47 protein-coding genes and 1 pseudogene (2 of these 48 cut by a window edge) are annotated in these 57,671 nt (G+C 54.1%); 19 read left to right on the forward strand and 29 right to left on the reverse strand.

What is annotated here, in order from left to right; all coding sequences use genetic code 11:
* Nucleotides 1-1,038, forward strand: partial view of a phosphoenolpyruvate carboxykinase (ATP) gene (gene pckA / locus J4645_RS18580; RefSeq protein ID WP_001265685.1) — the 3' portion only. It extends 582 nt beyond the left edge of the window; the window shows 1,038 of its 1,620 coding nt (coding positions 583-1,620); its start codon lies beyond the left edge, outside the window; its stop codon occupies nucleotides 1,036-1,038.
* Nucleotides 1,039-1,112: 74 nt separating this feature from the next.
* On the opposite strand, the gene envZ is transcribed toward pckA, so the two are convergent.
* Both envZ and ompR read right to left on the reverse strand, forming a co-directional pair.
* On the reverse strand, nucleotides 1,113-2,465 hold the full coding sequence (gene envZ, locus J4645_RS18585; RefSeq protein WP_001253818.1) for a two-component system sensor histidine kinase EnvZ: 1,353 nt from the start codon (nucleotides 2,463-2,465) through the stop codon (nucleotides 1,113-1,115).
* Nucleotides 2,462-3,181 (reverse strand): two-component system response regulator OmpR, encoded by a 720-nt coding sequence (gene ompR, locus J4645_RS18590; RefSeq protein ID WP_001157751.1) that lies wholly within the window; start codon nucleotides 3,179-3,181, stop codon nucleotides 2,462-2,464. The genes envZ and ompR overlap by 4 nt, the downstream gene beginning before the upstream one ends.
* A 225-nt stretch (nucleotides 3,182-3,406) precedes the next feature.
* Here ompR and greB point away from each other — a divergent pair, with 225 nt between their 5' ends.
* The 6 genes from greB to J4645_RS18620 all read left to right on the forward strand — a co-directional run bounded on the left by greB (nucleotide 3,407) and on the right by J4645_RS18620 (nucleotide 10,720).
* Complete coding sequence (gene greB / locus J4645_RS18595; RefSeq protein WP_000856695.1) at nucleotides 3,407-3,880, forward strand: transcription elongation factor GreB; 474 nt, start codon at nucleotides 3,407-3,409, stop codon at nucleotides 3,878-3,880.
* A 98-nt stretch (nucleotides 3,881-3,978) separates the two neighbouring features.
* Nucleotides 3,979-6,309 carry a Tex family protein gene (locus J4645_RS18600; protein ID WP_023138606.1) on the forward strand — a complete coding sequence of 777 codons (2,331 nt, stop codon included), beginning with the start codon at nucleotides 3,979-3,981 and terminating at the stop codon, nucleotides 6,307-6,309.
* Between the two features lie 436 nt (nucleotides 6,310-6,745).
* A complete protein-coding gene (gene feoA, locus J4645_RS18605) occupies nucleotides 6,746-6,973 on the forward strand; it encodes a ferrous iron transporter A (RefSeq protein WP_001160955.1) in 228 nt (75 codons plus the stop codon).
* 18 nt (nucleotides 6,974-6,991) lie between these two features.
* A complete protein-coding gene (gene feoB, locus J4645_RS18610) occupies nucleotides 6,992-9,310 on the forward strand; it encodes a Fe(2+) transporter permease subunit FeoB (RefSeq protein WP_023208273.1) in 2,319 nt (772 codons plus the stop codon).
* A gap of 12 nt (nucleotides 9,311-9,322) precedes the next feature.
* The gene (feoC, locus tag J4645_RS18615) at nucleotides 9,323-9,559 is read left to right on the forward strand and encodes a [Fe-S]-dependent transcriptional repressor FeoC (RefSeq protein ID WP_000157589.1); all 237 of its coding nucleotides are present in this window, start codon (nucleotides 9,323-9,325) and stop codon (nucleotides 9,557-9,559) included.
* A gap of 234 nt (nucleotides 9,560-9,793) precedes the next feature.
* A complete protein-coding gene (locus tag J4645_RS18620) occupies nucleotides 9,794-10,720 on the forward strand; it encodes an Rpn family recombination-promoting nuclease/putative transposase (protein WP_000235956.1) in 927 nt (308 codons plus the stop codon).
* A 35-nt stretch (nucleotides 10,721-10,755) separates the two neighbouring features.
* Here J4645_RS18620 and bioH read toward each other — a convergent pair whose 3' ends face one another.
* Nucleotides 10,756-11,526 (reverse strand): pimeloyl-ACP methyl ester esterase BioH, encoded by a 771-nt coding sequence (bioH, locus tag J4645_RS18625; protein ID WP_023215166.1) that lies wholly within the window; start codon nucleotides 11,524-11,526, stop codon nucleotides 10,756-10,758.
* 37 nt (nucleotides 11,527-11,563) lie between these two features.
* On the opposite strand from bioH, the gene gntX reads away from it, so the two are divergent.
* From gntX to gntT, 3 genes are all read left to right on the forward strand, one after another.
* Entirely contained in the window at nucleotides 11,564-12,247 is a 684-nt protein-coding gene (gene gntX, locus J4645_RS18630) for a DNA utilization protein GntX (RefSeq protein ID WP_023215167.1), read from the forward strand.
* 58 nt (nucleotides 12,248-12,305) lie between these two features.
* Complete coding sequence (nfuA, locus tag J4645_RS18635) at nucleotides 12,306-12,881, forward strand: Fe-S biogenesis protein NfuA (RefSeq protein WP_000619387.1); 576 nt, start codon at nucleotides 12,306-12,308, stop codon at nucleotides 12,879-12,881.
* Nucleotides 12,882-13,257: 376 nt separating this feature from the next.
* Nucleotides 13,258-14,574: a gluconate transporter gene (gntT, locus tag J4645_RS18640; RefSeq protein ID WP_001131741.1), complete on the forward strand. Its 1,317-nt coding sequence runs from the start codon at nucleotides 13,258-13,260 to the stop codon at nucleotides 14,572-14,574.
* A 118-nt stretch (nucleotides 14,575-14,692) separates the two neighbouring features.
* On the opposite strand, the gene malQ is transcribed toward gntT, so the two are convergent.
* Complete coding sequence (gene malQ, locus J4645_RS18645; RefSeq protein WP_001528210.1) at nucleotides 14,693-16,771, reverse strand: 4-alpha-glucanotransferase; 2,079 nt, start codon at nucleotides 16,769-16,771, stop codon at nucleotides 14,693-14,695.
* A 9-nt stretch (nucleotides 16,772-16,780) separates the two neighbouring features.
* The gene (malP, locus tag J4645_RS18650) at nucleotides 16,781-19,174 is read right to left on the reverse strand and encodes a maltodextrin phosphorylase (RefSeq protein ID WP_060634085.1); all 2,394 of its coding nucleotides are present in this window, start codon (nucleotides 19,172-19,174) and stop codon (nucleotides 16,781-16,783) included.
* A gap of 593 nt (nucleotides 19,175-19,767) precedes the next feature.
* Between malP and malT the strand changes: the two genes are divergently transcribed.
* Complete coding sequence (gene malT, locus J4645_RS18655; protein WP_023215169.1) at nucleotides 19,768-22,473, forward strand: HTH-type transcriptional regulator MalT; 2,706 nt, start codon at nucleotides 19,768-19,770, stop codon at nucleotides 22,471-22,473.
* 67 nt (nucleotides 22,474-22,540) lie between these two features.
* Here malT and J4645_RS18660 read toward each other — a convergent pair whose 3' ends face one another.
* From J4645_RS18660 to glpE, 3 genes are all read right to left on the reverse strand, one after another.
* Nucleotides 22,541-23,299, reverse strand: a complete 759-nt coding sequence (locus tag J4645_RS18660) for a DeoR/GlpR family transcriptional regulator (protein WP_000815084.1) — start codon at nucleotides 23,297-23,299, stop codon at nucleotides 22,541-22,543.
* A gap of 93 nt (nucleotides 23,300-23,392) precedes the next feature.
* Complete coding sequence (gene glpG, locus J4645_RS18665) at nucleotides 23,393-24,223, reverse strand: rhomboid family intramembrane serine protease GlpG (protein WP_023213339.1); 831 nt, start codon at nucleotides 24,221-24,223, stop codon at nucleotides 23,393-23,395.
* A gap of 75 nt (nucleotides 24,224-24,298) precedes the next feature.
* Nucleotides 24,299-24,625 carry a thiosulfate sulfurtransferase GlpE gene (glpE, locus tag J4645_RS18670; RefSeq protein ID WP_000434523.1) on the reverse strand — a complete coding sequence of 109 codons (327 nt, stop codon included), beginning with the start codon at nucleotides 24,623-24,625 and terminating at the stop codon, nucleotides 24,299-24,301.
* Between the two features lie 198 nt (nucleotides 24,626-24,823).
* On the opposite strand from glpE, the gene glpD reads away from it, so the two are divergent.
* Nucleotides 24,824-26,332 carry a glycerol-3-phosphate dehydrogenase gene (gene glpD, locus J4645_RS18675; protein WP_000448178.1) on the forward strand — a complete coding sequence of 503 codons (1,509 nt, stop codon included), beginning with the start codon at nucleotides 24,824-24,826 and terminating at the stop codon, nucleotides 26,330-26,332.
* A 91-nt stretch (nucleotides 26,333-26,423) separates the two neighbouring features.
* On the opposite strand, the gene glgP is transcribed toward glpD, so the two are convergent.
* The 6 genes from glgP to asd all read right to left on the reverse strand — a co-directional run bounded on the left by glgP (nucleotide 26,424) and on the right by asd (nucleotide 37,277).
* A complete protein-coding gene (glgP, locus tag J4645_RS18680) occupies nucleotides 26,424-28,871 on the reverse strand; it encodes a glycogen phosphorylase (protein WP_000993424.1) in 2,448 nt (815 codons plus the stop codon).
* A 19-nt stretch (nucleotides 28,872-28,890) separates the two neighbouring features.
* Nucleotides 28,891-30,324: a glycogen synthase GlgA gene (gene glgA, locus J4645_RS18685; protein ID WP_001197669.1), complete on the reverse strand. Its 1,434-nt coding sequence runs from the start codon at nucleotides 30,322-30,324 to the stop codon at nucleotides 28,891-28,893.
* Entirely contained in the window at nucleotides 30,324-31,619 is a 1,296-nt protein-coding gene (glgC, locus tag J4645_RS18690) for a glucose-1-phosphate adenylyltransferase (RefSeq protein WP_000253995.1), read from the reverse strand. Before glgC ends, glgA begins: the two co-directional genes overlap by 1 nt.
* A gap of 14 nt (nucleotides 31,620-31,633) precedes the next feature.
* A complete protein-coding gene (gene glgX / locus J4645_RS18695; protein ID WP_017441607.1) occupies nucleotides 31,634-33,610 on the reverse strand; it encodes a glycogen debranching protein GlgX in 1,977 nt (658 codons plus the stop codon).
* A complete protein-coding gene (gene glgB, locus J4645_RS18700; protein ID WP_000098558.1) occupies nucleotides 33,607-35,793 on the reverse strand; it encodes a 1,4-alpha-glucan branching enzyme in 2,187 nt (728 codons plus the stop codon). Before glgB ends, glgX begins: the two co-directional genes overlap by 4 nt.
* Before the next feature lie 377 nt (nucleotides 35,794-36,170).
* Nucleotides 36,171-37,277 (reverse strand): aspartate-semialdehyde dehydrogenase, encoded by a 1,107-nt coding sequence (asd, locus tag J4645_RS18705; protein ID WP_000799940.1) that lies wholly within the window; start codon nucleotides 37,275-37,277, stop codon nucleotides 36,171-36,173.
* 126 nt (nucleotides 37,278-37,403) lie between these two features.
* Between asd and J4645_RS18710 the strand changes: the two are divergent.
* A pseudogene (locus J4645_RS18710) lies at nucleotides 37,404-37,778 on the forward strand (MarC family protein); the annotation flags it as partial.
* On the opposite strand, the gene gntU reads toward J4645_RS18710, so the two are convergent.
* The 5 genes from gntU to J4645_RS18735 form a co-directional block, all read right to left on the reverse strand.
* The gene (gntU, locus tag J4645_RS18715) at nucleotides 37,701-39,041 is read right to left on the reverse strand and encodes a gluconate transporter (RefSeq protein ID WP_000105950.1); all 1,341 of its coding nucleotides are present in this window, start codon (nucleotides 39,039-39,041) and stop codon (nucleotides 37,701-37,703) included. The pseudogene J4645_RS18710 and the gene gntU overlap by 78 nt on opposite strands.
* The gene (gene gntK, locus J4645_RS18720) at nucleotides 39,038-39,571 is read right to left on the reverse strand and encodes a gluconokinase (protein WP_000108342.1); all 534 of its coding nucleotides are present in this window, start codon (nucleotides 39,569-39,571) and stop codon (nucleotides 39,038-39,040) included. The genes gntU and gntK overlap by 4 nt, the downstream gene beginning before the upstream one ends.
* 138 nt (nucleotides 39,572-39,709) lie before the next feature.
* Entirely contained in the window at nucleotides 39,710-40,705 is a 996-nt protein-coding gene (gene gntR, locus J4645_RS18725; protein WP_023215170.1) for a gluconate operon transcriptional repressor GntR, read from the reverse strand.
* Nucleotides 40,706-40,834: 129 nt separating this feature from the next.
* Nucleotides 40,835-41,530 carry a pirin family protein gene (locus tag J4645_RS18730; protein ID WP_000639789.1) on the reverse strand — a complete coding sequence of 232 codons (696 nt, stop codon included), beginning with the start codon at nucleotides 41,528-41,530 and terminating at the stop codon, nucleotides 40,835-40,837.
* 123 nt (nucleotides 41,531-41,653) lie between these two features.
* Entirely contained in the window at nucleotides 41,654-42,691 is a 1,038-nt protein-coding gene (locus J4645_RS18735; protein WP_000172401.1) for an oxidoreductase, read from the reverse strand.
* 466 nt (nucleotides 42,692-43,157) lie between these two features.
* Between J4645_RS18735 and yhhY the strand changes: the two genes are divergently transcribed.
* The 5 genes from yhhY (at nucleotide 43,158) to J4645_RS18760 (ending at nucleotide 47,958) form a co-directional block, all read left to right on the forward strand.
* The gene (gene yhhY, locus J4645_RS18740; RefSeq protein ID WP_001290279.1) at nucleotides 43,158-43,646 is read left to right on the forward strand and encodes an N-acetyltransferase; all 489 of its coding nucleotides are present in this window, start codon (nucleotides 43,158-43,160) and stop codon (nucleotides 43,644-43,646) included.
* Nucleotides 43,647-43,910: 264 nt separating this feature from the next.
* On the forward strand, nucleotides 43,911-45,125 hold the full coding sequence (locus J4645_RS18745) for a PfkB family carbohydrate kinase (protein ID WP_000667447.1): 1,215 nt from the start codon (nucleotides 43,911-43,913) through the stop codon (nucleotides 45,123-45,125).
* A gap of 15 nt (nucleotides 45,126-45,140) precedes the next feature.
* Nucleotides 45,141-45,902: a glutamine amidotransferase gene (locus J4645_RS18750; RefSeq protein ID WP_208209002.1), complete on the forward strand. Its 762-nt coding sequence runs from the start codon at nucleotides 45,141-45,143 to the stop codon at nucleotides 45,900-45,902.
* Nucleotides 45,903-45,955: 53 nt separating this feature from the next.
* A complete protein-coding gene (locus J4645_RS18755; RefSeq protein ID WP_001038949.1) occupies nucleotides 45,956-46,927 on the forward strand; it encodes a DMT family transporter in 972 nt (323 codons plus the stop codon).
* A complete protein-coding gene (locus J4645_RS18760) occupies nucleotides 46,924-47,958 on the forward strand; it encodes a phosphotriesterase (RefSeq protein WP_000675710.1) in 1,035 nt (344 codons plus the stop codon). Before J4645_RS18755 ends, J4645_RS18760 begins: the two co-directional genes overlap by 4 nt.
* Before the next feature lie 44 nt (nucleotides 47,959-48,002).
* Here J4645_RS18760 and ggt read toward each other — a convergent pair whose 3' ends face one another.
* Nucleotides 48,003-49,745, reverse strand: coding sequence for a gamma-glutamyltransferase (gene ggt / locus J4645_RS18765; protein ID WP_023215171.1), 1,743 nt, complete (start codon nucleotides 49,743-49,745; stop codon nucleotides 48,003-48,005).
* Between the two features lie 125 nt (nucleotides 49,746-49,870).
* Here ggt and J4645_RS18770 point away from each other — a divergent pair, with 125 nt between their 5' ends.
* Nucleotides 49,871-50,287, forward strand: coding sequence for a DUF2756 family protein (locus J4645_RS18770; RefSeq protein ID WP_000826042.1), 417 nt, complete (start codon nucleotides 49,871-49,873; stop codon nucleotides 50,285-50,287).
* Between the two features lie 12 nt (nucleotides 50,288-50,299).
* Here J4645_RS18770 and ugpQ read toward each other — a convergent pair whose 3' ends face one another.
* The 9 genes from ugpQ to livG all read right to left on the reverse strand — a co-directional run.
* On the reverse strand, nucleotides 50,300-51,040 hold the full coding sequence (gene ugpQ / locus J4645_RS18775; protein ID WP_000073548.1) for a glycerophosphodiester phosphodiesterase: 741 nt from the start codon (nucleotides 51,038-51,040) through the stop codon (nucleotides 50,300-50,302).
* Nucleotides 51,037-52,107, reverse strand: a complete 1,071-nt coding sequence (locus tag J4645_RS18780) for a sn-glycerol-3-phosphate import ATP-binding protein UgpC (RefSeq protein ID WP_000907842.1) — start codon at nucleotides 52,105-52,107, stop codon at nucleotides 51,037-51,039. Before J4645_RS18780 ends, ugpQ begins: the two co-directional genes overlap by 4 nt.
* A gap of 2 nt (nucleotides 52,108-52,109) precedes the next feature.
* Nucleotides 52,110-52,955, reverse strand: coding sequence for a sn-glycerol-3-phosphate ABC transporter permease UgpE (ugpE, locus tag J4645_RS18785; protein WP_000572196.1), 846 nt, complete (start codon nucleotides 52,953-52,955; stop codon nucleotides 52,110-52,112).
* Entirely contained in the window at nucleotides 52,952-53,839 is an 888-nt protein-coding gene (gene ugpA / locus J4645_RS18790; protein ID WP_000099303.1) for a sn-glycerol-3-phosphate ABC transporter permease UgpA, read from the reverse strand. Before ugpA ends, ugpE begins: the two co-directional genes overlap by 4 nt.
* Before the next feature lie 104 nt (nucleotides 53,840-53,943).
* Nucleotides 53,944-55,260: a sn-glycerol-3-phosphate ABC transporter substrate-binding protein UgpB gene (gene ugpB, locus J4645_RS18795; RefSeq protein ID WP_000624747.1), complete on the reverse strand. Its 1,317-nt coding sequence runs from the start codon at nucleotides 55,258-55,260 to the stop codon at nucleotides 53,944-53,946.
* A 258-nt stretch (nucleotides 55,261-55,518) separates the two neighbouring features.
* Nucleotides 55,519-55,887 (reverse strand): type II toxin-antitoxin system death-on-curing family toxin, encoded by a 369-nt coding sequence (locus J4645_RS18800; protein ID WP_001549713.1) that lies wholly within the window; start codon nucleotides 55,885-55,887, stop codon nucleotides 55,519-55,521.
* Nucleotides 55,884-56,105: a type II toxin-antitoxin system Phd/YefM family antitoxin gene (locus tag J4645_RS18805; protein ID WP_001520924.1), complete on the reverse strand. Its 222-nt coding sequence runs from the start codon at nucleotides 56,103-56,105 to the stop codon at nucleotides 55,884-55,886. The genes J4645_RS18800 and J4645_RS18805 overlap by 4 nt, the downstream gene beginning before the upstream one ends.
* Nucleotides 56,106-56,236: 131 nt before the next feature.
* On the reverse strand, nucleotides 56,237-56,950 hold the full coding sequence (gene livF / locus J4645_RS18810; RefSeq protein WP_000416114.1) for a high-affinity branched-chain amino acid ABC transporter ATP-binding protein LivF: 714 nt from the start codon (nucleotides 56,948-56,950) through the stop codon (nucleotides 56,237-56,239).
* A 1-nt stretch (nucleotide 56,951) separates the two neighbouring features.
* Nucleotides 56,952-57,671 carry the 3' portion of a high-affinity branched-chain amino acid ABC transporter ATP-binding protein LivG gene (gene livG / locus J4645_RS18815; RefSeq protein WP_000082083.1) on the reverse strand. Its footprint extends 48 nt past the window's final position, so 720 of the gene's 768 nt are visible here — the last part of the coding sequence; its start codon lies beyond the right edge, outside the window; the stop codon is at nucleotides 56,952-56,954.

Genomic DNA, 57,671 nt, shown 5'->3' on the forward strand with positions numbered 1-57,671 from the left:
ACTGAACGTATTCAGCTTATTGGCGGCACCTGGTACGGCGGCGAAATGAAAAAAGGGATGTTCTCGGTAATGAACTACCTGCTGCCGCTCAAAGGTATCGCCTCAATGCACTGTTCCGCCAACGTGGGTGAAAAAGGCGATGTCGCGGTCTTCTTCGGCCTTTCCGGTACCGGAAAAACCACTCTGTCCACCGACCCGAAACGTCGTCTGATTGGCGATGATGAGCACGGTTGGGATGACGACGGCGTGTTCAACTTTGAAGGCGGCTGCTACGCCAAAACCATCAAACTGTCGAAAGAAGCTGAGCCAGAAATTTATCATGCGATTCGCCGTGATGCGCTGCTGGAAAACGTCACCGTGCGCGAAGACGGCACCGTAGATTTCGACGATGGTTCCAAAACCGAAAACACCCGCGTCTCTTACCCGATCTATCATATCGATAACATCGTTAAGCCCGTATCCAAAGCAGGTCACGCCACTAAGGTTATCTTCCTGACGGCGGATGCTTTCGGCGTGTTGCCGCCGGTTTCCCGTTTAACCGCTAACCAGACGCAGTACCACTTCCTGTCGGGTTTCACCGCTAAACTGGCCGGCACCGAACGCGGCGTCACCGAACCGACCCCCACCTTCTCCGCCTGCTTCGGCGCCGCGTTCCTGACGCTGCACCCGACGCAGTATGCTGAGGTGCTGGTGAAACGTATGCAGGCAGCAGGCGCGCAGGCTTATCTGGTTAACACCGGCTGGAATGGCACCGGCAAACGTATCTCCATCAAAGATACGCGCGCAATTATCGACGCCATTCTGAACGGTTCTCTTGATAACGCGGAAACCTTCCGTCTGCCGCTGTTCGATCTGGCGATCCCGACTGAACTGCCAGGCGTGGATACCCACATTCTCGACCCGCGTAACACCTACGCGTCGCCGGAACAATGGCAGGAAAAAGCCACCGCGCTGGCGAAACTGTTCATTGAGAACTTCGAGAAGTATACGGATACCCCGGCAGGCGAAGCGCTGGTTAGCGCCGGACCGAAGCTGTAAGGAACAGGCCGGATGGCGGCTTTGAACTGCGTCATCCAGCGTTAAGAAGAAAGGGAGGGTAATACCTCCCTTTCTTATGCCTCTTTTGTCGTCCCCTGGACGCGAGCCACAGGAACCGGTAGCCAGGCGCGAATCGACAATCCGCCACGCTCGCTGGTGCCAATCTCCAGCATCCCGTTATGGTTATCGATAATGCGCTGCACAATCGCCAGCCCCAGCCCTGTGCCGCTGGTGCTACGGGCGCTGTCGCCACGCACAAAAGGCTGGAACAGATGTTTACGCTGCTCCGGCTTAATGCCCGGCCCGTCATCTTCTACCTGGAACCAGGCGCGATGCGACTCAGTGCCGCTGCTGACCTTAATCCAACCGTTGCCATAACGGGCAGCATTGACCACCATATTCGCCACCGCGCGCTTAATCGAGAGCGGGTGCATTTTCACCTGGATGCTGCCTGCCTGAAGCGCAGTGTTAATCTCACGCTCATAGCCGCTTTCCGCCGCAATCACCTCGCCCAGCACGGAATTGAGATCCGCCATCTCCATTGGCATTTCCTGACCGGTACGCAGATAGTCAATAAACTGTTCGATAATGGCGTTACACTCTTCGATGTCTTTATTGATCGACTCCGCGAGATAACCGTCTTCCTCGCCCATCATCTCCGTCGCCAGACGAATACGGGTCAGCGGCGTGCGCAAGTCGTGGCTGACGCCCGCCATCAATAGCGTACGGTCATCGGCCAATTGTTTCACGCCGGCGGCCATATGGTTAAACGCCCGGGTCACAGAGCGCACCTCAGAGGCGCCATATTCACGCAGCGGCGGCGGAATAATTCCCTTCCCTACCTGCAAAGCGGCATGTTCAAGATCCACTAACGGTCGATTCTGTATACGAATAAACAGCCACGCGCCGCCTATCGCCAGGAGCATGATCGCCAGCGTGTAACGGAAAAGCGGAGAAAAATCGCCCTGATGAATTTCAGTCAGCGGCACGCGCACCCAGATATTGGGCGACAGCCAGGTTTTGAGCCACACGACAGGCGAGCTTTTGTTGACCTCAACGCGCACTTCCGTCGGGCCGCCTAATTGCTGCGCCATCTGGTGGCTTAAGAATTCGTAGTGTTGCGCCCAACGCAGCCCGGCCTCTTCAGCGGCTTCGTTGGTGTAGAGAGAGATCCCCAGCTCGCGATAGATTTCCCGACGAAACGCAGGCGGCACGACTAACTGCGTGCCGTCCTCCAGTTGCAGCTTATCGGTCATCAGCATACGGACTTCGTAAGCCAGAACCTTATTAAACTGCTGGAGGCTCGGCAAAATCGCGAAGTTCAACACCACCAGGTAGGTCGTCACCAGGCTGACGAACAGCAAGGTGACGATGAGCAACAGCGTGCGGGCAAATGAACTTCGCGGCGAGAAGCGCATTCGCCTCATGCTTTAGAACCGTCCGGTACAAAGACGTAGCCCAGGCCCCATACGGTTTGAATATAACGCGGATGCGCCGGATCTTCTTCCACCATACGGCGCAGGCGGGAGATCTGGACGTCGATGGAGCGTTCCATCGCGGAATACTCGCGGCCACGGGCCAGATTCATCAGCTTATCGCGAGAGAGCGGCTCGCGCGGGTGGCTTACCAGCGCTTTCAGTACCGCAAACTCCCCGCTGGTCAGCGGCATCGGTTCATCTTCACGGAACATCTCGCGCGTACCGAGGTTCAGTTTAAACTTACCAAACGCGATAACGGCCTCTTCCTGCGACGGCGCGCCGGGCAGTTCGTTTGCCTGACGACGTAGCACGGCGCGGATACGCGCCAACAGCTCGCGCGGGTTAAACGGTTTAGGAATGTAGTCATCGGCGCCGATTTCCAGCCCGACGATACGGTCAACCTCTTCACCCTTCGCCGTGACCATAATGATCGGCATTGGATTACTTTGACTACGCAGGCGACGACAAATCGACAGACCATCTTCACCTGGCAGCATTAAATCCAGTACCATGAGATGGAAAGATTCACGGGTCAGCAGACGATCCATCTGCTCGGCGTTAGCGACGCTTCGAACCTGGAAGCCCTGCTCGGTCAGATAACGTTCCAGTAGCGCCCGCAGACGCATATCGTCATCAACCACCAGAATCTTATAATTCTCTTGCATTGTCTGTACTCCCAAAGGTTCGCAACAAATGTAAGTGTGTATTCTTAAAAAAGCTCACGTGAGTCACCAGCAAATTCTGGTATGAATTTCAGGCTAAATTGTTACAAAGCATATTTAACAGCAGCTTAAATATACAATTAATCGGCAACCCCATTATTTATTCTGTCGGGACGATCACGTTATACCCCGTGTGCGCAATATCGACAGCAAAGGTAAATCAACGAGATGAAAACGCCCCTGATCACCCGCGAAGGGTACGAAACACTCAAACAAGAGCTCAATTATCTCTGGCGTGAAGAGCGCCCGGAGGTCACCAAAAAAGTGACCTGGGCTGCGAGTCTGGGCGACCGCAGCGAGAATGCCGACTATCAGTATAATAAAAAGCGCCTACGTGAGATCGACAGACGCGTCAGATATCTGACCAAATGCATGGAAAATCTCAAAATCGTGGATTATTCCCCGCAGCAGGAGGGCAAAGTCTTCTTCGGCGCCTGGGTGGAAATTGAAAATGATGACGGCGATACGCTGAAGTTCCGCATTGTCGGCTACGATGAAATTTTCGGACGTAAGGATTACATCTCTATCGACTCGCCGATGGCGCGGGCGCTATTGAAAAAAGAAGTGGGCGATCTGGCGGTGGTCAACACCCCTGTCGGCGAAGCAAACTGGTACGTCAATGCGATCGAATACGTCAAATAAGACAAGAAGAATCCTAAGCCCCCGCTGATGGCTGGCATTTTTGCCAGCCAATCCGTATAACTATCCCCTGATTTTTATCCTGAAGACGAAGCTAACCCATGATGAATGATTCTTTCTGCCGCATTATTGCGGGTGAAATCCAGGCAAATGCCGGGCAGGTTGAAGCTGCCGTTCGCCTGCTTGACGAAGGGAACACCGTGCCGTTTATCGCACGTTATCGTAAAGAAATCACCGGCGGTCTGGATGACACGCAGTTGCGTAACCTGGAAACGCGTCTGGGCTATCTGCGTGAGCTGGAAGACAGACGTCAGGCCATCCTCAAGTCCATTTCCGAACAAGGCAAACTGACCGATGAGCTGGCTGGCGCCATCAACGCTACGTTAAGTAAGACCGAGCTCGAAGACCTCTACCTGCCCTATAAACCTAAACGCCGCACCCGTGGACAAATCGCCATTGAAGCCGGCCTTGAGCCGCTGGCCGATCTGCTCTGGAACGAGCCGTCCCACGATCCTGACGTGGAAGCGGCAAAGTACATTGATGGCGACAAAGGCGTGGCGGACACAAAAGCCGCGCTCGACGGCGCACGCTACATTCTGATGGAGCGCTTTGCCGAAGACGCCGCATTGCTGGCGAAAGTGCGTGATTACCTGTGGAAGAACGCCCATCTGGTCGCCACAGTCGTGAACGGCAAAGAGGAAGAAGGGGCAAAATTCCGCGACTATTTCGACCATCATGAGCCCATTGCTAACGTCCCGTCTCACCGTGCGCTGGCCATGTTCCGTGGTCGTAACGAAGGCATTCTGCAACTTTCGCTCAATGCCGACCCACAGTTTGATGAGCCGCCGAAAGAGAGCTACTGCGAGCAAATCATCATGGACCATCTCGGCCTGCGGCTAAATAACGCCCCGGCGGATAGCTGGCGCAAAGGCGTAGTGAGCTGGACGTGGCGTATCAAAGTCTTAATGCACCTCGAAACCGAACTGATGGGCACCGTGCGCGAACGTGCGGAAGATGAAGCGATTAACGTGTTTGCCCGTAACCTGCACGACCTGCTGATGGCAGCCCCCGCAGGCCTGCGCGCCACGATGGGCCTTGATCCTGGCCTGCGTACCGGCGTAAAAGTCGCTGTCGTTGACGGCACCGGCAAGCTGGTGGCGACGGATACCATTTATCCGCATACCGGTCAGGCGGCCAAAGCGGCTACCGTGATCGCCGCGCTGTGCGAAAAATACCACGTCGAACTGGTCGCGATTGGCAACGGTACGGCCTCGCGTGAAACCGAACGCTTCTATCTCGACGTACAGAAACAGTTCCCGAACGTGACGGCGCAGAAAGTGATCGTCAGCGAAGCGGGGGCGTCCGTGTATTCCGCTTCTGAGCTGGCGGCGCAGGAGTTTCCGGATCTCGACGTCTCCCTGCGCGGCGCGGTCTCTATCGCGCGTCGCCTGCAGGATCCGCTGGCGGAACTGGTGAAAATCGATCCGAAATCCATCGGCGTCGGCCAATATCAACACGATGTCAGCCAGACCCAGTTGGCGCGTAAGCTGGATGCGGTGGTCGAAGACTGCGTAAACGCCGTCGGCGTCGATTTGAATACCGCCTCCGTGCCGCTGCTGACCCGCGTCGCGGGCTTAACGCGCATGATGGCGCAAAACATCGTCGCCTGGCGCGATGAGAACGGTCAGTTTCAGAACCGCCAGCAACTGTTGAAGGTGAGCCGTCTGGGGCCGAAAGCGTTTGAGCAGTGCGCGGGCTTCCTGCGTATTAACCACGGCGATAACCCGCTGGATGCCTCCACCGTCCACCCGGAAGCCTATCCGGTTGTCGAACGCATTCTGGCGGCGACGCAGCAAGCGCTAAAAGATCTGATGGGCAACAGCAACGAATTGCGTCACCTCAAGGCCGCTGATTTTACCGACGATAAATTCGGCGTGCCGACCGTGAGCGATATCATCAAAGAGCTGGAAAAACCGGGCCGCGACCCGCGTCCTGAATTTAAAACCGCGCAATTCGCCGATGGCGTCGAAACCATGAACGACCTGCTGCCGGGGATGATTCTGGAAGGGGCGGTCACTAACGTCACTAACTTCGGCGCGTTTGTCGATATCGGCGTTCATCAGGATGGCCTGGTGCATATCTCCTCGCTCTCGAATAAGTTCGTTGAAGATCCGCACACCGTGGTGAAAGCGGGCGACATCGTGAAGGTGAAAGTGCTGGAAGTGGATCTGCAACGTAAGCGTATTGCGCTGACGATGCGTCTGGACGAACAGCCCGGCGAAACCGCCGCTCGCCGCGGCGGCGGTGCCGATCGCGCTCAGGGCAACCGCCCGGCATCTAAAGCGGCGAAACCGCGCGGTCGTGACGCCCAGCCAGCCGGTAACAGCGCCATGATGGACGCGCTGGCAGCCGCAATGGGAAAAAAACGCTAATCGGGTAATACGCAGGCCGGGTTACTTCTTATCCGGCCTGCGATTTTGCAATACGTCCAACCCTTTCTTTTTTAATTAACAATTAAATCTTACCCATTAGAATCTGTTAATTAATTTTCTTCTGCTATCCGCACTATTAATTATCACTTTATTAACAGATGAAACCTTAATTAAACATTAAAAACGGTGAATATTTGCACATTAGGGGTATTTGCAAAAAGACAAATAAATGTTGAGCCATATCAACATCGGCGCAAATTATCGCTTATTTGTACATTCCGTCACATTTTAATCGTTGAAGATAGAAACCATTCTCATTATCATTGTGTTGTTGATTATTTACTCTTTCCTTCGTTGGCTAAACATCGGGTCTCCTGCCGCCCCCCTGAGCGCCGCATGAGGTATACATCCAGTTAGTAAGAAACAAGTAGGTCGTATGCAATTCACTCCTGACACTGCGTGGAAAATCACCGGCTTTGCGCGTGAAATCAGCCCGGCGTATCGTCAAAAACTGCTTTCGCTCGGCATGTTGCCCGGCTCTTCATTTAATGTTGTCCGCGTCGCGCCCTTAGGCGATCCGATCCATATCGAAACACGACGCGTGAGTCTGGTTTTGCGTAAAAAGGATTTGGCGTTAATAGAAGTGGAAGCGGTTTCCTGTTAATACAGTGAGTCTATAAAAATGAAAAAATTAACCATTGGTTTAATTGGTAATCCTAATTCCGGCAAGACCACCTTATTTAACCAACTCACCGGCGCGCGTCAGCGCGTGGGGAACTGGGCGGGCGTCACCGTCGAGCGTAAAGAGGGCCAGTTCGCGACAACTGACCACCAGGTCACGCTGGTAGATTTACCTGGCACCTATTCTCTGACGACCATCTCGTCACAAACCTCTCTCGACGAACAGATCGCCTGCCACTACATCCTGAGCGGCGACGCCGACCTGTTGATAAACGTTGTAGACGCCTCCAATCTGGAGCGCAACCTCTATTTGACGCTGCAGCTGCTGGAGCTGGGTATCCCCTGTATTGTCGCGCTCAACATGCTGGATATCGCCGAAAAACAGCAGGTTCGTATTGATGTCGACGCTCTGTCCACGCGTCTGGGTTGCCCTGTCGTACCGCTGGTATCGACTCGCGGTCGCGGTATCGAGGCGCTGAAACTGGCCATTGACCGTCACAACGCTAATGACAACGTCGAACTGGTGCATTATGCCCAGCCGCTGCTGCGCGAAGCGGATTTCCTGGCCGACGCGATGGCCCAGGAGATGCCTTTACAACAGCGCCGCTGGCTGGGTCTGCAAATGCTGGAGGGCGATATCTACAGCCGGGCTTACGCAGGCGAGGCGGCGCAAAACCTGGACACCTCCCTGGCCCGTCTGAAGGACGAAATGGACGACCCGGCGCTGCATATCGCCGACGCCCGTTATCAGTGTATCGCCGCTATTTGCGACGTGGTCAGCAATACCCTGACAGCCGAACCCAGCCGCTTCACCAGGGCGGTCGATAAAATTATCCTGAACCGCTTCCTCGGCTTACCGATTTTTTTGTTCGTGATGTACCTGATGTTCCTGCTCGCCATTAACATCGGCGGCGCGTTGCAACCCCTGTTTGATGCCGGTTCCGTCGCCATCTTTATTCATGGCATTCAATGGATTGGCTACACGCTGCACTTCCCGGATTGGTTAACCATCTTCCTGGCGCAAGGTCTTGGCGGCGGGATCAATACCGTCCTGCCGCTGGTGCCGCAAATCGGGATGATGTACCTGTTCCTCTCCTTCCTTGAAGACTCCGGTTATATGGCGCGCGCGGCCTTCGTCATGGATCGCCTGATGCAGGCGCTGGGACTACCGGGTAAATCCTTCGTGCCGCTGATTGTCGGCTTCGGCTGTAACGTACCTTCCGTGATGGGCGCCCGCACGCTTGACGCTCCGCGCGAACGCCTGATGACCATCATGATGGCGCCGTTTATGTCCTGTGGCGCGCGCCTGGCGATTTTCGCCGTCTTTGCCGCCGCCTTCTTCGGGCAAAACGGCGCGCTGGCGGTCTTCTCGCTGTACGTGCTGGGTATTGTCATGGCGGTATTAACCGGCCTGATGCTGAAGCATACCATTATGCGCGGCGAAGCCTCTCCGTTTGTGATGGAGCTGCCGGTTTACCACGTCCCGCATATCAAGAGCCTGATCATCCAGACCTGGCAACGCCTGAAAGGTTTTGTACTACGCGCAGGTAAAGTCATTATCATCGTGAGTATTTTCCTGAGCGCGTTTAACAGTTTCTCGCTGAGCGGCAAAATCGTCGATAACATTAATGACTCCGCCCTCGCCTCCGTAAGCCGCGTCATCACGCCAGTCTTTAAACCGATCGGCGTCCATGAGGATAACTGGCAAGCGACCGTGGGTCTGTTTACGGGCGCTATGGCGAAAGAAGTTGTCGTCGGTACGTTGAACACGCTCTACACCGCCGAAAATATTCAGGACGAAGCGTTTAATCCTGCCGACTTTCACCTCGGCGATGAACTGCTGGGCGCGGTTGACGATACCTGGCAAAGCCTGAAAGACACCTTTAGCCTGAGCGTACTGGCTAACCCGATCGAAGCGAGTAAAGGCGACGGCGAAATGGCGACCGGCGCGATGGGCGTGATGGGTCAAAAATTCGGCAGCGCCGCAGCGGCGTACAGTTACCTGATTTTCGTCCTGCTTTACGTACCGTGTATCTCGGTAATGGGCGCTATCGCCCGCGAGTCCAGCCGCGGCTGGATGGGCTTCTCCATCCTGTGGGGGCTGAATATCGCCTATTCGCTCGCCACGCTGTTCTACCAGGTTACCAGCTTCAGTCAACACCCGACATACAGCCTGATCTGTATTCTGGCAGTGATCGTCTTTAACGTTGTGGTGTTAAGCCTGTTGCGCCGCGCCCGCAGCCGTGTAGACATTGAACTGCTGGCAACCCGCAAAAACGTCAGTTCCTGTTGTTCGGGCACTGCGGGCAATTGTCACTAAGGGATGTAAAAAATGGCTTCATTGATACAGGTTCGCGATCTACTGGCGCTACGGGGGCGTATGGAGGCAACGCAAATCAGCCATACGCTGCACGCTCCGCAGCCCATGATCGACGCCATGCTGAATCAACTGGAGATCATGGGTAAAGCGGTACGTATCCCGGAAGAACCGGACGGCTGCCTTTCAGGCAGCTGTAAAAGTTGTCCGGAAGGTAAAGCCTGCCTGCGCGAATGGTGGGCCTTGCGTTAGCCTTCGCCGGGTAGCGACGTAACGCGTCTTATCCGGCCTTTATCCCGCGTTATGTTGCCCGGTACGCGTCACGCTGCCGGGCAATTTTGCGTCATGCCTTCCACAAAGATGAAAGCGTTACCGCCGTGCGCATTTATCTCCCCATGCGCCTCGCAAGCGCACTAATCCTCTACTGCAATCAGCACGGTCTGCGCGTAGTGTCACGCCATTGAATTTCACCGATGACGGATCGATATGGCGACCTCAACAACATCCACGCCGCATGACGCGGTATTCAAACAGTTTTTATGCCACCCCGATACTGCACGGGATTTTTTGGAAATTCATCTCCCGACGACATTACGTCAAATCTGTAATCTGAATACGTTACGGCTGGAGTCCGGTAGCTTTATTGAAGAGGATTTACGCCCCCATTATTCCGATATTCTTTGGTCGCTGGAAACAAGTGAAGGTGAAGGTTACATTTACGTGGTTATTGAACATCAGAGTACGCCGGACGCGCATATGGCATTTCGGCTGATGCGTTACGCGATGGCTGCAATGCAACGGCACCTGGAGGCCGGGCATAAGACGTTGCCGTTAGTGGTGCCAATGCTGTTTTACCACGGAAACCGAAGCCCGTATCCGTTCTCATTATGCTGGCTGGATGAATTTGCCGACCCGGTGATGGCGCGTAAGCTATACGCCACCGCCTTTCCTCTGGTCGATATTACGGTCGTGCCGGATGACGAGATTATGCGGCACCGACGGGTCGCGCTGCTGGAACTCATACAAAAACACATCCGCCAGCGTGATCTAATGGGGCTTGTCGAACAGCTGGTCGCCCTACTGGTTAAGGGATACGCTAATGACACCCAGCTTCAAAGTTTGTTTAATTACATGATGCACACTGGCGACGCCGCGCGCTTCAATACGTTTATCCGCCAGGTGGCTATGCGTATCCCACAGCATAAGGAGAAGATCATGACTATCGCAGAAAGATTACGTCAGGAAGGGCATCGTAACGGGTTACAGAAAGGGCTACAGCAAGGCAAACAGGAAGGCCAACGGCTCGCCGCATTGCGCATTGCCCGCTCCATGCTAAACGATGGTTTCGATCGCGATACCGTGCTTAGGGTTACCGGGCTGGCGCCTGCCGATCTGGCATCTGAAAACCATTAATCTGGCAGAATGGTCCGGGCCCGGCAACGCCCTGGTTACAGCGATGATTTTAGCGTCATCAGCGCCTGACAAAACGCCGCCGGATGCGAGATAAACGGCGCATGGGCCGCCTTCGCCATTATCTGTGATGTACTGTGCGGCCATAACGTATCGAGCAAAGGCACAATTTTACGCGGCACCAGACCGTCCAGATAACCATACAAACGCAAAAACGGCATGTTCACATTTTTAAGCGCTTCTCGTAGATCGACCGTTTTTAAGATTTCCAGTCCGCCATTGAGCACGTCTACATCCGGCATAGGCTGCGCCAGCACCACGCTTTTTAAGGTGCGGGCATCCTGACGCGCCGTCTCCGTCCCTAACGTTTGCAGCGCCAGAAAACGCTCCACCGTGCGCTGAAAATCGTCGCTAAGCTGCTGCTGGAATCCACCGAGGATTTCCGGTTTTATTCCCGGCCACCCCTCACGCGCGCTAAAGCATGGCGAAGAGGCGACTGTCACCAGCGCCTGAACGCGTTCAGGGTGGGTGAGCGCCATCTGACTCGCCACCAGGCCGCCCAGGCTCCAGCCAAGCCAGATAGCCTGGTCCGGCGCGTTTTTCGCTACCTGCGCCGTCATATCTTCAAACGTCATAGCGCCAAACCCCGAACTACGGCCATAGCCCGGCAAGTCGACCAGATGCAGCGTAAAATGCGAGCCGAGTTCCTCGCGAATGCAATGCCATACCTCCGCGTTCAATCCCCATCCGTGCAGCAGCACAAGATGACAATTTCCCTCGCCGTAGGTCTGCCACCAGATGTCATTCATCAGTTACTGTTCTCTTTTGTCTAACAAGGATGCACCTATGCTAACAGTACCGGGATTATGCTGGCTATGCCGAATGCCGCTGGCGTTAAGCCACTGGGGGATTTGTTCCGTATGCGCGCGCGCCGTTCGTCAGCGCGTCAGCCTGTGTCCGCAATGCGGATTACCTGCCGCGCATCCTTCGCTCCCCTGCGGTCGCTGCCTGCAAAAACCACCGCCCTGGCAGCGTCTGGTGAGCGTCAGTGACTATACGCCGCCCTTGAGTTTACTGGTGCATCAGCTTAAATTTACCCGCCGCAGCGAAATTGCCGCCGCTCTGGCGCGTCTACTGTTGCAGGAAGTACTCATGGCGCGCCGCAGCACTGGCTTGCAGCTTCCCGACAGAATCGTCAGCGTTCCGCTCTGGTCGCACCGACACTGGCGGCGGGGATTTAACCAAAGCGATCTGTTATGTCAACCGTTAGCGCGCTGGCTTGGCTGCGCGTGGGACAGCCAAACCATCACGCGGGTACGGGCGACCGCAACACAACATCATCTCAGCGCCAGGTTACGTAAGCGCAATTTGAAAAACGCGTTTCGCCTTGAATTGCCGGTACAGGGTCTCCATATGGTTATTGTGGATGATGTCGTCACTACCGGAAGTACCGTCGCGGAAATCGCGCAACTGCTTTTGCGCAACGGCGCAGCGACTGTCCAGGTATGGTGCCTGTGTCGAACCTTGTAGAGCCTCGATGATGGGCGTATTATAACCAACTAAAATAGTCAACTATTAGGCCATTACTATGATCCGTATTTCCGATGCTGCACAAGCGCACTTTGCCAAACTGCTGGCAAATCAGGAAGAAGGGACGCAAATCCGCGTATTTGTCATTAATCCCGGCACTCCTAACGCAGAGTGCGGCGTTTCTTATTGTCCGCCCGACGCCGTAGAAGCCACCGATACTGCACTGAAATTTGACCTGTTGACCGCTTATGTCGACGAGCTGAGCGCGCCCTATCTGGAAGACGCGGAAATTGATTTCGTGACCGACCAGCTAGGTTCTCAACTTACATTGAAAGCGCCAAACGCGAAGATGCGCAAAGTGGCCGATGACGCGCCGCTGATGGAGCGCGTGGAATATGCTCTGCAATCGCAGATTAACCCGCAGTTGGCGGGCCACGGCGGTCGCGTCTCGCTGATGGAAATTACCGATGAAGGCTATGCAATTCTGCAGTTTGGCGGCGGTTGTAACGGTTGCTCGATGGTTGACGTCACGCTGAAAGAAGGGATCGAGAAACAGTTGCTGAATGAATTCCCGGAACTGAAAGGGGTTCGCGATCTGACCGAACACCAGCGCGGCGAGCACTCATACTACTAAGATTTTCCCCGCATCCATGCCCGATGGCGCTTGCGTCTGTCGGGCCTTGTCTGCGCCACCGTAGGCCGAATAAGGCGTCTACGCCGCCATTCTGCGCCATCAGCCACATCTCAGAACGATGGTCCTTCTTCTTTCGCCGATAACATGACCTGTGTCTCATAATTTAAATTTTGCCTGCCAGGGTCATTTTCAACACCCATATGTTACCCGTATCATTCTTATGGGCACCTAACATCCATATAACATCTGACTACGCTCATTCGTTTCAACGGTAATCAGTATTGGTGCTATTGCGACTCTGTTCCCGTCGGGAACAACAGGAATTTGTCGTCGAAACAATGACGTTACCCATAACAAAGTAAAGGCCAGGTAAATCATGCCATTAGTCATCGTTGCTATCGGTGTTATCTTGTTACTTCTTCTGATGATCCGCTTCAAAATGAACGGATTTATCGCCCTTGTCCTGGTAGCGCTCGCTGTCGGGTTGATGCAGGGAATGCCGCTGGATAAAGTCATCGGCTCCATCAAAGCCGGTGTCGGCGGTACGCTTGGCAGTCTGGCCCTGATTATGGGGTTCGGCGCCATGCTGGGCAAAATGCTTGCCGACTGCGGTGGCGCTCAACGTATCGCCACTACCCTGATCGCGAAATTTGGTAAAAAGCATATTCAGTGGGCCGTAGTGTTAACCGGCTTTACCGTCGGCTTCGCTCTGTTCTATGAAGTGGGCTTTGTTCTGATGCTGCCGCTGGTATTCACCATTGCCGCAGCGGCGAATATCCCGTTACTGTACGTCGGCGTGCCGATGGCTGCGGCGCTCTCCGTCACACACGGTTTCCTGCCGCCGCACCCGGGCCCAACCGCGATTGCCACGATTTTCCATGCTGATATGGGTAAAACGTTGCTGTTTGGTACGATTCTGGCGATCCCGACCGTGATCCTTGCCGGCCCGGTTTACGCCCGTTTTCTGAAAGGCATCGATAAGCCGATCCCGGAAGGCCTGTACAGCGCGAAAACTTTTACGGAAGAAGAGATGCCGGGCTTTGGCGTCAGCGTCTGGACGTCGCTGGTTCCGGTGATTCTGATGGCGATGCGTGCGGTTGCCGAGATGATTCTGCCAAAAGGCCACGCTTTCCTGCCCGTTGCCGAGTTCCTGGGCGACCCGGTAATGGCTACGTTAATTGCCGTACTGATTGCGATGTTCACCTTTGGCCTGAACCGCGGACGTTCCATGGATCAGATTAACGATACGCTGGTCTCTTCCATCAAAATTATCGCCATGATGCTGCTGATCATCGGCGGCGGCGGCGCGTTCAAGCAGGTGCTGGTCGATAGCGGCGTGGATAAATACATCGCTTCAATGATGCATGAAACCAATGTCTCTCCGCTGTTGATGGCGTGGTCTATCGCGGCGGTGCTGCGTATCGCGCTGGGCTCTGCGACTGTCGCGGCGATTACCGCAGGCGGCATTGCGGCGCCGCTGATCGCCACTACCGGCGTTAGCCCTGAACTGATGGTTATCGCAGTCGGTTCCGGGAGCGTGATTTTCTCTCACGTCAACGACCCGGGCTTCTGGCTGTTCAAAGAGTATTTCAATTTGACTATCGGCGAGACCATTAAATCCTGGTCGATGCTGGAAACGATCATCTCCGTCTGCGGCCTGATCGGCTGTCTGCTACTGGGTATGGTGGTTTAAGCGAGGCGGCTTGTAGGCCGGATAAGGCAGCAATGTGCGCCAGGATTGCCTGATGGCGCTGCGCTTATCAGGCCTACGTGCTCTCACCATCATAAAGCCGGGGAAATCCCCGGCTTTATTACTTCTTCTTCGCGGCCGCTTTTCGGCGCTTATCCAAATCCTTAATCAGCTTGTTTACGCCCTCATCGGCAAACATCTGCTCCAGCGTGGCGGTGAGCTTCCGCCGCCAGTTTTTATACTGATCGCTGGTGCCCGGTACGTTAACCGGATCGGCCATATCCAGCCAGTCCTCCGGCTGAAGCCCCAACAGACCGCTGTTACTGTCGGCGATATAGCGCTGAAGTCCGCGATTTAGCGTTGGCGTCATCGACATTAACGATGCCTTATGCCCGGCGCGTTTTGGCAGACAGCCATATTTATGCAGCGCGTCCAATAGCCCCTGTTTCGCCCGCTCGCGATCCTCATACAGCCCGCGCAGAATCACCTCATCCGGATAAAGCCCCAGAGCTTTACCCAACGTCAGGTCACCGCATTCCCAATAGCCGCGCAGCGTGGGGAGATCGTGCGTCGAGGCGACAGCCATCGATTGTTGCGGATATGCGCCTGGCGCGCGGAAGTTTTTCTCAAGGTCATTTTCAAACCACAGCACTTTATAAGAATAGACCCCGCTATCGCGCAGCTTGCCGACAATCTCAACTGGCACCGTCCCCAGATCTTCGCCTATCACCATACAGCGGTGACGTTGGCTCTCCAGCGCCAGAATAGCCAACAGATCGTCAACCGGATACTGAACATATGCCCCGCGATCCGCTGTTTCGCCATACGGTATCCACCACAGACGCAGCAACGACATGACATGGTCAATGCGCAACGCGCCGCAGTTTTGCATATTGGCGCGCAGCAGGTCGATAAAGGGCTCATACGCCCGGGCGACAATGATATGCGGGTCCATTGGCGGCAGCCCCCAGTTCTGACCGAGCGGGCCGAGGATATCCGGCGGCGCGCCGACAGATGCTTTCAGGCAGTACAGCTCCCGGTCACACCAGGTTTCCGCGCCGCCTTCCGCTACGCCAACCGCCAGATCGCGGTACAAACCAATCGGTAGTTTAAAACTCTGGCAGGTATCCCAGCAGGCAGCGAATTGGCGCCAGGCCAGCCACTGAAGCCAGAGGTAAAACTCCACCTCTTCGCGGTGCGCTTCACAGAATTGTTTGACAGCGGGAGACTCTACCGACTGGTACGCCTCCGGCCAGGCTGGCCAGCCCCAGCGCTGCTCATCCTCTTTTACCTGATACGCATGCAGCGCGTCGAATGCCGCCTGCCAGTAAAGGCTCTCGCCTTCACGGGCGATAAAGTGACGAAACTCCGCCATTTGCGCATCGTCGCGAGCGGCAAAGCGCGTCCACGCCATCCGCAGCGCCGTGATTTTCAGCGCGGTAACGGTAGCGTAATCCACCCATTGCGCATCGCGCGCCTGTCGCAGCTTTTGCTGTGTGGCGGGCATTTGCCACCATGCCTGCGCCTCTTCGCTCAGGCGGAAATCTTCGACGGCATTGACGTCGATATATATCACGTTCAGCCAGCGACGAGACGAGGGGCTGTAGGGACTGGCGCTCTCCGGATTCGCCGGATAAAGCGCGTGGATCGGGTTCAGGCCGATAAACGCGCCGCCGCGTGTCGCCACGTCGACCAGCATCGACTTTAAATCGCCGAAATCGCCAATACCCCAGTTTTTTTCTGAACGCAGAGTATAAAGCTGGACGCAGGCCCCCCACAGTTTTTTCCCTTCCAGTAACGCCTGCGGCTCATAGCATCGCGGCGGGGCGACGATAATACGGCAGTGCGTACGCTGTTCATCCTGGGTCAACGTCAGGGTGTGGTAGCCCTCCGGCAATGTAGCCGGAAGGTTAAGTTTTTTACCGCCCGTCACGCGCCCTTTGTAATGCACGCCCTCTTCCGTAGTCAGCAGCCAGGCAAACTCACCGCGCCCCTCTACCGGCAACGCCATTTTTTTACCCGCGGTATAAACCTTCACATTCGGCACGACCGCCTGTGGTCCTGTTGTCGTGCCGTGCATCGCCGCCAGCAAACGTCTCTTGGTTTCAGCGCCAATAGACTGCGGTTTGCCATGAGCATTGATGTAACTGGGGCTGATCCCCGCCGCCAGCGCGGCACTATCGAGACGTTTATTTTCCATCGCGCTCCCTTAGCGTTTTGCCTGCCAGATACGGGCCTGATAATCGCGAATAGAGCGATCGGAACTGAACATACCGCAGCGCGCGGTATTGAGGATCGCGGCGCGCGTCCACGCTTCCTGGTCGCGATACAGCGCATCCACCTGCTTTTGCGCCTCGACATAAGCGGCGAAGTCCGCCATGACCAGGTACGGATCGCCCCCCTGTTTGCCGAGGCTATGCAGCATCTGGTCAAAGGCATGTTTATCGCCATTGCTGTATTGACCGCTTTCCAGCTCTTTTAGCACCGCATCCAGCACTTTGTCTTTTTTACGCCATTTCACCGGATCGTAGCCTTTGGCTTTGAGCGCCTTGACCTCTTCCACAGTATGGCCAAAGATAAAGATATTCTCTTCACCCACCTTCTCAGCGATTTCAACGTTAGCGCCGTCCAGCGTTCCCACTGTCAACGCCCCGTTCAGCGCCAGTTTCATGTTGCCGGTGCCGGACGCCTCTTTCCCGGCAGTGGAAATTTGCTCGGAAATATCCGCCGCCGGAATGAGCATTTCCGCCGCCGAGACGCAGTAATCCGGCAGGAAAACCACCTTCAGCTTATCACCCACCGCCGGGTCGTTATTAATGGCTTCCGCAACCTTATTGATAGCAAAAATGATGTTCTTCGCCAGGTAATAGCCCGGCGCCGCCTTCGCGCCAAACAAGAATACGCGCGGTACGCGATCAGCCTGCGGGTTTTCGCGGATCTCTTTGTACAGCGCCAGAATATGCAACAGATTCAGATGCTGACGCTTGTACTCATGCAGGCGTTTGATCTGAATATCAAAAATCGCATGGCTCGAAATCTCAATCCCGGTACGGGCCTGGATGAATTTCACCAGCCGTTCTTTGTTCGCCCGTTTGATGTCGCGATACTGCTGACGGAACTTCGCATCGTCAGCGTATTTTTCGAGGTTGATCAACTGGTCGAGATCGTTAGCCCACTCTTTTTTCAGCGTTTTATCCAGCAACGCCGCAAGCTGCGGATTGCACTGTTTGATCCAGCGACGCGGCGTAATGCCGTTGGTGACATTGTGGAATTTGTTCGGCCAAAGCTGGTGATATTCCGGGAACAGATCTTTCACCACCAGATCGGAGTGCAGCGCCGCCACACCGTTGACCGCAAAGCCACTGACCACGCACATATTGGCCATGCGCACCTGACGGTCATGCACCACCGCCAGTTTTGCCCATACCTGCTTATCGCCAGGCCAGGTGTTATCGACCAGCGTCTTAAAGCGGTCGTTAATCTGCTTGATAATCTGCATATGACGCGGCAGCAGCGCTTTCACCAGCTTCTCATCCCAGCACTCCAGCGCTTCCGGCATCAGGGTGTGGTTGGTGTAGGCGAAGGTTTTGCTGGTGATAGCCCAGGCGTCATCCCAGCTCAGTTGGTGCTCGTCAATCAGCACGCGCAGCAGTTCCGGAATGGCGATGGTCGGGTGAGTATCGTTCAACTGAATGACCTCGTAATCCGCCAGCTCATGCAGTTTGCGTCCGGCCAGATGATGGCGACGCAGAATATCCGCTACCGAGCAGGCGCACTGGAAGTATTGCTGCATCAGACGCAGTTTTTTGCCCGCCGTGTGGTTATCGTTGGGATAAAGCACCTTCGTCAGTTTTTCCGCATCGATACCCTGCTGTTCCGCCCGCAGGAAAGCGCCATCGTTGAATTTGGTCAGATCAAACGGATGCGCGTGGGTCGCCTGCCACAAACGCAGCGGTTGCGCGACGCCGTTACGATAGCCTAACACCGGCAGATCCCAGGCCTGGCCTGTAATCACAAAGCCTGGCTCCCAGCGCCCTTCTTTGGTGACTTTACCGCCGATCCCAACCTGGACGTCCAGCGCCTCGTTGTGGCGGAACCACGGATAGCTGCCGCGATGCCAGTCATCCGGCGCTTCCATCTGCTTGCCTTCAACAAATGACTGACGGAACAGCCCATACTGGTAGTTCAGACCATAGCCCGTAGCGGACTGCCCGACGGTGGCCATCGAATCGAGGAAGCAGGCGGCCAGACGTCCCAAACCACCGTTGCCGAGCGCCGGATCGACTTCCTCTTCCAGCAGATCGGTCAGATTAATATCGTGCGCTTTCAGTACATCGCTAACGTCCTGGTACCATCCCAGATTTAACAGGTTATTTCCCGTCAGGCGACCAATCAAAAATTCCATCGAAATGTAGTTCACATGACGCTGGCCTTTTGTCGGCTGCGCTACCGGTTGCGCGCTCAGTAATTCCGCCAGCGCGCCGCTAACGGCCTGCCACCACTGACGAGGCGTCATGTCGGACGCCGACAGTAAACCGAAACGCTGCCACTGACGCGTCAGGGCGGCCTGGAATTGATCTTTATTGAAGGTTGGCTGTGACATAGGAAATCCGTCCTCGGGTAATAAAACAACGTTATCGCTAGTTTGCCAGGCTCGATGTTGACCTTCCTCCTCCCGGCAATGATTAGGGAGGGAGGAGGAGCGGGGATGAGCATAAAAGTGTGATCGCCGCCACTTACCCCTGTATAAACGCGCCGATTCCTGTCAACGACACTCAGTGTTACGCATAATCAAATGAATAAACAGAAATAACAGTAAATCGCGAAGGGGTATTTTCGAAGATTATATGAACGCCGAAATAGTTTCTTATCTGAAATATTCAGCGGCGGGAGATTCACTAACTAAACATAATTAATTAAACGCCTGGTATCGTCATTGTGTTAAATCCGCATCATGTCCAGGACATTATTTACAATAACGAAAATATGACCTCAGCCCAGCTCTGACGCTCGTTTCAACCGCGCTGAATACTTTTTTAATACCGTTATTTAGAATTGTGACAGAGTGCAAATTCAGACACATAAAAAGTCTGCTTAGCTTGCATTAAAATGCTTTCTGGCCGACCTTATATCTATTAATTACGAAGCGCAAAAAAAATCGCAGTTCCCCCCATTTCCCACAGTGAAGTGATTGCTATGTTGATTCCGTCTAAATTAAGTCGTCCGGTTCGTCTCGACCATACCGTGGTTCGTGAGCGGCTGTTGGCTAAACTTTCCGGCGCGAACAATTTCAGGCTCGGCCTGGTAACCAGTCCTGCTGGCTATGGGAAAACCACGCTTGTCTCACAGTGGGCGGCGGGCAAAAATGAATTAGGCTGGTACTCTCTCGACGAAGGCGATAACCAGCAAGAGCGGTTCGCCAGTTACTTAATTGCCGCAATCCAACAGGCCACCGGCGGACACTGCTCTACCAGCGAAGCGATGGCGCAAAAACGTCAGTACGCCAGCCTGACGTCCCTCTTCGCACAGCTCTTTATTGAACTGGCGCAGTGGCATCGCCCGCTTTATCTGGTGATTGACGATTACCATTTGATTACCAATCCGGTGATTCACGACGCGATGCGCTTTTTCTTACGTCATCAGCCGGAAAATTTCACCCTGGTGGTGTTATCGCGTAATTTGCCACAACTGGGCATCGCTAACCTGCGCGTGCGCGATCAGCTGTTGGAAATCGGCAGCCAGCAGTTGGCTTTTAACCATCAGGAAGCAAAGCAATTTTTTGACCGTCGTCTTTCGTCGCCCATTGAAGCCGCTGAGAGCAGCCGCATGTGCGACGATGTGGCCGGTTGGGCCACTGCGCTACAGTTGATCGCCCTCTCCGCGCGCCAGAACCATACCTCTGCGCATCACTCCGCCCGCCGTCTTGCCGGGATTAATGCCAGCCACCTTTCTGATTATCTGGTGGACGAAGTACTGGATAACGTGGATGTCAGCACCCGACATTTCTTACTTAAAAGCGCGATCTTACGCTCAATGAATGACGCGTTGATCGTGCGTGTGACCGGCGAAGAAAACGGCCAGATGCGGCTGGAGGAGATTGAGCGCCAGGGGTTATTCCTACAACGCATGGACGACACGGGCGAGTGGTTTAGCTATCACCCGTTGTTTGGTAGCTTTCTGCGCCAGCGTTGCCAGTGGGAACTGGCGGCGGAACTGCCAGAGATCCACCGCGCGGCCGCAGAAAGCTGGATGGAACAAGGTTTTCCCAGCGAAGCTATACATCATGCGCTGGCGGCGGGTGACGCGCAAATGCTGCGCGATATCCTGCTTAATCATGCGTGGGGGCTGTTTAATCACAGTGAACTGGCGCTGCTGGAAGAGTCATTAAAAGCGCTGCCGTGGGAAAGCCTGCTGGAAAATCCGCGGCTGGTGTTGTTACAGGCCTGGCTGATGCAAAGCCAACACCGCTACAGCGAAGTGAATACGTTGCTGGCGCGCGCCGAGCAAGAGATCAAAGGGGTCATGGACGGCACGCTACATGCTGAATTTAACGCGCTGCGCGCTCAGGTCGCCATCAACGACGGCAATCCGGAAGAGGCAGAGCGGCTGGCGAAACTGGCGCTGGATGAGCTTCCTCTCGCCTGGTTTTATAGCCGCATTGTCGCGACCTCCGTTCACGGCGAAGTGCTGCACTGTAAAGGCGATCTCAGCCAGTCTTTATCGCTGATGCAGCAAACCGAACAAATGGCGCGCCATCATGACGTCTGGCATTACGCGCTATGGAGCTTAATTCAACAAAGTGAAATTCAGTTCGCCCAGGGATTCCTGCAGGCCGCATGGGAAACGCAGGAGAGAGCCTTCCAGTTGATCAAAGAGCAACATCTGGAACAACTGCCGATGCATGAGTTTCTGGTACGTATCCGCGCGCAATTGCTGTGGGCGTGGGCGCGCCTTGACGAAGCGGAAGCCTCGGCGCGCAGCGGTATCGCTGTGCTGTCCACCTTCCAGCCGCAACAACAGTTGCAGTGTTTGACGCTACTGGTGCAGTGCTCGCTGGCGCGCGGCGATCTGGATAATGCCCGTAGTCAGCTTAACCGACTGGAAAACTTATTAGGCAATGGCCGTTATCACTGCGACTGGATCTCTAACGCCGATAAAGTGCGTGTCATTTACTGGCAGTTAACCGGCGACAAGAAATCCGCCGCCAACTGGTTACGCCATACGCCAAAACCGGCGTTTGCCAATAACCATTTTCTGCAAGGCCAGTGGCGCAATATCGCCCGCGCGCAGATCCTGCTGGGCGAATTCGAGCCTGCGGAAATCGTGCTGGAAGAGTTAAATGAGAATGCCCGTAGCCTGCGCTTAATGAGCGATTTAAACCGCAATCTGCTGTTACTCAATCAGCTTTACTGGCAATCCGGGCGGAAAAACGACGCCCAGCGCGTATTGCTTGATGCCTTACAGCTCGCCAACCGCACCGGATTTATCAGCCATTTTGTGATTGAAGGCGAAGCCATGGCGCAACAATTGCGTCAGCTTATCCAGCTCAATACGCTGCCGGAGATGGAGCAGCATCGCGCGCAGCGCATCCTGCGAGAGATTAACCAACATCACCGGCATAAATTCGCCCATTTTGACGAAGGCTTCGTCGAGCGCCTGCTTAACCATCCGGATGTCCCGGAGCTTATTCGCACCAGCCCGCTCACCCAGCGTGAATGGCAGGTGTTAGGGCTTATCTATTCCGGTTACAGCAACGAACAGATTGCCGGCGAACTGGCGGTGGCCGCGACCACCATTAAGACGCATATCCGCAACCTCTACCAGAAACTCGGCGTCGCGCACCGTCAGGACGCGGTACAGCACGCGCAGCAGTTGCTGAAGATGATGGGGTACGGGGTTTGACGTGTGCCTGATGAGCTTATCAGGCCTACGATCACGCGCAGAGTGTAGGCCTGATAAGACAGTCTCTTTAGCACAGCTCTAATTGAATATGGTGGTCGGCAATCACCTGCATCACGCCCGGCGGCGGCAGGGTATCGGTGTAGACCGCATCGACCATACTAATGCTGCCCATGTTTACCATCGCGTTACGGCCAAATTTAGAGTGATCCACCACCAGCATCACATGGCGCGAATTTTCGATAATCGCGCGCTTGGTGCGTACCTCATGGTAGTCAAATTCCAGCAACGAGCCGTCGCTATCAATACCGCTAATACCGAGAATGCCGAAATCGAGACGGAACTGGGCGATAAAGTCCTGCGTCGCTTCGCCAATAATGCCGCCGTCGCGGCTGCGGAGTTCACCGCCGGCGAGGATAATACGAAAATCCTCTTTCGCCATTAGCGTGTTCGCTACGTTCAAATTGTTGGTCACGATCCGCAAATTACTGTGCCCTAACAGGGCGTGCGCTACGGCTTCCGGCGTCGTGCCGATATCAATAAACAGCGTTGAACCATTGGGGATCTGGGCCGCGACTTTGCGAGCGATGCGCTCTTTTTCTTCCGTTTGCGTCGCCTTACGATCGTGCCACGGCGTGTTCACCGAGCTGGAGGGCAACGCCGCGCCGCCGTGGTGGCGCAAAATCATATTCTGTTCCGCCAGATCGTTAAGATCCCGACGAATGGTTTGCGGGCTGACAGAAAAATGCTCCACCAGCTCTTCCGTACTGACGTACCCCTGTTTTTTCACCAGTTCAATGATCGCGTCATGCCGTTGTGTTTGTTTCATGAATAATCTCTGAAAGTAACCAACCTTGCGCCGGATAGCGGCATTCGCCCTACCCGGCCTGGAAAAATATCTCGACCACAGGCCGGATACGCCTCACGTTCGTTTTCGCGCATTCAGCGTATCAACAAAGGCCATCGCTAAACCGACGATAAGCCCGGCGATGTGCGCGCCGTTCGCCATAGACATGCCAAACCAGTCAAACCAACCAGCGACTATCCACATTAATGCAAAAATAATTAAGCCGCGCTGGAGATAAATTCCGCTTTGCGGATCGCGCTCTCCGCGCAGCCACACGTAACCCATCAGCGCATAGACGACGCCAGACAGCCCGCCAAACCACGGGCCGCTAAATTTCTGCTGTACATAGCCGCTTAGTAGCGCGCTTATCACCGTAATGACGATTAATTTACCGCTGCCCAGGCGCTTCTCTACCGCCCCGCCGAGATACCACCACCACAGCAGGTTAAAAAGAATATGCATCAGTGAGAAGTGCATAAAGATATGGGTGAAGTAGCGCCAGAATTCAAATTTTAAAACCGGATCGAACGGCCACGCCAGCCACACCATCACCGTCTGATCGCCGATGAGACTCATCGCGATATAGACCAGCACGCAGGCGAGCATCACGATCCAGGTAACAGGGCCGGCTCGTTCACGCAGCGTGGCGAGAAAGGGAAAACGGCGGTAGCGTAGCCCGCTGTTCGTCTGCCCGGACTGCCAGCTAGCCGCCAGATAACGCGGATCGCCGGGATTTTCTATAAACCGCGCCAGCTCGACCCGCACACGTTCGGCCTGCGATTCATCTGCCAACCAGATATCGCTTTGATTATGTTGCTGAATAGTAAGAATGACGCCCTGGGTGGCCATGTAATCAACAAATGCCTGCGCCACGCGAGGATTCGCAAAGGAAGTAATCATCAACATTATTGCTGTCGCTTAGTCCATACAAAAGAAGACAGTATATATACCCTTCTCGTCGGAGGCTGCATCTTTATGGGATTACGCGCCATTCGCGACATCGGCAGGGAAACGGCGATGCCAGGCCTCAAACCCGCCATCAATGCTGTAAACCGCATCATAGCCTTGCTGGAGCAGATACTGCGCGGCGCCTTTACTACTGTTGCCGTGATAGCACATTACCATCACGGCGGTATCGAAACCATGCTCACGCATAAACGCGCCCAGCGTATCGTTAGTCAAGTGAAACGCCTGCGGCGCATGACCCATGGCATAACTTTGCGGATCGCGAATATCGACCAGCACCGCCGCGCCCTGGTGCAGTTTCTGATACGCCTCTTCTACAGTGATACATTCAAATTGTTCCATGAATCGCTCTTTCATGATTGCCGGTGAAGCCAATTAAGGCATTTTATCGCCCAGTGTACGTTGACGGAGTAGCTTAACGCCATAATGTTATACATATCACTCTAAAATGTTTTTTCGATGTTACCAATAGCGCGTTTCTTTGCTATTATGTTCGATAACGAACATTTTTGAACTTTAACGAAAGTGCAAGAGGGCAGCATGGAAACCAAAGATCTGATCGTGATAGGCGGGGGCATTAACGGTGCAGGCATCGCGGCTGATGCCGCCGGACGCGGTTTGTCCGTACTCATGCTGGAAGCGCAGGATTTGGCCTGCGCAACCTCTTCCGCCAGTTCGAAACTTATCCACGGCGGCTTACGCTACCTTGAACACTACGAGTTCCGTCTGGTCAGCGAAGCGCTGGCAGAACGTGAAGTGCTGTTGAAAATGGCGCCGCACATCGCCTTCCCGATGCGTTTTCGTCTGCCGCACCGCCCGCATTTACGTCCGGCCTGGATGATCCGTATCGGTCTGTTTATGTACGATCACCTCGGAAAACGTACCAGTTTACCCGGTTCCACCGGTGTGCGGTTTGGCGCAGATTCGGTACTCAAACCTGAAATCGTGCGCGGATTCGAATACTCCGACTGTTGGGTAGACGATGCGCGTCTGGTGCTGGCTAACGCACAGATGGTGGTGCGTAAAGGCGGCGAAGTCCTTACCCGTACTCGCGCAACCGCCGCTCGTCGGGAAAATGGCCTGTGGATTGTCGAAGCGGAAGATATCGACACCGGTAAAAAATATGTCTGGCAGGCGCGCGGACTGGTTAACGCCACCGGACCGTGGGTCAAACAGTTCTTCGACGAAGGGATGCATCTGCCGTCACCGTATGGCATCCGCCTGATCAAAGGCAGCCATATCGTCGTGCCGCGCGTCCATAATCAGAAGCAGGCGTATATTCTGCAAAACGAAGATAAACGTATCGTCTTTGTCATTCCGTGGATGGAGGAGTTTTCGATCATTGGCACAACCGATGTCGAATATAAAGGCGATCCGAAAGCGGTAAAAATCGAAGAGAGCGAAATTAATTACCTGTTGAAGGTCTATAACGCGCACTTCCAGAAACAACTGGGGCGCGATGACATCGTCTGGACGTACTCCGGCGTCCGTCCGCTGTGCGATGATGAGTCCGACTCACCGCAGGCGATCACTCGCGATTATACCCTGGATATCCATGATGAAAACGGCAAAGCGCCGCTGCTTTCCGTGTTTGGCGGTAAGCTCACGACCTACCGTAAGCTGGCCGAACACGCGATGGAAAAACTGGCGTCTTATTATCCAGGCATCGGGCCGGCATGGACCAAAACGTGCGTACTGCCCGGCGGCGACATCGACGGCAGCCGCGAAGATTACGCGGCGAAGCTGCGTCGTCGTTATCCGTTCCTGACGGAATCGCTGGCGCGCCACTATTCGCGCACTTACGGTAGCAACACGGAGTGGATTCTCGGCGAAGCTACGTCACTGCTTGATTTAGGCGAAGATTTCGGTCATGAGTTTTACGAAGCGGAACTCAAGTACCTGGTGGATCACGAATGGGTGCGCCGTACTGAAGACGCTATCTGGCGTCGCACCAAAGAAGGCATGTGGCTGACCGCCGAACAGCAGTCCCGCATCACTCAGTGGCTGGCGGCGTATGTTGAGAAACACCAGCTTTCACTGGCGTCCTGAGAAAAATGCCGGATGGCGGCTAACGCCTGATCCGGCCTACAAGGATACATAAACGTAGGCCGGGCAAGCGAAGCGCCGCCGGCATCGCGATTTACAACCGCACCGGATCAATATGCCAGATATTTTCGGCATACTCTTTGATGGTTCTGTCCGATGAGAAGTAGCCCATATTGGCAATGTTGAGCATCGCTTTCGTCGTCCATTCTTCCGGGCGACGATACAACTCATCCACCTTATCCTGGCAATCCACGTAGCTGCGGTAGTCCGCCAGCACCTGATAGTGATCGCCAAAGTTAATCAGCGAATCTACCAGATCGCGGTAACGGCCTGGCTCTTCCGGATTAAAGACGCCACTACCAATCTGCGTCAGTACCTGATGTAGCTCTTCATCTTTTTCATAATAGTCGCGAGGCTTATAACCCTGCCTGCGCAACGCTTCCACCTCTTCGGCAGTATTACCGAAGATAAAGATATTCTCCTCGCCGACATGCTCTTGCATCTCTACGTTCGCGCCATCCAGCGTACCAATGGTGAGCGCGCCGTTCAGGGCAAATTTCATATTACTGGTGCCGGAAGCTTCTGTTCCTGCCAGCGAAATCTGCTCAGACAGGTCGGCAGCGGGAATGATCACCTGCGCCAGGCTGACGCTGTAGTTCGGGATAAACACCACTTTCAGCTTGTCGCCAATCTGCGGATCGTTGTTAATCACTTTCGCCACGTCGTTGATCAGATGAATAATGTGTTTTGCCATGTAATAGGCGGAAGCCGCCTTACCGGCAAAAATATTCACCCGCGGCACCCAGTCGGCCTCCGGATTTTCTTTAATACGGTTATAGCGGGTAATGACATGCAGTACGTTCATCAACTGCCGCTTGTATTCGTGAATACGCTTAATCTGCACGTCAAATAACGCTTTAGGGTTTACCACCACATTCAGTTGTTGCGCTATCACTACCGCCAGCCGTTTTTTATTTTCCAGCTTCGCCTGACGCACAGCATGATTGACCAGCGGATAATCACAATGCTGTTTCAGCTCGCTGAGCTGACTAAGATCGGTACGCCAGGTACGACCAATATTCTCATCCAGCACGTCAGACAGCGGCGGGTTTGCCAACGCCAGCCAGCGGCGCGGCGTAACGCCGTTAGTGACGTTACAAAAACGGGTCGGGAAAATCTTCGCAAAATCCGCGAACAGCGACTGCACCATCAGGTTGGAATGGAGTTCAGAAACGCCGTTGACTTTATGGCTGACCACCACCGCCAGCCAGGCCATCCGTACCCGGCGACCGTTCGACTCATCAATAATCGACGCGCGTCCAAGCAGGCTGGTATCGTTGGGATATTGCTCTTGCAACGTTTTCAGGAAATAGTCGTTAATCTCGAAGATAATCTGCAGGTGACGGGGCAGAATCTTCCCCAGCATATCGACAGGCCAGGTTTCCAGCGCCTCGCTCATCAGCGTATGGTTGGTATAAGAGAAGACCTGACAGCACACCTCAAACGCGTCGTCCCAGCTAAATTTATGTTCATCAATCAGCAGACGCATCAGCTCCGGAATTGACAGCACCGGATGGGTATCGTTGAGGTGAATGGCGATTTTATCCGCCAGATTCTCATAGGTTTTATGCAGTTGATAATGACGGTGCAGGATATCCTGCACTGTCGCCGAGACCAGAAAATACTCCTGACGCAGGCGTAGCTCTCGTCCGGAATAGGTGGAATCGTCCGGGTAGAGCACCCGTGAAACGTTCTCAGAGTGGTTTTTATCTTCCACCGCCGCAAAGTAGTCGCCCTGGTTGAATTTACCGAGGTTGATTTCACTACTGGCCTGCGCATTCCACAGCCGCAGTGTGTTAGTGGCGTCGGTGTCGTAACCGGGGATAATCTGATCATACGCGACGGCCAGAATCTCTTCCGTCTCAATCCAGCGCGCTTTTTTACCTTCCTGCTGAATGCGCCCGCCAAAAAGCACTTTATAGCGTGTATTGTGGCGCTTGAACTCCCACGGGTTGCCATATTCCAGCCAGTAATCCGGAGATTCTTTTTGCCGCCCGTCGACAATATTCTGCTTAAACATGCCGTAATCGTAGCGAATGCCATACCCGCGACCCGGTAATCCTAGCGTCGCCAGCGAGTCCAGGAAGCAAGCCGCCAGCCGTCCTAAGCCGCCGTTGCCAAGCCCTGGGTCATTCTCCTCATCGATCAGCTCTTCGAGATCTAAGCCCATGGCCTCCAGCGCGCCTTTAACGTCATCATAAATGCCCAGCGAGAGCAGCGCGTTAGAGAGGGTACGACCAATCAAAAACTCCATCGACAGGTAATAAACCTGCCGGGTTTCCTGCGATAATTGGGCTCGATTAGAACGCAGCCAGCGCTCCACCAGACGATCGCGCACCGCGAACAATGTGGCGTTCAGCCATTCATGTTTATTGGCAATGACCGGGTCTTTACCAATCGTAAACATCAGCTTATAGGCAATAGAATGCTTAAGCGCCTCAACGCTGAGTGTGGGCGATGCATAAGTAAACGGAGCATTCATATAAATGATTCCTGGATGACTATTTCAAGCGATAGTACAGCTCGCGGTATGATTTCGCGGCAACTTGCCAGCTAAAATCCATCGCCATCGCCTGCCGTTGTACAAACCGCCAAAGCGAAGGCCGTGACCACAACACAAAAGCACGCCGAATCGCGCGTAGCAACGACCAGGCGTTACTGTCTTCGAAGACAAAACCGCTGGCGATACCGTCCGCCAGATTTTCCAGCGAACTGTCGGAGACCGTATCGGCCAACCCCCCGGTACGCCGCACCAGAGGCAGCGTGCCATACTTTAAGCCATATAACTGCGTTAAGCCGCACGGTTCGAAACGACTGGGCACCAGAATGACGTCCGCGCCGCCCATAATGCGATGCGAGAAAGCTTCGTGATAGCCGATCTGTACGCCAACCTGCCCTGGGTGTTCCGCCGCCGCCGCGAGGAACCCCTCCTGAAGCACCGGATCGCCCGCGCCGAGTAGCGCCAACTGCCCGCCCTGCTCCAGCAGCCCCGGTAACGCCTCCAGCACCAGATCCAGACCTTTCTGGTTGGTCAGACGGCTTACCACGGCGAACAGCGGCACTTTGTCGTTAACCTTCAACCCCATCGCAATTTGTAGCTGACGTTTGTTTTCCGCCTTCTCTTCCAGGGTATCGCGCGTGTAGCGCGACGCCAGCAGCAGATCGGATTCCGGGTTCCAGATCTTCTCATCCACGCCGTTCAGTATGCCGGACAAGCGCCCTTCCAGATGACGCTGGCGCAGCAGCCCTTCCATACCATAAGCAAACTGCGGTTCAGTAATTTCACGCGCATAGGTCGGGCTCACCGCCGTAATATGGTCGGCATAGTACAAACCGGCCTTCAAAAAGGAGAGTTGTCCGTTGAACTCCAGCCCATGCATATTAAAGAATGACCACGGCAGTTCGATGTCATCCATATGCTTTGCATAAAACATGCCTTGATAGGCCAGGTTGTGTACGGTAAAGACCGATTTCGCCGGCCGCCCGCGCGCCGCCAGATAGGCGGGCGCCAGCCCGGCGTGCCAGTCATGGGCGTGCACCACGTCGGGGCGCCAGAATGGATCAAGTCCGCAGGCCATTTCACAGCCGACCCACCCTAACAGGGCAAAGCGCAGCACGTTATCGGTATAAGCATATAAATTCGTATCGTGATAGGGACTGCCTGGACGCTCGTACAGATGCGGCGCGTCGATCAGATAAATGCCCACGCCGTTATAATGCCCGAACAGCAGCGATATCTTACCTGCGAAAGTATCGCGGCGGCTCACCACATGCGCGTCGGGTATCCCCCGACGGATATCGGGAAACCCTGGAAGCAGAACGCGAACATCAACACCATCCGCAATTTGTGCCGCAGGCAACGCGCCTATCACATCCGCCAGACCCCCAGTCTTCAGCAGGGGGAACATCTCTGAACATACATGTAAAACCTGCATTATCGCTCCTGTTTGACCTGCAGTTTGCGCAGCATTTCACGCGTGACCAGTACAATACCTTCTTCTGAACGGTAGAAACGACGAGCGTCCTCTTCCGCATTTTCACCAATCACCATGCCTTCCGGGATAATACAGGCACGGTCAATAACACAGCGACGTAAACGGCAGGAGCGTCCTACCCAAACCTCAGGTAACAACACTGCCGAATCAATATTACAAAAAGAATTTATTCTCACCCGTGGGAAGAGCACAGATTGCACCACCACCGAACCGGAGATAATGCAGCCGCCGGAGACCAGCGAGTTCAGCGTCATACCGTGGCTACCGGAGCGGTCCTGCACGAATTTCGCAGGCGGTAGCGATTCCATATGCGTACGAATAGGCCAGTTCTGGTCATACATATCCAGCTCCGGCGTCACCGAGGCTAAATCCAGGTTCGCCTTCCAGTAAGCTTCCAGCGTACCTACATCGCGCCAGTACGGTTCGGCTTGCGGATCGGACTGCACGCAGGAGAGCGGGAAAGGATGCGCGTAAGCCATACCTTCGCGGGTGATTTTGGGGATAATGTCTTTACCGAAATCGTGGCTGGAAGCGTCATCTTTATCGTCTGCCGCCAGCAATTCATACAGGTAATCGGCGTCAAAAACGTAAATGCCCATACTGGCCAGCGATTTGCTGGCGTCACCAGGCATTGCGGGGGGATTCGCCGGTTTTTCGACAAAATCAATAATCTTGTCGCTTTCATCGACCGCCATCACGCCGAACGCCGTCGCTTCTTTGATCGGCACCGGCATACAGGCCACCGTGCAACGCGCGCCCTTTTCAACGTGATCGATCAACATACGCGAGTAGTCCTGCTTATAGATATGATCGCCTGCCAGGATGACGACATATTCCGCTTTATAGCGACGAATAATATCCAGGTTCTGGGTCACCGCGTCTGCCGTGCCGCGATACCAGTTTTCGCCCTTCATACGCTGTTGAGCTGGCAGCAGATCGACAAATTCGTTCATCTCTTCGCTAAACAGTGACCAGCCGCGCTGAATGTGCTGCACCAGCGTGTGGGACTGATACTGAGTGATCACGCCGATACGGCGAATCCCGGAGTTCAGACAATTAGATAAGGCGAAATCGATGATGCGGAACTTCCCACCAAAGTGGACGGCTGGTTTGGCGCGTTTGTTCGTTAAATCTTTTAGACGCGTGCCGCGGCCACCAGCCAGGATTAGGGCAACAGATTTCAGTGGCAGCTGGCGCGCCAACATTACACGATCGTTCTTCTCTAAACTCACCATGATTAACTCCTTTTTTATCCTCTCTGGAACACACACAGTCCATGCGCAGGTCCCTGCCAGACCGCCGTTATCACCGGATTATCCTCTCCAGCGAATGGGGGAACGGCGCGCCATTCCCCTTCGGGTAAAACTATATCTGTCACCTCAAGCGTGGCATTTATCGCAATCAGAAAACGGTCCGACAACAGAATTTGCATCAGCTTAGGCCCGTTTTGCCACTCATCCGCACTCAAGGGTTGCGCGTTTTTATTCAGCCAACGCACGTTGCCATCGCCTTCTTCCCACCAGCTATTGCCGGTTAAAGCCGGTATCTGCTGACGCAAACGAATCAGCGCGGCGGTAAACGTGGTTAACCCACGGTTTGCCTGCTGCCAGTCCAGCCAGGTTAAGGCATTATCCTGACAGTAGGCGTTATTGTTGCCGTGCTGGCTATGGCCATGTTCATCGCCTGCCAGCAGCATCGGCGTTCCCTGAGAGAGCAGTAGCGTCGCCAGCAGGGCATGAATGCTGTCGCGCCGCCGCTCCATTAAATCAAGCGGACCGCCTAATCCTTCTTTACCATGATTGTCGCTGTAATTGCTGTTGGTGCCGTCGCGATTTTCCTCACCGTTCGCCTCATTGTGTTTCTGATTGAAACAGACGCAGTCCCGGAGCGTAAAACCGTCATGCGCCGTGAGCAGATTGACAGAGGCGCCGGGCGCGCGACCATTGCGTTTAAACACATCGCTGGAAGCGGCGAAACGACAGGCAAATTCCCCCGTCGTCAGGTTACGCGGCAACCAGAATCGGCGGGCCGCATCGCGAAAATGATCGTTCCACTCGGCAAACGGTGGCGGAAAATTCCCGACCTGATAGCCGCCCTCGCCAATATCCCACGGTTCAGCAATCAGCTTGACCGTTGATAACACAGGACACGCTTTAATCGCGGCGAACAGCGGCGCATCCTGGCGAAACGTCGGCGTGCGCCCCATGACGGACGCCAAATCAAAACGAAAACCATCGACATGACAGGTTTCCACCCAATAGCGCAAACACTCGCACGCGTATTCCACCACGCCAGGATGGCTTAAATTGAGCGTGTTGCCGCACCCCGTCCAGTTGTGATAATCGCCATCGTCCCTTATCCAATAATAGCTACGGTTATCAATTCCGCGCAGGGAGAAGGTTGGACCGTCCAGATCCAGCTCGGCGCTATGGTTTAATACGATGTCCAGAATGACCTCAATCCCCGCGCGATGCAGCGCTTTCACCGCGTCGCGAAACTCGTCCAGCGCCGTCTCGGGCGAACTGGCCCAGGCGGGATGCAGCGCGAACATCGCCATCGGGTTATAACCCCAATAATTGGTCAGTCCCATACGTTGCAGGCGCGGCTCGCTGGCAAACTGCGCCACCGGCAACAGTTCCAGCGCCGTAATGCCAAGCTGTTTGAAATACGCCACCATGACCGGATGACCGAGCGCTTTATAGGTGCCGCGTATCTCCTGGGGGAGTTCCGGATGCAGGTAGGTCAGCCCTTTGACATGCGCTTCATAGATGACCGTTTTTCCCCACGGCGTGCGCGGCGCGGCGTCATCTTCCCAGTCATAATGGTCGCTGATTATCACGCTTTTCGGCGCCACCGCCGCGTTATCGCGGTAATCCGGTTCATCGTGTCCGCCGTGCAACAGCGGATGATCTTTTAGTTCGCCCTCCACCCGGCGCGCATAAGGATCAAGCAGTAACTTCGCCGGATTAAACCGATGCCCCTGCGCTGGCTGCCACGGGCCATGTACGCGATAGCCATAGCGCAAACCAGGCCTGGCGCCTGCCAGATAACCATGCCAGACATCGCCGCGACGTCCTGGCAGGTCATAGCGGCGCTCATTCCCTCGGGAATCAAAAACGCACAGCTCTACGCGCTCCGCATGGGCGGAAAAGAGCGTGAAATTCACGCCATGACCGTCATACGTTGCGCCATGCGGCGTTGCTTCGCCGATCGCAAGCTGCGTCATTCCCCCTCCCGCATCAGCCAGATCGTCGCCAACGGCGGTAACGTCAGGCTAAGAGAGTGCTGACGGCCATGGCTTTCGATCTCATCGCTGTGCACCACGCCGCCGTTGCCGGTGTTGCTACCGTGATAATGCATCGAATCAGTATTGAGAATTTCACGCCAGCGTCCCGGCTGGTTGATGCCAAAACGGTAGTCGTGGCGAGGAACGGGCGTAAAGTTGCTGGCGACGATGATCTCGTTACCGGCTTTATCACGGCGTACAAAAATCAGTACCGAGCGTTCATTGTCATCGACCACCAGCCACTCAAAGCCGTAAGCATCAAAATCCAGCTCATGCAACGCTTTATGGTGGCGATAGGTGTGGTTGAGATCGCGTACCAGACGCTGAACCCCGTGGTGCCAGTTATCGCCCCCCTCCAGCAAGTGCCAGTCGAGGCTGGCGTCATGGTTCCACTCGCGTCCCTGGGCAAACTCATTCCCCATAAACAGCAGTTTCTTGCCGGGGAAGGCCCACATCCAGCCATAATAGGCGCGCAGGTTGGCAAATTTTTGCCACGCATCGCCCGGCATACGATCGAGAATGGATTTCTTGCCGTGAACCACCTCATCGTGCGACAGCGGCAGAACAAAGTTTTCGGTATGGTTGTACAACATACCAAAGGTCAGCTTGTCGTGATGATACTGGCGGTACACTGGGTCCAGCTTCATATAGTCCAGCGTGTCGTGCATCCAGCCCAGGTTCCACTTGTACCAGAACCCCAGGCCGCCCGTTTCCGGTGGACGCGTCACGCCAGAGAAGTCTGTCGACTCTTCCGCCATGCTGACCGCGCCGGGCACCTGCTCGCCAATAATGCGGTTGGTATTACGCAGAAACTCAATGGCTTCCAGGTTTTCACGACCGCCGAACTCGTTCGGTATCCACTCGCCCTCTTTGCGGCTGTAGTCGCGGTAGATCATAGAGGCCACCGCATCGACACGCAGCGCATCAATCCCAAAACGCTCCATCCAGTACAGGGCGTTGCCCACCAGATAATTACTGACTTCACGACGACCATAGTTGTAGATCAGCGTATTCCAGTCCTGGTGATAGCCCTCGCGCGGATCGCTGTGCTCATAGAGGTGGGTGCCGTCAAACTCCGCGAGGCTAAATTCATCGGACGGGAAATGGCCCGGCACCCAGTCGAGAATGACGTTAAGGCCCGCCGCATGGGCCGCATTGATGAAATAGCGGAAGTCGTCCCGCGTACCAAAGCGGCGGGTCGGCGCGTAGAGGCCGGTCGGCTGGTAGCCCCAACTGCCGTCAAACGGATGTTCGTTGACCGGCAAGAGTTCAAGGTGCGTAAAGCCCATCCATTTGGCGTAAGGCACAAGCTGATCCGCCAGCTCACGATAGCTCAGCCAGAAATTGTTATCCGTATGGCGGCGCCATGAACCTAAATGCACCTCATAAATCGAGATCGGCGCATCAAACTGATTGGCTTTTTGTCGTTCTTCGCTTGGCGTCACTTTCTCCGGCAGTCCGCAAATCATCGACGCCGTTTCCGGACGCATCTGCGCCTCAAAAGCATAGGGATCGGCTTTAATGCGCAGATTACCATTCGCATCAAGCAGCTCGAATTTATACAGTTGTCCATTATGCGCGCCGGGGATAAACAGCTCCCAAATACCGCTCTCTTTGCGCAGACGCATCGGGTGGCGACGCCCATCCCAATAGTTGAATTGCCCGACAACCGAAACGCGACGAGCATTAGGCGCCCAGACGGAGAAACGGGTGCCGGTGACGCCATCCATCGTATCGGCGTGCGCGCCCAGCGTTTCATAAGGACGCAGGTGGGTGCCTTCCGACAATAGCCAGACATCCATTTCCTGTATTAATGGACCAAAACGGTAAGGATCGTCGATGAGGTTCTGCTGTCCGTGCCAGGTCACGGCGAGCTGATAGCGAAAGAAATTTTTACGTCGGGGTAAAACGCCGCAGAAAAAACCGCGAGCGTCGAGACATTCCAGTTTGCCGACTTTACGTCCGGTTTTGGGTTCAATCACCCATACGTCGGTGGCGTCAGGTAATAGGGCGCGGACTTCTAGTCCGGCTTGGGTCTGGTGCATTCCGAGTACGGAAAAAGGGTCCGCAAAATGTCCTGCAATTAGCGCATTAATCACGTCTCTATCGATACGACTGGACATGGTTTGTCATCCTGTTTTGTGGCGTCACTCCATCTCACTGAATTCAACATCAGGTAGTGACACTTCTTTGACCTGAACGGCGCAGCACACTGTGCATCCTATCTGCGTCGTCCTACCTTCAGGTTAGGCTTAATACCCGTGGGATTAAGCTACCCTTAAAGAATAGCCAATGCTCTGCTTAACTCCTGATAAAAATGAAACATCTGCGTTTACTCCTGTATTACGCAAAAAAAAGGGTGACGATGCACCCTACATATCAATCTGACGTCTGCTTGCCGACTACACCTTATCTGGCGGATATTGCTGGATGGCGGCGCTGACACGCCTTATCCGGCCTACAGAACCACACGCAGGCCCGATAAGCGCTGCAATAGCTACTACGCCAACTGGCGCAGCATTCGACGCAGCGGCTCGGCGGCGCCCCATAACAACTGGTCGCCTACGGTAAACGCCGACAAGAACTCTGGCCCCATGTTCAGCTTACGCAGACGACCAACCGGCGTAGTCAACGTGCCGGTCACCGCCGCCGGGGTTAATTCGCGCATAGTGATATCACGATCGTTCGGCACCACTTTCGCCCACGGGTTATGTGCCGCCAGCAGTTCTTCCACCGTCGGAATGGATACCTCTTTTTTCAGCTTGATGGTGAACGCCTGGCTGTGACAGCGCAGCGCGCCGACGCGCACACACAAACCATCAACCGGGATCACAGAGGCAGTATTGAGGATCTTGTTGGTTTCCGCCTGGCCTTTCCACTCTTCGCGGCTTTGGCCGTTATCGAGCTGTTTGTCGATCCAGGGGATCAGGCTTCCCGCCAGCGGTACGCCAAAGTTATCAACCGGCAGCTCGCCGCTGCGGGTCAATGCCGTAACTTTGCGTTCAATATCAAGAATTGCGGAAGACGGCGTCGCCAGTTCATCGGCGACATGGCCATACAACTGACCCATTTGGGTTAACAGCTCGCGCATATGGCGCGCGCCGCCGCCGGAGGCGGCCTGATAGGTCGCGACGGATACCCAGTCAACGAGATTATGGGCAAAGAGACCGCCCAGCGACATCAACATCAGGCTAACGGTACAGTTACCGCCCACAAAGGTCTTCACGCCATTGTTCAGGCCGTCGGTAATCACGTCCTGGTTGACCGGGTCGAGAATAATAATGGCATCATCTTTCATGCGCAGCGTAGAAGCCGCGTCAATCCAGTAACCCTGCCATCCGCTTTCGCGCAGCTTTGGATAAATTTCGTTGGTATAATCGCCGCCCTGGCAGGTCACGATGATATCGAGCGCTTTTAGCGCATCCAGATCAAAAGCGTCCTGTAGCGTACCGGTGGAGGTGTCGCCGAAGGTGGGCGCCGCCTGTCCAAACTGGGAGGTAGAAAAGAAAACAGGGCGAATAGCGTCGAAATCGCGCTCCTCTACCATGCGTTGCATGAGAACAGAGCCGACCATTCCGCGCCAGCCGATAAAACCAACATTTTTCATAGCGTTTTTTTCCTGCAAAGAGATGTGCTGTGTATGCGCGCCAGTATCCTGTGGCGCATCCTTCACCATACAAAAAGCAGCCAAAGTCGCAAGTGAAATTAATCAATGATAGCGAAGCCATCAGTAATGCGACTTATCCTGCCTTACCGCGCAAGCAGAAAGTCCAGTGGCGATTATCAGGGAATTTGCGTTAGGAAGGGAATCATTTCCGTCGCTGTTTTATTGATCCTAATTATGGATCAGCGTAGAAATTTGCCTGCTTTTATGCGCGTACTGAAACATGGCGAGGCAAAATGTCGTTGGGCGATTGCCATGCACACCTCAATAAAAAAACCGGGTAGCGATTACGCCTTACCCAGCTTACGGTGTCGATATGTGCCCGTTTCCAGGCCCGGTAAGCACAGCGCCACCGGGCAACAAGACTCAGCTCAGCAGTTGGAAAGCAATCATTCCGACAATCGCGCCGACCGTGCCGAGGATAGTTTCCATCATCGTCCAGGTCTTCAGCGTCTGCGCTTCGGTCGCGCCGGTAAATTTACCGAACAGCCAGAAGCCGGCGTCGTTAACATGAGAAACCACAATTGAACCGCCGGCGATACAGATAGAGAGCGCCGCCATCTGCGCGCCGGAGAAATTCAGTTGCTCAATGACCGGCATCACCAGACCGACCGCGGTTAAACACGCCACGGTCGCGGAACCCTGAATGATGCGCACCGCCGCCGCCAGTACAAAGCAGGTAATGGCAATCGGCAGTCCCATACCGGTTAACGCTTCGCCCAGCGCCGGGCCGACGCCGGAGTCAACCAGTACCTGTTTGAACACCCCGCCTGCGCCAATCACCAGCAGAATAATGCCCGCCGGTTGCAGCGCGTGGCCGCAGATTTCCATCACTTTGTCTTTCGGCATCCCCTGACGCATCGCCAGGCCGTAAATCGCTACCAGACAAGCGACCAGAATCGCAGTGAAGGGGTGGCCGATAAACTCAAACCATTCGTAAGCGGTGGAACCTTCCGGCACAAAACGCGCGGCGATCGTTTTCAGTCCTACCAGCACCAACGGCAGCAGGATCAGCGACAGGCTGAAGCCGAAAGAAGGCATTTTGCCTTCGCCCAGATGCGGCTCGGTAATGTCGTCAGGAATACGCAGCTCAACGTAACGGCTGATAAAATTCCCCCACAGCGGCCCGGCGATAATCATGCCAGGAATGGCGGCGCACAGCCCAATCAGGATCATCCAGCCGAAATCAGCATGCATCTGGGAAGCCAGCAGCATCGGCGCAGGCCCAGGCAACAAAAACGCCGCGGCTGCCGCCACGCCCGCAAACAGCGGAATGACCAGCTTCACCAGGTTTGTGCCGGTATGACGCGCCATTGAGAACGCCACGCTTATCAGCAGCACAATCGCCACTTCAAAGAACAGCGGGAGCGCGCAAATCAAGCCGGCCAGGCCAATCGCATAGTGCGCGCGGTTATGGCCAAAGGATTTAAGCATCTTGACGGCTATCTGATCGACCGCGCCGGTTTCATGCAGAATTTTACCGAACATCGCCCCCAGCGCGACCACAATCGCCAGGAAGCCCAGCGTGCCGCCCATCCCTTTTTCCATGGTCGCGGCGATTTTATCAAGCGGCATCCCTGAAAAAAGCCCCGCGCCCATTGAGACGACCATTAACGCGACGAAGGCGTGCATACGCGCCTTCATCACGAGAAACAGCAGCAGTAAGACGGAACCGACGGCGGTTAAAACCAGTGTTAATGTACTCACAGCGTACTGCCTTTATTGATGACCTCAATGGTGCTCGCCACGACGCCTTCCAGCGGCTGGTCGATATCCACCACCAGAACATCGCGTTCGTCGGCACCCGGCTCTTGCAGCGTTTCAAACTGCGTCACCAGCATCTGGGTTTTGAAGAAATGACCTTTGCGCGCTTTCAGACGGCTTTCAATGACGTCGAAATCACCTTTCAGATAGATAAAGGAGAGGTTCGGGTTTCCCTCGCGCAGCAGGTCGCGATAGTGTTTTTTCAGTGCGGAACAGACAATCAGCGAGATTTTATTGGTACGCTGCATCGCAAAAGCGGCGTCGTTCAGCGCCTGTAACCACGGTTTGCGGTCATCATCATTCAACGGCTCGCCGGAAGCCATTTTTTCAATATTGCAGCGCGGATGCAGAAAATCGCCGTCCAGAAACGCGGCATGAAGCTGATGCGCCACGGCGCTTGCGACAGCGGATTTACCGCTGCCTGATACGCCCATCAGAACGTAAACGTGGTGATCATGATTAGTCGTGCTCAAAGCGGGCCCCCACTCTACAAGTTGCAAAATTTGTTACGGGTAACTGTTATCGGTAACATTGTCCAACCGCACCATTCACGACGCAATGACCATTCGTGCCAAAAGTGAATAAGTGTGAGCTACTTCAAAGTTGTCAGACTAAATAGATCCGCCCGGTGACAAGGTGAAACCTAAATCTAACATTTTCGGCGTGACCGTTTCGCCGCGAATGCGGGCCAACAGACGTTCCGCGCCAATGCTGCCCATTCGCTCGCGCGGCGTCAGGACGCTTGCCAGACGCGGTTCCATCACCTGGCCGATGTCATGACCGTGGAACCCGGCGATCGCCATGTCGTCCGGGATTTTTAGCCCCAGGCGCTGGCATTCGAAGGCCGCCCCCACCGCCAGGTCATCGTTGGTGCAAAAAATACCGTCAAGCTGTGGGTATTCGCGTCGCGCCTGGCGCATGAGTTCGATACCGGAAGAGTAGGATGAAGATTGCTCCATCATCACACTGTAAGGAACTAGGCCTGCGTCCCGCATCGCCTGTTCATAACCCTTCTGCTTGATGATAGTACGTTCGTCGAGGCGCGCCCCCAGATAGGCGATATGACGATGACCACGCGCGATAATCGCGGCGGTCATCTGGCGTGCGGCCTCGAAGTTATCAAAACCGACGGCAATATCGAGACACGGCGACTGGCTGTCCATCAGTTCCACCACCGGAATCCCGGCGACTTCGATCATTTTTAAAGTGCGCGGCGTATGGGTACGCTCAGTGAGGATCAGGCCGTCGATATTCCATGAGAGCATCGATTCCAGGCGCTCCTGCTCCATCTCCGGTTTATAGCCGTAGTGCGCCAGCATGGTTTGATAACTATGCGCGTCGGTGACAGCCTCAATGCCGCGTAACACTTCCGCAAAGACCTGGTTGGTTAAAGACGGCAGCAGAACGCCAATGGCGCGGCTGGTGGCGTTGGAAAGAATGTCAGGCGCGCGATTAGGAATGTACCCGAGCTCATCAAGCGCAGCCGCAATTTTACCCCGCAGCGCGACGGAGACCTGCTCCGGATTACGCAAAAAACGGCTGACCGTCATTTTGGTCACGCCCACACGGTCGGCCACATCCTGAAGTACGGGTCTTTTCTTTTTCATCGTCCTGAAAGGTATAAAAGGGATAGATTTGCCCAGTTTACCACGGACGTGCGGAATTAATGACAAACGATGAAAAGCCGGATGGCAACGCTTTCGCGTCTTATCCGGCCTACAAAAGGTTACAGCACGTTAAACTGGCGGCAAGTCAAACAGCAACACTTCACTGTCGCTGTCGGCATGAATCGAGATTGCCTGCTCATCCCAAATCGCCAGACCATCGCTGGTGGTGGCTTTAGTACCGTTAATGGTCACGTTACCTTTTACCACCTGGATCCAGACGCGGCGCTCAGCGGCAATCTGATGCACCGACTGTTCATCTTTGAGCAGCGCCCAGCGGTACAGCTCCATATCCTGGTGGACCTTCAGCGAACCATCGCGAGCATCTGGCGAAAGCACCAGTTGCTTGCCCTGCGCGGCGTCGAAGCGACGCTGTTCGTAGCGCGGCGTGATGCCGGTTTCTTGCGGAATGATCCAGATCTGGTACAGCCGCAGACGATCCGTTTTGCTCGGGTTGTACTCGGAGTGGCGAACGCCGGTCCCGGCGCTCATAATCTGGAATTCACCTGCCGGAACCTGTTCTTTATTGCCCATACTATCCTGGTGTTCTACGGCGCCTTCCAGCACATAGGTCAAAATTTCCATGTCTTTATGCGGATGCGTGCCGAACCCCTGGCCTGCGTCGATCACATCGTCGTTAATCACACGCAGCGCCGAGAACCCCATAAAGTTCGGATCGTAATAATCGGCAAAAGAAAAGGTATGCCAGGAGTCAAGCCAGCCATGATTCGCATGACCGCGGTCGTTTGCTTTGCGTAAGTAGATCATTGTGTTCACCCCCAGATGTTTTCGATGGAATAAGTGTGGACTCATTCCGTCCGGGATCATAGAGGGTGAAAATTGACTCCTCTGTTCAAAAAATATGAATAAGCGCAGAGGAGTCTGTAAGGGCTATTTAGCGAGGGTTATCGTCGCAGGCGATGCCTGTTCGAAAGCACGTTCGAGGATTTCCAGATTGGTAAGAACTTCAGATTCCTTGACGTAATTAGGCGTACCGACGGTCAACGTCTGGTACAGCGCATCATAAACACGACCATAGTCACCCGTTTCCGGTTTCACCTCTTCTTTCACCGTAACACCGTCATCGTTAACATATTCCAGCACGCCGACGGATTCGTCAGCGGCGAAACCGGGTTCACCGGGCATAATGTTCGCTTTCAGGCTGGTTTCTTGTTGATCGATACCGTACTTCACAAACGAACCTTTAGTCCCATGCACGATAAATTTCGGGTAATCAATTTTCACCAGGTGGCTGGTTTTAACGATAGCCTTCAAATCGCCATAAAATAGTTGCGCTTCGAAGGTGTCATCCGGATTCGCTTTATTGCGCAGACTGCGAATGTCATACGCGACATGATCCGGACGGCCAAATAGCGAAATAATTTGATCCATCGTATGGACGCCAAGTCCGTAGAAAGCGCCATCCTGCGGCAGGCCCGGTTTGGTTTCCGCCACGGGTCGGTAGTAGTCAAAATGGCTTTCAACTTCGACAATCTTGCCCAGTTTCCCGCTCTCAATCGCTTTTTTAGCCGTGAGAAAACAGGAATCAAAACGCCGATTCTGATACGGCGTAACGGTCAGTCCTTTGCTTCGCGCCAGGTCGAACAACACTTTTGCCTGCGCCAGCGTCGGCGTGAAAGGTTTCTCAACCAACACATTTTTACCCGCTTCCAGCGCGCGTTTGGCGTATTCGAAATGGCTGTCAGCATGCGTACAGACGATCACCAGTTTTACCTGCGGATCGCCCAACACCTCATCCAGATCGCTGGTGAAGTGAATATGTGAATACTGCGGCGCCTGCTCTTCCGGTTTAGCGTGACGACGGAAAATATGCGCGACATGCCAGGTATCTTTCCGATTCAGAACATAGGGGAGATGGTAACGGGTGGTACTTTTGCCGAATCCAATAAATGCGCAGTGTAAGGTCATGAGACGATCCTTTTGAAGATGATTGTTTACACCATAGCGCAAAGCGTGAGGAGACTGAATGTTGGATTCTTTGACGGTGGCGGAGAAGACTTTTCGGGCCTACAAAAGCAGATGCCTCAAGATCGGCCGTCGGCGTCGCGGTCAGTTTGTTCACGGCAAGCGCGCAGGGCCCGGAGCGTACTAAATGTACGTGAGGAGCACGAGCACTTCCCGGGGACAAAATGACAAGTAAGCCAGGCTGAAACAAAACCCAAAAAAAAGCCAGCAAAAGCTGGCTAAAGTAATACTGGAAGCAATGTGAGCAATGTCGTGCTTTCAGGTTCTCCGTAGGGGTTCCCCTGAACGCACGGCAATAATAATCATTCTCATTCGCACTTGTCTACTTCTTTTTGCAAAAAAATGCGGTTGACGGAATTTTCTTTCTCAGCGAGTGTAAATACACAATTACCCCTGCAGGAGATAAGGAATGAGTGAAATAGTGATACGCCACGCTGAACCGAAAGATTACGACGCCATTCGTCAGATCCACGCCCAGCCGGAGGTGTACCACAACACGCTACAGGTTCCTCATCCTTCCCTCGAAATGTGGCAGGCGCGGCTAACCGAGCAAGCCGGGGTTAAACAACTGGTTGCCTGCATTGACGATATTGTCGTTGGCCATCTTTCTATTCAGGTCACCCAACGTCCCCGCCGCAGCCACGTGGCCGATTTTGGTATCTGCGTGGATGCCCGGTGGCACAATCGCGGCATTGCCAGCGCGCTGATCCGCACGATGATCGACATGTGTGACAACTGGCTGCGCGTCGAGCGTATCGAGTTAACGGTATTTGTTGATAACGAGCCCGCGGTGGCGGTGTATAAGAAGTACGGCTTTGAAATCGAAGGCACCGGTAAGAAATACGGCCTGCGCAACGGTGAGTACGTTGATGCGTACTTTATGGCGCGCGTGAAATAGCGCTTCCCCGCCCCACCCTGTGGGGCGAAACGTCACAAACCTTCACAACATTCCAGTTATTGCAACCTACTTCCCCTATATCAAAACAATAACCACCTGAATTTCATGGTTATTACCACTTTAAGCTTTATCACCGTTTTTTCCGTAATTTTAGCAATATTAATATTACATTTTTGTTTTTTTTTGGTTTCTGCCATCACTTTATGGTGACAATCACAACAATATACTCCTCCCGGGACTAATTTAACCACGGTGAGGTAAAAAATGAAATTTGAACGCCATCATAGAATATTGAAGGAACTCAGTATTTCGGGAGTTGTAAAAGTTTCAAATCTGGCGAAAAGTCTCAAGGTAACAAAGGAAACTATTCGTTCAGATCTCAATGAACTTGCCGGACAGGGATATCTTACTCGCTGTCATGGTGGTGCATTTATTACCCTTGATTCTCTTGATAACGTCGCAAAAAATGAAATTGCTTATGTGCTGGAAAAATATGAATCAGCGCAGAAAAATAAAAAAGGTCTCTCTGCCATGAAAAATAATGTATGTGTTATTGGCTCGTTCAATGTTGATATTATCAGTTATCTACCGAGATTACCCTCAACGGGAGAGTCATTGCTTGCCGATAAATTTATTTTTTCACCCGGCGGTAAGGGATGTAATCAGGCATTAGCAGCAAGCTATGCCGACTCTGATGTGCATTTTATTACTAAAGTCGGCTCAGATCATTTTAGTGATTACGCCATTAATTTTATAAACTCATCAAAAATCCATAAAAGTGTTATCTACCAGACCAAAGAAACACAAACAGGTACAGCAACCATCATGGTGAATGGAGATACCGGAGATAACGTCATCGCTATCTACCCTGGCGCCAACATGACAATTTCCCCTGATGAAATCACCATTCAGAAAGAAGCCATTATTCATTCAGATATTGTTCTTGTCCAACTGGAGACGAATTACGAAGCGCTGCAGCAAACAATTCGTCTCGCACAAAAAAATGACATACCGGTCATCATCAATCCAGCGCCATACAATGACATGGTTAACACTATCATTGATAACATTGACTATATTACGCCAAATGAAACGGAAGCAGGCCTGCTGGCCAATATGGCGGTTAATGATATCGAATCAGCCAAATGCGCGGCCAAAATTATTCATCAGAAAGGCGTCAAAAATACCATTATAACATTAGGTAGCAAAGGTTCGCTTGCTTATGATGGCACACAATTCATCTATTCCCCGGCATTTCCGGCAGTTGTAAAAAATACTGCGGGAGCGGGTGACGCTTTCAATGGCGCCCTCGCATCTGGTCTTGCAAAAGGAAAGTCACTGGCATCCGCATTGTGCTACGCCAGCGCATTTGCCTCACTTGCGGTTGAAACGCCTAATGCCTCTGATATGCCGGAAAACGACTCCGTTCTTCATCGTATTCAGGGTTCACATTACAAACAAACTATCTCTACTCACTAAATCAAGGAGCAGACTATGAACAATACGCAGAAAAAACTAAAGGTGCTCTTTATTGGAGAATCCTGGCATATTCATATGATTCATTCAAAAGGTTATGACAGTTTCACCTCCAGTAAATATGAAGAAGGCGCTACATGGTTACTGGAATGCCTGAGGAAAGGCGGCGTTGATATTGATTACATGCCTGCCCACACGGTACAAATTGCCTTTCCAGAGAGTGTTGACGAATTAAACCGTTACGATGTGATTGTTATTAGCGACATTGGTAGTAATACCTTCCTGTTGCAAAACGAGACATTTTATCAGCTAAAAATAAAACCAGACGCTCTGGAGTCCATTAAAGAGTACGTCAAAAATGGCGGTGGACTACTCATGATTGGTGGTTACCTGTCATTTATGGGTATTGAGGCAAAAGCCAATTATAAGAACACCGTTCTTGCTGAGGTTCTGCCAGTTATTATGCTTGATGGCGATGACCGGGTAGAAAAGCCAGAGGGTATTTGTGCTGAGGCTGTCTCACCTGAACATCCTGTTGTTAACGGGTTCTCAGATTATCCGGTATTTCTTGGATATAACCAGGCCGTCGCCAGAGACGATGCCGATGTCGTATTAACAATAAATAATGACCCATTGTTAGTGTTCGGTGAATACCAACAGGGTAAAACCGCCTGCTTTATGAGTGACTGCTCCCCACACTGGGGAACCCAGCAGTTTATGTCATGGCCGTTTTATACCGACCTGTGGGTCAACACGCTTCAATTCATCGCCAGAAAATAAAAAACAATGGAGTAACGAAAGTTACTCCTTTTATAAAATATAAGGATTGATGTATGAACAAGAATAAGTACTCAACCCCCTTACTGATGCTTGCCACCATCTTAGCCGGTATGCTTTCTCCGATGCAGTCTGCCGTTAATGGGCAGTTAGGACATTGGTTACAAGACGGTAATGCTTGCGCAGTAATCTCGTTTGCCAGCGGTCTGGTCGTCATGTTTTTTATTATTATTGCGCGCAAAGAAACACGCCAGCAATTCGCCTCAATCCCTACTCTGATTAAAAAGAGAAAAATCCCGCTATGGAATTGGTTTGCAGGATTATGCGGGGCGATGGTCGTATTTTCCGAAGGCGCATCCGCCAGCGCGCTGGGCGTTGCCACCTTTCAAACGGCATTAATTTCCGCCCTGCTCCTTTCCGGCCTGCTGTGCGACCGTTTTGGCATCGGTGTGGAGGAGAAGAAATATTTTACGCCATGGCGCATTACTGGCGCATTATTCGCCGTTATCGCCACCATTTTTGTCGTGTCGCCACAGTGGCACTCAACCTCGTTTATCCTGCTCGCTATCCTCCCCTTTTTGGCAGGGTTACTCGCTGGCTGGCAGCCTGCGGGGAATGCTAAAGTCGCCGAGGCAACGGGCTCCATGCTGGTGTCCATTACATGGAACTTCATCGTCGGCTTTTGTGTCCTGGGCGCAGCGCTGGCGATACGTATCGCATTAGGCCATGTCACCATCCAGTTACCCGATACATGGTGGATGTATCTCGGTGGTCCGCTGGGTCTGCTGTCCATCGGGCTAATGGCGATTCTGGTGAGAGGCTTAGGGCTATTGATGCTGGGCGTAGCGTCAACAGCAGGCCAACTGCTTGGCTCAGTGCTAATTGATGAATTGATCCCTTCATTAGGCAATACGGTCTACCTGGTCACCATCATCGGTACGCTGTTCGCGTTAGTCGGTGCGATTGTGACCACCATCCCTGAATACAGAGCATCCAAAATGGCGCAAAGAATGGAGGTGTCAGAATGAAAGGTTTCCTGCAAACCGTAACAGGCCCGGTGGCGCATACGGATATGGGGCTGACGCTACCGCATGAACATCTGTTTAACGATCTGTCTTCGGTCGTAGACGAGCCACATTATGCTTTTTCACAGCAACTGGTGGGAAAGAAAGTCAGTGCTGACCTGCAGTGGGGGCTGAAACACGACCCATACTGCTGCGCCGATAACATGGACCGCAAAGAGATTGATGATGTTATCTTCGAAATCAATAACTTTATGTCTTTGGGCGGCAGGACGATTGTCGACGCCACCGGATCAGAATCCATTGGACGGGACGCCTCAGCGCTGCGAGAAGTTGCCTTAAAAACGGGTTTGAATATCGTTGCGTCATCCGGACCTTATCTGGAGAAATTTGAAAGCACTCGGATCCATAAACCTGTTGAACTGTTAGCCTCACTCATTGATAAAGAACTGAATCAGGGTATTGGCGAGACGGATATTCGCGCTGGCATGATCGGTGAAATCGGTGTATCCCCCGCGTTTACCCAAGCGGAGCGTAACAGCCTGCGGGCAGCGTCTCTGGCACAATGTAACAACCCCCACACGGCGATGAATATCCATATGCCAGGGTGGCTGCGACTGGGTGATGAGGTGCTGGATATCGTGCTGGAAGAAATGAACGTCTCTCCGGCAAAAGTCTCGCTGGCGCATTCGGATCCTTCAGGAAAAGATGTCGTCTATCAACGTAAAATGCTCGACCGTGGCGTATGGCTTGAATTTGACATGATTGGTCTGGACATCACCTTCCCAAAAGAAGGTGTCGCGCCGGGCGTTCAGGAGACCGCAGATGCAGTAGCGAATCTGATTGCACTGGGTTACGCCGACCAAATCGTTTTAAGCCATGATGTTTTTCTCAAACAGATGTGGGCGAAAAATGGCGGAAATGGCTGGGGGTTTGTCCCGAATGTCTTCCTCGCCTATCTGGCTGCTCGCGGAGTAGACAACGATACTCTGCGCAAGCTTTGTATTGATAATCCAGCCCGATTACTCACGGCATAATCTGCAAATAGCCCGGTGTCTGACACCGGGCCTGGAATTAAAAATCAGTATCCCGCCGTTAAATCATCCACCGAACGCGGGTCAGACGCGCCGTACAGTTCGCCATCCGGTCCAACCATAATACTTTGGGTGCTGCCCATCGCTTCTTTCAGCGCGACTTTCTGCCCTTTCTGTTCCAGCAACTTCAGCGTATCGGGGCTGAAGCCCTTTTCTACCCGCAGTTCGTCCGGCAACCATTGATGATGGAAACGCGGCGCGTTGGTCGCTTCGGCGACGTTCATGCCAAAATCAATAGTATTGACCACCATTTGCAGTACGGTAGTAATAATACGGCTACCGCCAGGACTGCCGGTCACCAGCCAGGTTTTCCCGTCTTTAACGACGATAGTCGGCGACATCGACGACAGCGGACGCTTCTTCGGACCGACCGCGTTAGCATCGCCGCCCACCAGGCCATAAACATTAGGTACACCGGGTTTAGCAGAAAAATCATCCATTTGATTATTCAGCAGAATACCGGTATTTCCCGCCACAATTCCTGTGCCGAAGGTGGTGTTCAGGGTATAGGTCACCGCCACAGCATTGCCGCCTTTATCCACCACCGAGAAGTGGGTGGTCTGGTTGCTTTCATACGGGGCGAGCTTGCCAGGTTTGATCTGGCTGGAAGGTTTGGCCTTGTTGATATCAATTTGATCGGCCAGCGTTTTCGCATAGGCTTTGTTGGTCAGCGCCTGCCACGGCACTTTCACAAAGTCCGGGTCACCCAGATACTCTGAGCGGTCGGCATAGGCGTATTTTTCCGCTTCCGCCATGATTTGCATGGCATCGGCGCTGCCAAAGCCGTACTTCTTCATGTCGAAATTTTCAAGGATATTGAGAATTTGCACGATGTGAATACCGCCCGAGGATGGCGGCGGCATGGAGAAGACCTGATACCCGCGATAGTCACCGCTGATTGGCGAACGCTCAACGGCTTTATAGCTGGCTAAATCCTCTTTGGTCATCAGACCGCCGTTCTTCTGCATTTCTCCGGCAATCTGGTCAGCAATCGCCCCTTTATAAAACGCATCCGGGCCATTTTCAGCAATCATTTCCAGGCTTTTCGCCAGATTCTTCTGGACCAGCTTATCGCCTTTTTTCAGCGGCTCGCCGTCTTTCCAGAAAATGACTTTGCTGTTCTCATGATTAGGGATCACTTCGCTGCCGTAAGTTTTTAAGTCGTCGGCCAGCGCATCGTTAACCACAAAACCCTCTTCCGCCAGCGTCATCGCCGGACGCACCACTTTATTCAGCGGCATCGTGCCGTATTTCTCCAGCGCCAGCGAGAACCCCGCCACGGTACCCGGCGTACCGGATGCCAGATGCGACGTCAGCGACTTTTTCGCATCGGCGTTACCCTGCTCGTCGAGGAACATATCACGGGTCGCGCCAGCAGGCGCCATTTCACGAAAATCGATCACCGTGGTAGCGCCATCTTTAGTGCGCAGCAGCATAAATCCTCCGCCGCCCAGATTCCCGGCTTGCGGATGCGTGACAGCCAGCGCATAGCCCACGGCGACGGCGGCATCCACGGCATTACCGCCCTGCTTTAAGATATCCACGCCAACCTGCGTCGCCATTGCATCCACGGACGCCACCATCCCTTGCGTCGCCCGCACAGGATGAAAGACATCTTCTTCAACACCATAGGAGACTGGCGGCGCGACGGGAGGATTGGCCACCGCGCTAAACGTCCCCCCGGCCAGCAGAGCGGCGATCGCCACCCAGCGCATAAACGTTGGTTTCATCGTTGTTTTTCTCCAGATAAATGGGTGTATGTCCCGTTTAATCCTGGTCCACAACGCTTAAAAAATCATCATCATGGCGAAATAGAGGTACACTTAAAAAGAGGCCTCATCGGGAGGAGACGACAATGAAACGCTTACTACTTATTACGGCTTTGTTACCCTTTGCTGTATTGGCCCAGCCAATTAACACTATGAATAATCCTAATCAGCCAGGTTATCAGATCCCCAGCCAGCAGCGTATGCAGACGCAGATGCAAACGCAGCAGATTCAGCAGCAGGGTATGTTGAAACAACAGATGCAAACGCAGGCGCGCAGCCAGCAGCAAAATCTACAGTCGCAGTTGAATGCCAATACGCAGCGGGTTCAGCAGGGACAGCCGGGCAACGGTATGCTCGGTCAGCAAACGCTGCCCAATACGCAGGGCGGAATGCTCAGCGGCAGCGGAAATCCGGACCGGATGCTAAACCATTCCCAGCCAATGTTGCAGCAGGGCAGCGGGACGCCGCAGCCTGACATCCCGCTGAAAACCATCAGCCCTTAAAACTGACGGCCCTTAAAACTGAAAGTGAGGGCCGATGTCATCAATGCGATCGGTGCAGATACAATCCACGCCCCAGCGCAGCAGCTCTGCCGCCCGCTGGGGCTGATTGACGGTATACACCAGAATCCGCAGACCCGCGGCCTTAATCTCTTGCACTCGCGTCTCATCGAGTAATTTATGGTTGAGATGGAGGGAAACACAGCCCAGACGGGTCGTCAGTTCACGCCAGTCTTCACGCCATTTATCCAGCAGTAACCCACGCGGCAGTTCAGGTGCTGCTGCCTGCGCCGCTTCCAGCGCCTCTATCTCAAAGGAAGAAAGCAGCGGCGGCGTCATCCCGGCCCACAGTTCACGGGCGGCCAACGCCACGACGCGTCCTGTCAGCCTGCCGCTCCCCGTTGTCGGTTTTATCTCAATATTCGCCATCATGCCGTGTTTACGGCAGCGCTCCGCCACCTGCGAGAGCAACGGCAGCGGCTCGCCTTTAAATTCGCCGCTAAACCAACCGCCAGCGTCCACACGCAATAAATCCTGCCAGTTCAACTCGCCCGCCACGCCCCAACCGTTGCTGGTGCGCTCCAGGTTATCGTCATGCAGCAGGAAAATTTCGCCGTCTTTCGACAGCTTGGCATCAAACTCAATCATGGTGTGCCCGTATCGCGCGCCCACGTCAATCGCCGCCAGAGTGTTTTCCGGCGCCAGTTTACCGCCACCGCGATGGGCGACAATGTGGGGATAAGGCCAGTTACTCATACACGTTGTCCTGTTTCGCCATCAAAAAGATGCCGCTGATGTTCCGGCAGATGCAGCCATAGCGTACTGCCCGCCGCCGGGCGCTGCTGATGCGCCAACCGCACCACCAGTTTCTGATCGCCCCAGCGCCCATGCGCCAGATTATCCGCGCCCAGAATCTCCAGCGTGTCTACCGTTAGCGGCACGCCGCCTTCCGCCTGCGAGCTTAACGCAATATGTTCCGGGCGGATACCCAGCGTCATTTTACGTCCGGCATGACCTCGATAGCCCGCACCAATCGGCAACGCCAGACCGCCAGGCAATTCGAAACGGTCGCCGGAAGCGCTGATAACGCCATCCAACAGGTTCATCGCCGGGCTGCCAATAAAGCTTGCCACAAAGCGACTGGCCGGTTTTTCATACACCTCTACCGGCGTGCCAATCTGTTCTGCGACGCCTTTATTCATCACCATCACCCGCTGGGCCAGCGTCATCGCCTCTACCTGATCGTGAGTAACATAGAGCGAGGTGGTACGAAGACGACGATGCAGATGTTGTAACTCCAGACGCATCTGCACGCGCAGCTTGGCGTCGAGGTTAGAAAGCGGTTCGTCGAATAAAAAGACTGCCGGCTCGCGGACGATCGCGCGCCCCATTGCCACGCGCTGCCGTTGACCGCCGGAAAGCTCGCGTGGACGGCGTTTAAGCAGGCCGTCCAGCTCCAGAATGCGCGCCGCCTCCCGCACGCGTTCTTCAATATGCGCTTTGCTCATACCGCGAATTTTTAGTCCCCACGCCATGTTCTCCTCTACGCTCATATGGGGATAGAGAGCATAGTTCTGAAATACCATCGCGATGCCGCGATCTTTGGGCTCCATCTCGGTGACACGTTTGCGATCAATCCAGATATCGCCGCTGGTCACGCGTTCCAGACCGGCCACCATCCGCAACAACGTTGATTTGCCGCAGCCGGACGGCCCGACCATCACGATAAATTCGCCATCCGCCACGTCCAGCGTTAACGGTTGAATGACCTGGGTTTTGCCGTCCCAGCTTTTGGTTACTGCCTGTAGTTTTAAACCAGCCATTTTTATTTCTCACTATCGACCAGGCCACGCACAAACGCGCGCTGCATGGCTAAAACGATGACAACCGGGGGAATAAGGGTCAGCAGCATTGCCGCCATCACCTGGTTCCATTGCGTGGTACCTTCGCCGGTGGCGATCATCCCTTTGATACCCGCTACGGCAGTGCCAAGATTCACGTCGGTGATAATCAACAGCGGCCACAGATACTGGTTCCAGCCGTAGATAAAGGTGATGACGAATAACGCCGCCAGGTTGGTTTTTGACAGCGGCAACACGATGTCGCGGAAAAAGCGCATCGGCGACGCGCCGTCAATACGGGCCGCCTCCACCAGTTCATCCGGAAGCGTCATGAAGAACTGACGAAACAGGAAAGTGGCGGTAGCGGACGCCATCAGCGGTAGCGTCAGACCAGCATAGCTGTCGAGCATTTTCAGATTGGCGATCACTTCCACCGTCGGGAAGATACGCACTTCAACCGGCAGCATCAGGGTGATAAAAATCATCCAGAAGAACAGGTTACGCAGGGGAAAACGAAACCAGACGATGGCGAATGCGGAAAGCATAGATACCGTGATTTTGCCTACCGTAATGCTGAACGCCATAATGAAACTGTTAAGCATCATCAGCCAGAATGGCGCGCTATTAACACCGACGCCGTTGACCCAAATAGTTTTGATATTCTCCAGTAACTGCGTGCCGGGAAGCAGCGTCATCGGCGTCTCAAACACCGCGCGGTCGTCCAGCGTCGCCGCGACAAACGCGACATACAGAGGAAACAAAATGACCGCGATCCCCAGAATCAGCATGGTATGGCTGAATATTGTCAGCCCGCGACGATTCTCTATCATTGGTAACGCACCTTACTTTCCACATAGCGGAACTGCACCACCGTCAGAATGATGACGAGGAACATCAACACCACCGACTGCGCGGCGGACGCCGAGAGATCCAGGCCGGTAAACCCTTCGCGATAGATCTTATAAATCAGCGTCGTGGTGGCTTGTACCGGCCCGCCGGCGGTCGCGGCGTCGATCACCGGGAAGGTGTCGAAAAAGGCATACACCAGGTTGACCACCAGCAGGAAGAAACTGACCGGCGCAATAAGCGGCAAAGAAAGCCGGAAGAAACGACGAATCGGCCCGGCGCCGTCAATGGCCGCCGCTTCCACCAGCGAGCGGGGAATGGATTGCAGCGCGGCAAAGAAAAATAAAAAGTTGTAACTAATCTGCTTCCAGACTGACGCAAATACCACCAGGAACATCGCCTGACCGCTGTTTTGCGCATGGTTCCAGTCATAGCCGAATTCGCCGAGGAAATGAGTGATTAATCCCCGCCCCGGGTTAAACAGGAAAATCCACAATACGGCGGCGACGGCGGGCGCGACGGCATAAGGCAGCAGCATCAGCGTCTGATAAAAACGGCTGCCGCGCACCACGTAATCCACCAGGGCGGCGAAAAACAACGAGACCAGCAGGCCGCTAAACGTGACCAGCGCGCTGAATTTAATCGTCGTCCAGAAGGCGTCGAGATAATAACTGTCGTGAAAAAGCGCGACGAAATTCTCCAGCCCGACAAATTGGCTGGAAAAACCAAACGGATCGACGCTTTGCAGCGAATACCACAGCGCTTCGCCCGCAGGCCAGATAAAGAAAATAACGGTGATAACCAACTGCGGGGCAACCAGTAAATACGGCAGCCAACGCGAGCGGAACACCGGACGGGATGATGACATGAAGGTTCTTTTCCTGGAAGGTGCCGGATGGCGGTGCAAGCACCTTATCCGGCCTACAAACGCTGTAGGCCTGATAAGCGCAGCACCATCAGGCACTTATACACTTAAGATTTGCTCGCTTTCTCAAAACGACGCAGTAACTGATTCCCGCGATCCACCGCGGTATCCAACGCCTGTTGTGGGGTTTTCTTCCCGGTCCAGACGCTTTCCAGCTCTTCGTCCACGATGGTACGAATCTGCGGCATATTGCCCAGACGCAAGCCTTTGGTGAAGGGTAACGGCGGCTTATTCAACATCTGGCGAGTGGCGATATCCGCACCGGGGTTTTTATCGTAATAACCCTGCTCGCGGGTCAGCTCGTAGGCGGCGGTGGTAATCGGCAGGTAGCCGGTTTTTTGATGCCATTCAGCAGCGTTTTCCGGTTTTGCCAGGAAGTCGAGGAATTTGGCGACGCCGGTATAGGTTTCTTTATCTTTACCCTGCATGACCCATAGGCTGGCTCCGCCGATAATGGCGTTTTGCGGCGCGCCCTTGATATCAGCGTCGTACGGCATCATACCCACGCCATAGTTAAATTTGGCATACTGGCGGATATTGGCGAGCGAACCGGAGGACGCGGTTGTCATCGCGCAGTCACCGTTATAAAACTTCTCGGTAGACTCGTCCTTACGCCCAACATAGCTAAAATCGCCTTTTTTATTCATCTCTTCCAGCAGCGCGATATGTTTCACCTGCTCTGGCTTATTAAACTCCAGCACCGCATCTGTACCGTCAAAGCCATTGTTTTTACTGGCGAAGGGGAGACCGTTCCAGGCGCTGAAGTTTTCCAGTTGGATCCAGCCTTGCCAGCCGCTGGCGTAACCGCATTTCATGCCTGCCGCTCTCAGTTTCGCGGTATAGTCAGCCAGCTCCTGCCAGGTTTTCGGCGGCTGTTCCGGATCTAAACCGGCTTTCTTAAAGGCGTCTTTGTTGTAGTACAGTACCGGCGTGGAGCTGTTAAAGGGCTGGGAGAGCAGATGCCCGCTTTTAGCATCGGTGTAGTAGCCTGCAACGGTTGGTACAAACTGGGACTCGTCAAAGTTAATACCGGCGTCTTTAAACACTTCATAAACCGGCTTAATGGCTTTCGAGGCCATCATGGTCGCCGTCCCAACCTCATAAACCTGCAATATTGCCGGCGCGTTGCCGGTACGGAATGCCGCGATCCCGGCGCTCAGGTTCTGTTCATAGTTCCCCTTATAGACCGGAACGATTTTGTAATCCGGATTGGCCTGGTTGAAACGTTGCGCCAGTGAATCAACTTCTTTGCCTAACTCCCCTTCCATTGAATGCCAGAATGGAATAGTGGTGACGGCCAACGCCTGACCCGTAAATGCCAGACTCAGCGCCAGTCCTAAAGCTGTATGTCGTAACGATATCATCGGTTATCTCTCTTTTTGTGCCGGGATGCGCGATATCACGCGTTTTATGTTCGCGGGGGTAACATGACATGCTCGAATGACAGAAAAATAACTTTTTTATTACAAAAAAAAGATAGTAAGGCGACAGAGAGATGGCAAGGCAGTGAAAGCGCCGGAAAAGAAAAGTGGGAGCTACGGCACGGATAGGTACGACATTATTCCCGGGGACGGCACACATGCCGTAACTCAACCAGGCGGAGCGTCGCCGGGATTAACATCTCAGGCGCGTAAGCGAACGGCAATTTGCTCCAGCGTAAGCCGCCCTGCCGCCGCATCGACTGTCATATCGACAAAATCCGGATTCGCAGCGAGTGAGACCCCGTTACGCTTTAAAAACAGCAGCGTAATAAATAAGGCGGTGCGTTTGTTACCATCATTGAAGATATGCCCACGGGATATAGCGAGCAAATGCATTGCCGCCAGCAGCCACACGTCGGTCACCCCTTCATATTCGATTTGATTGAGTACCCGGTACATTAGCGCTTCCGCGCGGCCAGGATCAGGCATACCTGTTACACCAGGCGTAACGCGGAGAAGCCTGTCGTGAAACTGAATTATCTCTTCCGCTGAGATAAGTTGTAGGGTCATTTATCCGCCAGCTCCCTGAGCTCATTGCCATGAACCGCCATAATGGCAGCAAACTCATCATCCATTCGCGCCGTCTGATAACGCTCAAACTCCTCGGCGCTGATGATCACTGCGGACTTATGCCCACGACGCGTGATGGTGACAGGGCCCCCCGTCACCGCACTTTCCAGGACTTCGGCCAGATTTTGCCGCGCTTCGCTATAGTTAACCGTACGCATAAACACCTCCCCAGTTGTACATGTTTATTGTACAACAAACACGTACAAAAAAAGAGCCATCAGGCTCTTTTGAAAAATTTTACCGCTTGCCGTTACCGGGGGCGGCGCACGCGCTTCCCCCTTGGCACAGTCTAACCGCCCAGATAGGCGCTGCGCACCGCTTCGTTCGCCAGCAGTGCATCACCGGTATCGGATAGCACCACGTGGCCGTTTTCCAGCACATAACCGCGGTCGGCGAGCTTCAGCGCCTGGTTAGCGTTTTGCTCGACAAGGAAGATGGTCATACCCTGCTCGCGCAACTGCTCAATGGTGTCGAAGATCTGCTGGATGATGATCGGCGCCAGCCCCAGCGACGGTTCATCCAGCAGCAATAGCCTCGGCTGGCTCATCAGCGCGCGGCCAATCGCCAGCATCTGCTGTTCGCCGCCGGACATGGTGCCCGCTCGCTGGATACGGCGCTCATGCAGGCGCGGAAACAGCTCGTACACCCACTTGATACGCTCCTGAAACCGATCGCGCTCGGCAAAAAAACCGCCCATCGCCAGGTTCTCTTCTACCGTCATCCGCGAGAAGACGCGCCGCCCTTCCGGCACTATCGCCACCGCTTCACGCATGATTTTCGCCGTCTGCCAGTCGGTGATGTCTTTACCGTCAAACACCACCCGTCCGCTGGAGGCGCGCGGATCGCCGCACAAGGTGCCAAGCAGCGTCGTTTTCCCCGCGCCGTTAGCGCCAATCAGGGTAACGATTTCCCCCTGGTTGATGTGCAGACTGACGTCGTGCAGCGCCTGAATTTTGCCGTAGTGGGCGCTGACTTTTTCAAACGTTAACATCGTTTTTTCCATCTTATGCCTCACCCAGATAAGCGCGGATGACGTCCGGGTTGTTGCGGATCTCTTCTGGCGTGCCGTTCGCCAGCGGCGTGCCCTGGTTCACCACGTAAATGCGATCGGAAATGCCCATCACCAGCTTCATATCGTGTTCAATCAGTAATATGGTGGTGTTGTGATGGTTACGTAGTTCGGCAATCAGCTCATCCAGCTCTTTGGTCTCTTTCGGGTTAAGACCAGCCGCCGGTTCGTCGAGCATCAGAATTTCTGGCTGCGTCACCATGCAGCGGGCAATCTCCAGCCGGCGCTGGTCGCCGTAGGCCAGATTACTGGCTTGGCGGTTGGCATGTTCCAGCAGGCCAATACGCTCAAGCCAGGTCGCCGCGCGGTCCAGCGCTTCGCTTTGCGCGCGGCGGAAAGCGGGCGTTTTCAACAGGCCGGAAAAGAGGCCCGTTTTCAGTTGCTGGTGCTGCGCCACCAGCAGGTTTTCAATCACCGTCATTTCGCGAAACAGGCGAACATGCTGGAAAGTACGTACCACGCCCATGCGGGCGATCTGCTGGCCCGGCAATCCTTCCAGATGCCGCTCGCGCAACGTGATCGTACCGCCTGTCGGCTTATAAAAACCGGTCAGGCAGTTAAACACCGTCGTTTTACCCGCGCCGTTAGGGCCAATCAGCGACACAATTTCCCGCTCACGCAATTCCAGCGATACATTGTTGACCGCCAGCAAACC

Source organism: Salmonella sp. 32082101201600294FB01SM01, from assembly GCF_017572865.1.
GTDB lineage: Bacteria > Pseudomonadota > Gammaproteobacteria > Enterobacterales > Enterobacteriaceae > Salmonella > Salmonella enterica.

Bases quoted from the DNA above. Each gene is read 5' to 3' on its own strand.
- envZ (WP_001253818.1), bottom strand. From the start codon at position 2,465: ATGAGGCGAATGCGCTTCTCGCCGCGAAGTTCATTTGCCCGCACGCTG.
- ompR (WP_001157751.1), bottom strand. From the start codon at position 3,181: ATGCAAGAGAATTATAAGATTCTGGTGGTTGATGACGATATGCGTCTG.
- greB (WP_000856695.1), top strand. From the start codon at position 3,407: ATGAAAACGCCCCTGATCACCCGCGAAGGGTACGAAACACTCAAACAA.
- J4645_RS18600 (WP_023138606.1), top strand. From the start codon at position 3,979: ATGATGAATGATTCTTTCTGCCGCATTATTGCGGGTGAAATCCAGGCA.
- feoA (WP_001160955.1), top strand. From the start codon at position 6,746: ATGCAATTCACTCCTGACACTGCGTGGAAAATCACCGGCTTTGCGCGT.
- feoB (WP_023208273.1), top strand. From the start codon at position 6,992: ATGAAAAAATTAACCATTGGTTTAATTGGTAATCCTAATTCCGGCAAG.
- feoC (WP_000157589.1), top strand. From the start codon at position 9,323: ATGGCTTCATTGATACAGGTTCGCGATCTACTGGCGCTACGGGGGCGT.
- J4645_RS18620 (WP_000235956.1), top strand. From the start codon at position 9,794: ATGGCGACCTCAACAACATCCACGCCGCATGACGCGGTATTCAAACAG.
- bioH (WP_023215166.1), bottom strand. From the start codon at position 11,526: ATGAATGACATCTGGTGGCAGACCTACGGCGAGGGAAATTGTCATCTT.
- gntX (WP_023215167.1), top strand. From the start codon at position 11,564: ATGCTAACAGTACCGGGATTATGCTGGCTATGCCGAATGCCGCTGGCG.
- nfuA (WP_000619387.1), top strand. From the start codon at position 12,306: ATGATCCGTATTTCCGATGCTGCACAAGCGCACTTTGCCAAACTGCTG.
- gntT (WP_001131741.1), top strand. From the start codon at position 13,258: ATGCCATTAGTCATCGTTGCTATCGGTGTTATCTTGTTACTTCTTCTG.
- malQ (WP_001528210.1), bottom strand. From the start codon at position 16,771: ATGGAAAATAAACGTCTCGATAGTGCCGCGCTGGCGGCGGGGATCAGC.
- malP (WP_060634085.1), bottom strand. From the start codon at position 19,174: ATGTCACAGCCAACCTTCAATAAAGATCAATTCCAGGCCGCCCTGACG.
- malT (WP_023215169.1), top strand. From the start codon at position 19,768: ATGTTGATTCCGTCTAAATTAAGTCGTCCGGTTCGTCTCGACCATACC.
- J4645_RS18660 (WP_000815084.1), bottom strand. From the start codon at position 23,299: ATGAAACAAACACAACGGCATGACGCGATCATTGAACTGGTGAAAAAA.
- glpG (WP_023213339.1), bottom strand. From the start codon at position 24,223: ATGTTGATGATTACTTCCTTTGCGAATCCTCGCGTGGCGCAGGCATTT.
- glpE (WP_000434523.1), bottom strand. From the start codon at position 24,625: ATGGAACAATTTGAATGTATCACTGTAGAAGAGGCGTATCAGAAACTG.
- glpD (WP_000448178.1), top strand. From the start codon at position 24,824: ATGGAAACCAAAGATCTGATCGTGATAGGCGGGGGCATTAACGGTGCA.
- glgP (WP_000993424.1), bottom strand. From the start codon at position 28,871: ATGAATGCTCCGTTTACTTATGCATCGCCCACACTCAGCGTTGAGGCG.
- glgA (WP_001197669.1), bottom strand. From the start codon at position 30,324: ATGCAGGTTTTACATGTATGTTCAGAGATGTTCCCCCTGCTGAAGACT.
- glgC (WP_000253995.1), bottom strand. From the start codon at position 31,619: ATGGTGAGTTTAGAGAAGAACGATCGTGTAATGTTGGCGCGCCAGCTG.
- glgX (WP_017441607.1), bottom strand. From the start codon at position 33,610: ATGACGCAGCTTGCGATCGGCGAAGCAACGCCGCATGGCGCAACGTAT.
- glgB (WP_000098558.1), bottom strand. From the start codon at position 35,793: ATGTCCAGTCGTATCGATAGAGACGTGATTAATGCGCTAATTGCAGGA.
- asd (WP_000799940.1), bottom strand. From the start codon at position 37,277: ATGAAAAATGTTGGTTTTATCGGCTGGCGCGGAATGGTCGGCTCTGTT.
- gntR (WP_023215170.1), bottom strand. From the start codon at position 40,705: ATGAAAAAGAAAAGACCCGTACTTCAGGATGTGGCCGACCGTGTGGGC.
- J4645_RS18730 (WP_000639789.1), bottom strand. From the start codon at position 41,530: ATGATCTACTTACGCAAAGCAAACGACCGCGGTCATGCGAATCATGGC.
- J4645_RS18735 (WP_000172401.1), bottom strand. From the start codon at position 42,691: ATGACCTTACACTGCGCATTTATTGGATTCGGCAAAAGTACCACCCGT.
- yhhY (WP_001290279.1), top strand. From the start codon at position 43,158: ATGAGTGAAATAGTGATACGCCACGCTGAACCGAAAGATTACGACGCC.
- J4645_RS18745 (WP_000667447.1), top strand. From the start codon at position 43,911: ATGAAATTTGAACGCCATCATAGAATATTGAAGGAACTCAGTATTTCG.
- J4645_RS18750 (WP_208209002.1), top strand. From the start codon at position 45,141: ATGAACAATACGCAGAAAAAACTAAAGGTGCTCTTTATTGGAGAATCC.
- J4645_RS18755 (WP_001038949.1), top strand. From the start codon at position 45,956: ATGAACAAGAATAAGTACTCAACCCCCTTACTGATGCTTGCCACCATC.
- J4645_RS18760 (WP_000675710.1), top strand. From the start codon at position 46,924: ATGAAAGGTTTCCTGCAAACCGTAACAGGCCCGGTGGCGCATACGGAT.
- ggt (WP_023215171.1), bottom strand. From the start codon at position 49,745: ATGAAACCAACGTTTATGCGCTGGGTGGCGATCGCCGCTCTGCTGGCC.
- J4645_RS18770 (WP_000826042.1), top strand. From the start codon at position 49,871: ATGAAACGCTTACTACTTATTACGGCTTTGTTACCCTTTGCTGTATTG.
- ugpQ (WP_000073548.1), bottom strand. From the start codon at position 51,040: ATGAGTAACTGGCCTTATCCCCACATTGTCGCCCATCGCGGTGGCGGT.
- J4645_RS18780 (WP_000907842.1), bottom strand. From the start codon at position 52,107: ATGGCTGGTTTAAAACTACAGGCAGTAACCAAAAGCTGGGACGGCAAA.
- ugpE (WP_000572196.1), bottom strand. From the start codon at position 52,955: ATGATAGAGAATCGTCGCGGGCTGACAATATTCAGCCATACCATGCTG.
- ugpA (WP_000099303.1), bottom strand. From the start codon at position 53,839: ATGTCATCATCCCGTCCGGTGTTCCGCTCGCGTTGGCTGCCGTATTTA.
- ugpB (WP_000624747.1), bottom strand. From the start codon at position 55,260: ATGATATCGTTACGACATACAGCTTTAGGACTGGCGCTGAGTCTGGCA.
- J4645_RS18800 (WP_001549713.1), bottom strand. From the start codon at position 55,887: ATGACCCTACAACTTATCTCAGCGGAAGAGATAATTCAGTTTCACGAC.
- J4645_RS18805 (WP_001520924.1), bottom strand. From the start codon at position 56,105: ATGCGTACGGTTAACTATAGCGAAGCGCGGCAAAATCTGGCCGAAGTC.
- livF (WP_000416114.1), bottom strand. From the start codon at position 56,950: ATGGAAAAAACGATGTTAACGTTTGAAAAAGTCAGCGCCCACTACGGC.